Origin of the sequence: Diplocloster hominis (assembly GCF_032380655.1) — a bacterium.
Classification (GTDB): Bacteria; Bacillota; Clostridia; order Lachnospirales; family Lachnospiraceae; genus Diplocloster; species Diplocloster hominis.
The window spans coordinates 230687-288357 of the sequence record NZ_JAWDIY010000003.1; the positions used below are offsets into that span (position 1 = coordinate 230687).

Consider the following 57671-nt stretch of genomic DNA (forward strand, 5'->3'; position numbering starts at 1 on the left):
TTTCTGGTGTTCACGTTTGCCCCGGGTCTGATGACGCTCTTCATCCGTCCCGAGGAAACGCAGATTATCCGGATCGGAACCGGATATCTGAGGATAGAGGGAGCCTGTTACTGCGGAATCGGCTGCCTGTCCCTGCTGTATGGGCTATACCGCGGGCTGGGGCGTCCCGGTATTTCCGTGATTCTCACAATCATCTCCCTGGGCACCCGCGTAGCGCTCTCCTATCTGCTGGCACCGATTCCCGCGTTCGGGCTGCGGGCTATCTGGTGGGCGATTCCCATCGGATGGGCTTTGGCTGACCTGACAGGACTCCTTTATTACCGGATTCGCAGGCCCGCTCCTTAAAGGTATCTGTATTCCCCTCTTTCCTATCTGGTTCCGGTACTGCAGCGTAGAGCACCCCTCATACTTTTTGAATATCTGTGCAAAATGCTTATATTCCCGAAATCCTACCTTTCCCGCTATCTCATAGGCCTTATCGTTGGTATTTTCCAGATACCATTTCGCCTTGTATATTCGATACTGGTTCAGATATTCCCGGAATGTCACCTTCATTTCCCGGTTAAACAGATGGCTTAAGTAATTCGGTGTGACCCCCATGTCTCTGGCGATTTCTTCGATGGAAAGCTCCTGGGTAAAATGTTTTTTTACATAGTCAACTGTCTCCTGAATCACTCTATTGCCAGTCGGGCAGCTCATCGCCCGGATCTTGAGATGCCATTCCTCATAGAGCTTTTGAATGTAGGTCCCGAACTCTTCGATCGTATCACAGACAGAATCCATATCTTCTATTACTTCTCCGCAGCTTTTCGGTTGATTCAGGCTGCAGTCCTGACAGATCCGGTAAAGGAGATTCACCAGATCCACGCAGAAATCTTTCAGAGCCGTATAGGTATAGGACCGCTGTTCCCGGATGTCCCGGAACGCCCCATCCAATATGGCCCGTACCTTCTCCATCTCACCGTCCACGTATTCCCGCTGAAGTGTCTCGTACATTTTCGTGTCTACCAGGTAATGGCTGCTGATATCCTTCTTATTCCGATCATCACTGTAATATAGCAGTGATGCACGGCCTGTATATATCTTATTGCGGGCCGCCATCCTGGCCTGCGTATACAGGGTATAAAAATCGCTCATAGTCCCTTCATTCCCCACTCCCATAGAAAATGTAATCTGAAACATGGCTCTGGTCATATCGTTACCTTCACGAAACAGCTGCGGAATAACTCTCTGCTTATGTTCCGCATTTTTCCAGAGCAGAAGCGAGACTTCCGCCCGGAGTTTCACCAGAAAGAATTGATGTTCCCCCAGCCATTTTTCACAAAGGCCGTTCAATCTCTCCATCCATTCTTTATTTTCACAGATAATTTCCTGACCGTGACCGTACCGGTCCGTCTGAAGGTACATACAAAGGATATGGTCCTCCTGAACAAGGCTCAACGCATTCATCCCCTGGGCATATTGCTGTCCGGGCATAATCCCTTTCGACTGTACTAATTTTTTAATAAAATAACAGCTGTCGGCATAATCGTCCAGTTTCCAGGCGCTGTCTTTTCTGCGTTCCGCCTCGATCTCCTCTTTCATTCTCAATACGAGATCCTTTAAACGGTTTACCTTCATTGGTTTTACTTCATATGCGGTCACACCCAGCCGGATCGCCTGTTTCGCATACTCGAATTCAGAATAACCACTGAGTAAGATACTGCGCAAATGCGGATTAAGTGTTTTGCATTTTTCGATCAGTTCGATACCGGACATACGCGGCATGCTGATATCCGTGATCAGTATCTCCGGCTGTTCTTTCTCGCAGATCCGAAGAGCCTCGAAAGCGTCTGCCGCGGACAGCGTTTTTTCGATTCCAAAACTTTCCCAGTCAATTCCCGCCCGGATGCCTTCCCTGATATCCGGCTCATCATCCACGATCAGCAGCTTCATGCCCGCTCTCTCCTCCTGACATATACGGAATCTTTACGGTAACCACGGTTCCCACCTGTTCCATGCTTTCAAAGGTAAGTCCATATTGCGCCCCATAATGCATCTGGACCCGTTCATGAATATTTTTCAGGGCGAAAGCGCCGCCTGGTTCCTCCGTATCCTCTTTCGTGTATATCAATCTCCGTATTTTAGTTTCATCCGCACCCAACCCGTCGTCTTCCACATGGATACACAGATCCTGACCTGTTCTCTCGATCCAGACGCTGATATTTCCAATCCCCTCTTTTTCCGCCATGCCGTGCTGGATCGCATTTTCTACCAGAGGCTGGATCAGCAGTTTCAGGGTTTGGCACTTAAGCAGTTCGTCGTCCACATCGATACACACATGAATGCGTCCGGCAAATTTATTCTTTTGTAAATAAAGATAATTCTTCAAATATTTGATCTCAGCCCCTATCGTGGTGACGGAGTCTCCCTTGTTTAACACATGGCGGAATAGCTCAGACAACGCCTCGATCCGGTCGCTGACCTCCCAGTCTTTCTGCCGGACTGCCATCCAATGGATAGAATCCAGTACATTGTATAAAAAATGCGGGTTAATCTGGGCCTCCAAAGCTTTGTATGCCGATTCTTTTTCTCTGATCTGGCTTACATAAACTTTATCAATCAACTGTTTCGTGCGCTGCAGCATTTCCTCCACAGATTCCGTCAGCAGGCCGATCTCATCCCGTGATTCCCTGTGAATCCGCACATCAAAATTTCCGTCCTTCACCTTCGACATTTCCTTGGACAGCGCATAGATCGGCCGGATCATCGCGTAATTTTCTATTCTGGAGAAGATAACGCTGAATAATACCAGCAGCAGGAATTCGAGCAGCAGGAATACAAACAGGGACCGGGAGGAAGCCACCAGCATATAGGCCGGGATGGCCTGTACCAGTTTCCATTGTGTACCCTCGATATCCTGATAGATCACCATCATCCTGACGCCGTTTACTTTCGTCTCAAAATATCCGTAACGGTCCTGCAGTGCCTGTCCGAACCCGGGATAAATCTCCTGAATACTCCGTCCTATAATATCTTTGTTTAATGCGGACAGGATGCTGCCGTCTCCGTTCATCACAAAGGCCTCGGAACGGTTATCTGACGAAAGAGATGCGAAAGTGCTGCTTAATTCTTCCTCATTGATACTGATCCTTTGCAGACCGATGGGCTGGTTATATTTCGATACGTCCATGAACGCCCGCAGATAGGAAATGACATAGTGGGAAGCAGCACCAGCCTCCTGGTACACAAGCTGGTATGCCTGTGACCAGAAGGCCCTCCCTCCCATTTCCATTGCCGCTTTTTCAAATTTTCCGTCCTCTTTTTCCACTTTATTTCCATATTGGAACAAAACGTCGCTGTTATAACTGATACTGATGGAATCGATGTAAGACTTGGATTTCACCGCGTCCTGCAAGGAGACATAGAGCTGGCGCTTGGCGGAATCCATCGTGCTGTTTTCCAACACGTACTGCTTACAGAGCTTCTGGATATTGTCGTCAATCAGCATGGACAAGGAGAGGTATTCCGTTTCCTCCACGATGTTCCGGATACTTCGCTCCGACTGCCTCATGGAGATTCTGGAATTATCGATCATTTTACTCTTCAGCTCGGAATAGGACTGGTAAAAAATGACAGCGAAAATAAGAATCATGGGTATAAATAGAATCACTATCACACTGAGACGAAATTTCTTAATAATCGACATATCCCTGAATTTCTGGATGACAGAAGTTTTCATCTGCATTCCCCCACTGCCTGTTTAAGCAGTAAATACACGTTTCATAAACATAGACACTGCAGCATCAGCATCAGCATCTATCGCTACCTTCACCGGTCCGGATTCAAAATTGCCCCACCAGTCATTCACCCGGTAGGTGAGGCCTCTGGTGGCTTCACCGTTTAATTCAACACACACATTAGACGGCGCAAGCCTCAACAAATCAGGTTGAATCATATATAGAACCACTAATGGATCATGTAATACAACAGCTCCTGATCTTTCATACCAAATATTCATCAGATCAGCCAGAAACACCTCCCGGTCAGAACTGCAGCCATGGATTTGAGCCAGTTCCTCCCGGCCCAGTTTTAATTTTGTGGTCACATCAAGTCCCGCGATGATCACATCAGCTCCTGACTCTAATACAATCTTCGCCGCCTCAGGATCACACAAAATATTCCACTCGGGATACATCCGGTTATACGTGCCCCCCATCAGGACTAAGCGGGACCGCTTCATAACTTCCGGTGCTTTTAAAAACGCATGCGCCAGATTAGTCAATGGTCCGATGCCCACAACGGTCAGCTCCGGATAATTACGTACCTGACTGATGATATACTCTGCCGCGTCCCCCGGCTGGATATCCCGTTTTTTCACTGGAATCATACGGTGTTGGGCCGGCATCTCCGCCGTATCCGCCTGGTTTTTAAGCGGCCGCCCGCAGCCCGCATATACCGGAATATCAGTACGGCCGTAGTGCTCCAGAACAGCCAGTGCCAGTTCTGCCCGGGCATATGTATTCTTAAAGACTGTCGTAATCCCCATCAGTTCAATTTCCGGACTTACCAGTGCCAACGCTATAGCAAATGCATCGTCCACATCATCCCCGATATCCGTGTCAATTATAATCTGTTTTTTTGCCACCACCCAGTCCTCCCCTATTCCTTCCTTAATTCCTGTAACGTACGGGTTGTCTGGTTATACATAGTATTATAATGCACTTGCAACATTCAGACAACTTCTTACCATTTTTTACCATCATATGTGCATTTTCCCACCATAGAGGGATGGGGAAACATCTTTTTGTTTCACCGCTCCCTCTCCGCTGCTTCAGACCAGCCGCAGTCCCGTGTCATCCCCATATAACACTTCCATGGATTTTTCCAGTTCCCCGCTGGCTGGATTGCGTTTCTGCCGGTAGGTACCCCAAGCTCTGCCGTTGCACCAGAATCCGCTGAAATCCTCTTCGTTCACCTGCGGCTTAAACGATAGGGTATGGCTGCCGTGGTCAAAGGAGAACCCGGTCAGAGCCAGATAGACTCCGTAGCTGGCCATAGACCTGGTATAGTAATTCCCGGACTCCACCTCGGACCAGGGATTCCTCTTATATCCGTCATGGCGCTCCCTGACAGCCTTCACCACAGTGAGCCCTTCCTCGGTCAGTCCTTCGAAGAGAAGTAATGCAGCCACCTCGTATTCGATCCCCGTCCAGACCTCGCCGTAATAGGTAAATGGAAATCTGGGCTTCCCGCCTTTGGGCCAGGTGCACGGCGTAAGTCCTGATTCCTCATTCAGGATAAAGGCCCGCTCGCCGTGTACATAATCTCTGGCCTGCCGGATAAAATCATAGCGGAATATGGATTCCACCGCTGTCTTTACATGAGCGGTGTCCAGCACATATCCCAGGCCCGCGCAGTGCGCCATGTACTGTCCCAGAAGCTGGTCGGCCAGGCAGCCTTCCCCGTACTGGTAGCGGTACCGTTCCGGATTTTCCAGAATCTGTATGTAATACTCCCCATTGAAACTTATCTCATCCAGTTTTTTACTTCCTTTTTCGAAAATCTCACGGAATTCACCGGCTTTTTTGATTTCTCCCAGATATTCCGCCATCTCAGCCGCCGCCTTTAACGCAGCCAGATAGATGGTACTGACCATACTGGTAATTCCATATAATTCGGTATCATAGGTAACATGCTGCGCCTGTTCGAACAGCCCGTCCCCGTCCTGATCCCAGGTCCTGCGCGCGAACTCCATGCAACGCAGTATAGGCTCCCAGCATTCCCGCAGGAATTCATCGTCCCCGCTTAATTTCCACTCTCTGTAGATACGGACTACCGCGCCCAGCTGGCCGTCCGCGCTGGGGAGCATATCCCACTGTTTCAGTCCCAGCCCCCGGAAGGTCCGGTAGGCCATATGACCGTCCGCTCTGGTCTCTTTCAGGAACTCGATTCTGCGCATAGACCGTTCCAGTTCCGGGAACAGATAGGCTGCGGTCTGCGCATAGTTCCACACATGGGTACAGGTACCCGATCCGCAGCCGGCTGTCCGGTCCACACCTTCCCAGCCCAGGAAATCCCCGTTCTCGATCCGAAAGCACGTCGGGCTGCGCAGTACCGTGATATTATTGGCAACCGCCTCCAGGACATAACCCGGCAGAGTCGTCTGATAAAATGCCTCTGAAAACATCCTGGACTGGGCCTCCAGACGGTTCTTCTCCCTCAGCAGATACCGGGCCGCATCCCAGGCATCCGCAAATCGGACAGCATAATAGTTCCGGATCGTCTCATACTCACCGCTGCCGACGGCATCTAATGCTTCCATCGTATCCGGCCATCCCTTCACCCGGTTTGGGAAGTGCCAGGTGATCACGAATTCAAACGTTTCCGTTGTTCCCGGTTCTACCACACGTTTACTGCAGACGGTACCCACCCTGCTTAAAAAGTGCAGGTAAGTAAAATCAAACAGTTCCGCCATCCTGCAGCCCAACGCATCTGTTTCGGAGGATTCCTCCATCTCTCCGTCGGAAGTAAAATCATCCCAGAAATCCTCCGCCCCGTCCGTCCATTGTCCCTGGAGCCAATAGGGACGGATCGTCGCATCCATATCCGATGTAGCCAGGACCATAGTCCCGTTACTCAGCATATTTTCCGGTACCTGTTCCCCGGACTCATAGATTCCGCACATGGAATCCTCTGTCCTTTTTTCATTCAAACGCTGCCCTCGAAAAGTCATAATGTCAAACATATCATAGTCTTCAAACCCGACCGCGTTGTTCAGGGAACCGGCCACGGAGACCGTAACCGGCCGGCTGGTGGGATTAGACACCTGATAACGGATGTACGCGCCAGGAATTCCCGAATCATCCGCGTTCAGCGGAATAAAAGGCGTAAACGCTTCCATCGATACTTCTACGGGCAGATCCTTATCCCGGAATTTCACCTCCACAAACGGATATTTTGAGCTAAGCACGGAACCGGTACATCTCGGCCAGCCCGCCACCTCGCTACGGAGAAATCCCTGTGCCTTCGCAAACGGCGGCGTATACTCCGATTCCAGCACTTTCGCCGTGATTCTTCCATCCGTTTCCTGTGTACGGATCGCAAAAAAAGTATACGGATTACTATTTTCCAGAGCAGGCTGGTTGAAAATCTGCCAACTGCGCAGTTCTCCTCTGGCCCCTACGGATATATTCCCGGTTCCGATTCCGCCCAGCAGGAAATCACAGGCTTTCGCCTCCCGGTCATAGGTTTTCTGGGTATTGTCACTATAAATCTCAGTCAATGGATAGATTCGGTCTTCTGCTCTCATATACTTCCCCTTTTATCTTATTGTTGTACCGCTTCCTGCCGGAGCGCTTCCATCTGATTCAGCAGATCCTCCACAGTACTGGTCTCCAGACAATAATCCTCGATCAATACATCCTGCCAGAATGCCGTCATCTCAGTAGAAATATACATAAGCTCTGAGCCATAAATCTTGGTTTTCAGCTCTGCGAACTGCTTTACCAGAGGATCCGATGAGGTTACATTTATATTTACAGGGGCAAACCCATAATCCGCGTGAATCTGCTGCATCCCGGCACTGGTGAATTCTTTCAAAATCTCAACTGCCTCATCTGGATGCTGCGCGTTAGATGGAATAAAGTAAGCGTCAGCACCGCCCAAACTAATATTCTCACTCCCAGCCTTGGGCCATGCGGCGATTCCTATGTTAAAATCACAGCCTTCCGACACCATACCGGATACCGCGTTTACATCCCCGATAATTGCAACCTTCTCCTGATGGAAAGCGGCGATCACCTCATCTCTGGTAGTAATCATTGCACCGTCCTTGGGGTACCAATACCCTTTGTCATAGAGTTCTTTCGTCTGTTCCAGACACTCTTTTAGCAGAGGGTCCGTTGCTGCGATCTCTCCATTCCCCCACGCCTCGATGGTTCCGGCGTCATTAGACAGACTGAGCAATGCATTTCTTGTCATGAAATCATTACACAGTCCACAGATCGCGTAAGGATATACTTCTGTCTTTTCATCGATCTGCCCGCAGACCTCCATAAACTGCTCCCAGGTCCATTCCGCCGGAATTTCGATACCTGCCTCTTTTAACAGATCCGCATTATAGTAAAAGTTGCCGTAGACACCCGTGAACGGAATGGAATAGTACTTTCCATCATATTTCCCCACTTCCATCAGGCTCTGATCCAGAGTGTTCAGCCATTCGCTGTCGTTTTCCGTCAGGTACGGAGTCAGATCCAGTGCCTGACCCGCATCCACATAGGTTTTCAGATACTGGCCCTGCTTAAAATAAATATCCGCCGGCTCCCCCGAAGCAATACCGGTCTTGATCACCGTATCCAGATTCTCTGTGTCTACCTCCAGCAGTTCGATCTCATACCGGTCTGCGAATTTCTCTTTTACTGCGTTCCAGATCGGCTCCTGGGAGGTAGTGGAGGTACTGACCACATAGCACACTACCTTGGTTTTTTCCTTATTTTCCTGAGGCTTTACCGGGTCGGTTTCGTTTTGTTCCGCCCCATTACCCGCCTGGTTCTGTGAGGAACCGCTATCCTTGCCAGCTTCTCCCCCGCATCCGGCTATCATCCCAATAGTCAACAGAACTGCCAGTGCCAACGCCAATACTTTTTTCTCCATAAGCTTCTCTCCTTTTCTGAGTGGGAGTCACTTCCTTCCCCCATGTGTTTCCTACCACTATATTTTAATCAATTCGCTCCAAAAGAAATAGGCTGCAAATCTACAAAAAAATCCATATATCTGTGATTCTTATCCCTTAACCGCCCCATTGGATAGGCCCTGCACAAAATATTTCTGCAAAAAGCAAAAGATCAGGATCAATGGCAGAATCACAATGCAGATCGCCGCCGACATAGGTCCCCAATCTGTGGCAAACTGTTGCCGGAAGCTGATAATCCCCACCGGTAAAGTCCCGAACCGGGAAGTTGCTGTCGACACCGAAGCCCATAGCAATTCTCCCCACAAACCCACAAAATTGAAGATCGCATTGGTGGCTGTGGCAGGCTTCATAACCGGGACCGCGATCCTCATAAAGCACTGTATTTCCGAACACCCGTCAATCTTCGCGGCTTCCATCAGTTCCTGCGGAATCGTATCAAAATAGTTTTTATAAATCAGGACGGTCAGCGGCATACCCCAGCCAATATATGGCAGGATCAAAGTCAGATATCCATTCAGTAATTTCATCCTGCTCATCATCAGATACAGCGGCATGATCACCGATTCCAGCGGCATAAGCTGGGTGATCAGGATAATCGATACAGCAGCCGCGCTGACATATCTGACCTTCAGCCTGGAGAGCGCGTAACCCGCCAAAGCGCTGCATACCAGCACCATAAGGACCGATATTCCCACCACGATAATGCTGGTTTTAAAATACTCTCCGATTCTGCTGGTTACCCAGGCACTGTAATAATTCGACCACTTGAACTCTCTTGGTATCCCCCAGATGTTCGTATAAAACTCAGATGTCGCTTTCAGCGAAGTCAGGCTCACGAATACAATCGGATAGAGTGTAACAAGAACTGCCCCCAACACCAGAAGCCTGCATACCACATCCGCAGCATTCCACTTTTTAGAATTCATAAGCTTCTCCCTTCATCGCCCGTCGTGTCAGTATCACAATCACTATGACAACCACTGCCGTCAGAACCCCCATAGTGGAGGAATAGCTGAATTTGCTGTAAGTAAAAGCCGTCTTCTGCATATAGATCGGTACCGTCATGGAAGCGTTGGCCGGCCCTCCCTTGGTCAGAACATAGACCAGGTCATACGTCTTGAACGCATTCAGCAGCACGAATACCATAGACAAAGCGATCGTCGGTTTGATCAGCGGGAGCATAATATGAAACATCTGCTTGAAATAGCCGGCCCCGTCGATTCTGCCCGCCTCCAGCAAAGAAGTGGGTACCGCCTGCAAAGCGACATAACACAGCATCATGGGCATCCCGATCAGCCGCCAGACTCCGACAATCATCACACAGGGCAGTACGGTGGAAGAATTCTCAAGCCAGGCAGTCATCAGATTCTCAAGCCCGATGGTCCGCAGTAGCTGATTCAGCAGACCCATATCAGAATTATAGATAAAGGTAAACAGCAGACCTATGATGGAAACCGGAATCATGGCAGGCATAAATATGATCAGCCGGTACAGGGCCCCCTCCTTTTTACCGAGCCGGTAAATTATCATGGCCAGCAGCAGTCCCAGCAAGGCAGCGCCTAACATACTGACGACAGCAATCAGCACCGAATTCGAGATGCTTTTCAAAAACAGACTGTCATGAAAGGCTTTTCTATAGTTTTCAAATAATACAAACTTTTTCTCATTGAATCCATCCCACTCCTGAAAGGACAGGACGATATTCCAGGTTCCCGGTATCAGGAAAGCAAACAGGATAAAAACATATGCCGGCATCATAAATCCGAGTGCTAAAAGTATCTTGTTCTTCTTTCTTCGCTTTTCCAAAATCATACCCCCATCTATCTGTTTTTCACTCGTTCCGCCATTTCCGCTGTCACAGCCACACTTTTATCTGTGTGTCCTCTGGTCTTAAAAGGATCCCCTGATTCGTACCGGTTATCATAGCGTGATCCGCACGCACGATCTCGTCGATGCCCCGCAGGATGATGTTCAGATTCTCAGTAAGTTTTGATACTTGTATGTTGAGGCACCCTTGTTCCAGTACCGCATCTGCCCTGAATATCTCTTTTCCGTCCAGGTCAGGCACACTGCAATGTGCCGTTTGGCCCTCCTTCATCTGGAAAATATGCAGTTCCAGCCCATCCGTATAACAATAATCCGGTCTGGTACAGCAGCTTCCCAGAGGCAGAATGGAGTTCGGCCTTACGAACAGCGGCAGAGAATGGAAATCATAACTTTCCCGGTACCAGCGTCCTCCCATCCTGCATTCTCCCGAGAGCAGATGGGTCCATATCCCTTCCGGCAGATAGTAGTCCACCCTCTGATCCTCCCGGAAAACCGGGGCGGCTAAAATGATATCCCCCAGCATATACTGCATGTCCAGATAAGCCGTAGCCGGGTCATCCTCGAACTCCAGGACCATCGGACGCATGACCGGCACCCCCGTCTCATGGGCTGCCGCAGCCATTCCATACAAATAAGGCATCAACCTGTATTTTAACCGTGTAAATTCCCTGCAGACATCGGATGCTTCCTCGTCAAACAGCCACGGAACCCGATAACTCTTCGAACCATGAAGACGGCTGTGGGTAGACAACAGGCCGAATTGGACCCAGCGCTTATATACCGCCGGGGAAGAAGTCATCTCGAACCCGCCCATATCATGGCTCCAAAAAGCAAATCCGGACATCAGGAAAGACAATCCGCCCCGCAGCGTCTCCGCCATAGACGGAAAGGTAGCGTTACAGTCACCTCCCCAGTGAACCGGAAACTGCTGACAGCCCGCGGTTGCACTTCGCGCAAACAGGACCGCCGGCTCCCCGGGGTTTTTTTCTTTCAACACCTGATACACGCATTTGTTGTACAGATAGGTATAATAATTATGCATGGCCAGTGGATCCGAACCGTCCGCGTATACCACATCTACAGGGATACGCTCACCAAAATCCGTCTTAAAGCAGTCCACGCCCAGGTCGATCAGCCGTCTCAACCGGTCGCAGTACCACTCTGCCGCCTCCGCATTTGTAAAATCTACCAGTCCCATTCCCGGCTGCCAGTTATCAATCTGCTTCACCCCTTTTCCATCGGCGCGCATCAGCAGATAATGGTGTTCCATCCCTTCCTGAAACATTTTTGTCCCCTGGGCTATGTAAGGATTGATCCATACGCAGATCTTTAATCCCTGCTCCCGGTAGCGGGACAGCATCTTTGGCACGTCGGGAAAAGTCTGAGGGTCCCATTCAAAATCACACCAGTGAAGCGCCCGCATCCAGAAACAATCAAAATGAAACACCCGAATCGGTATCTCCCGTTCCCGCATCCCCCGGATAAATTCGTTGGCCGTCCGCTCGTCATATTCCGTCGTAAATGAGGTGCTCAGCCACAGGCCGAAGGACCAGGCCGGAGGAAGGGCCGGCCGGCCTGTCAGCCCGGTATAACCCTCCAGTATTTCTTTCATGTTTTCACCGTAGATCAGATAATAACTGATCTCCTCCCCCGGTACGCTGGCCCCCACATATTCCACTTTTTCACTTGCTATCTCAAAAGAAACCGGATCTGTGTGATCCACAAACACCCCATACCCTTGATTCGTCATATAAAACGGAACATTTTTATAGGAAATCTGGGACGAAGTCCCACCATCCTCGTTCCAGCAATCCACCGTCTGACCATTTTTCACAAAAGCGGTAAACCGTTCTCCCAGGCCATATACGCACGCTCCCGGATTTAGCGATAGCTCGCTTACCATATAGGGCTGATACTGTGCTCTCATATAACCTTCTCCCGGCAGTATGGTCAAAGGCCGGCGGTCATATTGGGCGTACCCCAAATTACGGAATCCGCAGCTGGTTAACCTCTTACCGCCGGCTTCAAAGGTAAGCTGCCATTCCTCTTTTTCAATCTTCACAGTAAACGCGCCGGTTCTTAAAATCACCTCCCTCTCCGTTTCCTCAACCGCTGCCGGCACCGGATGCGTTTTCTTCTGAAACTTAGGCGTCTTTCTTACATATCCCTGAAAATGGTAGCTGCGGACCCGTAGTATCTTCTGATCCGCACCTGTGATCTCCGTTGTGATGGTTGGTGTGTCCAGCGCATCCGCCCTGCCCCGGATCTTCTTAGCCGGAGCAGTGATACGGATACCATTTTCAATTATCTCAAACTGATATGCCTGGACAGCATAGACCATATGCGCCCTTTCATTCTTTTCCCAGGTTCCTTCCGTAAATTTCATACTTTCCCGCCTCGCTCTCCTTTTTCATCAAATTGCATACAATGCTAAATCCCCTGATAATTTTATCTTATAGTTTTCCAGGCAGATATCTATCCACAAAACTACAATAATATCCCGGCAGATGTGGATTCATAAATCTGCGTGCCTATCGGCTGTTACTATCGTAGCCAACTTTACCAAAGGAGGGATTAACTTTGGGCTCTGTACTTTGGGCCGGGCTGGGAGGAAAGCGGCGTGCTTTGGGGAACCGGGGGCAGCTCTCGCGGGGCCAAATCACTTCGACCGGACCTAAGAACGGCTAACTACGAAAACGGGAGAACCTCTTATTAGCAGGGCCTGGAACAAACTCGCCAAAGGACGGCTCGGACAGTGTTCCAGCCCCTGCGAGGTTCTCCCGTATTCTGCGTAAGCCGTTCTAAGGCCCGGTCTCAAGTGATTTGGCCCCGCGAGAGCTGCCCCCGGTTCCCCAAAGCACGCCGCTTTCCTCCCAGCCCTACGTTACTATGAGCTATGTTCCATGTTCCGACAGCCTTAGTTTTTTAAAGGATTTTCTGTCTTTAGGTTTTTAGATCTAGTTTTGATATTTTAATTAATTTAAGAAATTTTTCTTTAGAAACTTTGTGTCTTGCCAATGAGCAACAATCACCATATGGTAGAGATTACAGAATCGCTTAATGCATGTCCCTCGGGCAGGACGCGATATCCGCTGCTCCATAAGGTGTACTTTACAGTATTCTTTACCGCATCCCTTAATGCATTCCCTTCGGGGGAGAGGGTGCTGCATAGCCGTTCCCTTTGGTATAGGAATCCATCGTGTTTCATTTATTGAACATGACACGTAGAACATGGAAAAAGGCTTTTTATAACGCAGGGATGAGAGGGAAAGGGCGGGGCCGGGCGGAACCAGGCGGGAATTCTCTTGGGGCCAAATCACTTGAGACCGGGCCTTAGAACGGCTTACGCAGAAGGCTGGAGAACCTCGCAGGGCCTGGAACACTGTCCGAGCCGTCCTTTGGCGAGTTTGTTCCAGGCCCTGCTAATAAGAGGTTCTCCTGCCTTCGTAGTTAGCCGTTCTTAGGTCCGGCCGAAGTGATTTGGCCCCAAGAGAATTCCCGCCTGGTTCCGCCCGGCCCCGTCCTTTCCCTCTCATCCCGGCCCTCACTCAACTCCCCCGCTTCTCCTAATTAACCATGCATGGTAACCACGGCCCTCGTCCAAAGGCCTCGCTCAAAGGAAAAGTCCAGTTGACATTGCCTTTGAAATATGCTATTTTAATACCAATTATTTGAGTAAGGATGTGATGAAAAGCATGGATGACAGTAGCGACGGAGATAGTGCGGCTGATCATATAAAAAGAACCACTCCATGCAGAGTCTTGAATATATAAAGGTATAGTCTGTCCGGGTATCCGGTGACAGGCTATGCCTTTTTGTGATTTTATCAGACTTATCAGACTTTTTATTGGACTCTGAAACATGATTATAGGAGGAACACACTTATGGTTGGACCCATACTTTTACAGATTGTTTTAATATTTTTGAATGCGGTATTTGCCAGCGCGGAGATCGCTGTAATCTCTATGAACGACACAAAACTCAAAAAATTAACCGCTGACGGTGACAAACGCGCCGCCAAGTTGTGGGCGCTTACCGAGCAGCCCGCCCGTTTTCTGGCTACCATACAGGTAGCGATTACACTGGCCGGCCTCTTAGGCAGTGCTTACGCCGCAGATAATTTTGCAGGCCCGTTGGTTGATCTTATGATAAATGCCGGTGTCCCTATTCCGGAAAATATCCTGAATTCTATTTCCGTCTTTCTGATCACATTAATACTGGCTTATTTCAGCCTTGTGTTCGGGGAACTGGTACCAAAACGAATCGCTATGAAGAAGGCGGAATCCATGGCACTTGGTATGTCTGGTATGCTCTACTTCGTTTCTAAACTCTTTGCTCCGCTGGTGTTTTTACTGACGGTTTCCACCAACGCGATCCTTCGGCTGATGCGGATGAATCCGGAGGAGGAAGGCGAAAAAGTCTCTGAGGAAGAAATCCGTATGATGCTGGCCGCCGGCAATGAGCAGGGGACGATTGATTCCCGGGAAACCGAAATGATTCAGAATGTATTTGAATTTGATGATATCTCCGTGGAGCAGCTCTGTACGCACCGGATGGACATCGTTCTTCTGAGCATGGAGGATACCATTGAGGAGTGGGAACAAGTCATTTACCATAACAGACATACCTATTATCCGGTCTGTCAGGAGAATCCGGATGATATCATCGGCATTCTGGACGCCCGTGATTATTTCCGTTCCCCGGATAAATCCAAAGAGTATCTGGCGGAACACGCGATGGATGAACCTTATTTCATTCCGGAAGGCATGAAAGCCAGCACATTATTTCAGAATATGCAGAAATCAGGGGTATATTTCGCAGTTGCCATCGATGAATATGGCGGCCTGACCGGTATCGTAACACTGCATGACTTAATGGAAGTATTAGTGGGAGATCTGAATGAGAGTGATGATGAGCCGCCCGTCGAAGAAATTGTAAAGCTCAGTGACAATGAATGGATGATCCGGGGTTCTGCTGAACTGGATGAGGTAGCCGAGGCACTCAAGATTTCTATGCCTACTGATAAATATGATACCTTCAGTGGATTTATCTGCGGCAGCATCGGAAGAATCCCCGATAACGGGGAGACTTTCACCTGTGAGTTCTGCGGACTCTCCATCCAGGTGGAAGAAGTAATCAATCACCGGATTGAGCGAACGCTGGTCCGGCTGTAGTGCCAATGAAAGCTGCAAATATGGCCCATGCTTTCAAAAATATACCTGTATAACGTACAGAAAATATACGTGCAAAAAGGAGCTGTTAGGAAATGAATAAATCATATCCTCCAGCCCCTCTTTTGCGAATCATACCAAATTATTTCACCAACTCCTTAGCCGCTGCATTGGCCAGCGCCCGATTTTTCTCCTTGTTCAGAGACATCTCCTCTACCGTCTGTTCCTTTATGCGTACCGCCCCCCGATAGCCCTCTCTCACCGGCAGAAGATCGCCTTTGGCGATGCGCTCCCTGGCGTCCCGGATGGCCTGGCCGTACTGAGGCAGCCATCGTTCCTGGGCTATGAGCATCTCATCGATCATCTGGGATATCTCTTCCGGATAGCATACGGCGCCGGTGAGGGGGTCCAGCATGGCTGCCTGCTTTAATAGCTGTACGTCCCCATGAACTGCCGCCTCCACGGCCAGCTTCTGTACCCACGCAGACTGAGAGCAGATGGCTGCGCATCCCAGGGGCAGATCTCCTACCGGGGGCACGGATATCCCGTTGCCGTCCACGTAGCAGGGAACCTCCACCACACATTCTTCGGGCAGATTCGTAATACAGTGCCCGTTCATCACATTGAAATGTCCCCTGTATCCACGGCCGGTCTCCAGGGATTCTATGATATAGGATCCATGTTCCTGCCCTCTCATGCTTCCGTCATATGACTTAGGAGGCTCCTTAAGAAGCTGGGGATAATCTGCCTCGAACCAATTTCTGCCCTCCCGGCATACCCGCAGGTATCCGGCAGTCTCCCCTCCGATCCAGGAGGAAATGTCGATCCAGTCCTTCAGTTTCTCAGGATCCTTCCGATACCAGGCCAAATACTCGGACAAATGCCCATTGGATTCCGTAGAATAGTATCCGAACCGTTTCATCACGTCCAGACGGACCTTTTCCTTCTGAACCATCTCCGGCTGCTTTAAAAATGCTTCATAGAGTTCTCCTGTCAGTTCTCTGCCCTTATGCTTCACAGAGATGTACCAGGTCTGATGGTTGAGCCCTGCACATGTAAAGTCCAGTTCCTTCCTGGAAATCCCAAGCGCATCCGCGATCTGCATCTCTCCGTGCATAACGCCGTGGCACAGGCCGATGGTAGGAACACCGCCATATTGATTACAGGCCCAGGTTACCATAGCGTTGGGATTGGTATAATTCAGCAGCAGGGCGCCGGGCAGTGCGTATTCGCGGATATCCCTGCAGATATCCAGCATCTCTATGATCGTCCGCTGTCCGTACATGATCCCACCTGTGCACAGTGTGTCTCCCACGCACTGGTCCACCCCGTATTTCAAAGGAATCTCCACATCCGTCTCAAAGGCTTCCAGCACTCCCTGACGGATACAATTGATGATATACTTCGCTCCCCGGAAGGCTTCCCGCCGATCCACGGTAGACTGAATGCGGGTCGGCAGTCCGTTGGCTTCCATATCTCTCTGGCACAGCTCGCTCACCATCGCCAGATTCTTATTATTCACATCCGTAAATGAGATCTTAGCGTCCCGAAGCTCAGGTACCGACAGTATATCCGTTAGCAGCTGTCTGCAAAAACCCAGACTGCCCGCTCCAATAAATGCAATCTTAATACTCATGCTTTCCTCCAATCGTGCTGTTTTATGCACATATAGGTATGGGTGAACATCTTTATGTTCAACCGTTCCTCCAATCGTGCTGTTTTTCCAGCACCTCTCTTTTTTATTTCACATCCCGGCAAAAACCCTATCCCTTGATTCCTCCCACCATAATCCCCTGAGTAAAATATTTCTGCACAAAAGGGAAGAACAACAAGATGGGCAGCATTGCCAAAAAAATCTGTGCGGATCTGGTGGAGCGTTCCGATATCTGGGTAAGATCCACGATTGTCCGCATAGCGGAGCTGTCATTGGCCACGATTACTCTCTGCAGGAAGGTAGCCAGAGGATATTTCTCCGTGAAGTCCATGTAGATCAGTCCGTCAAACCAGCTGTTCCAATGGGAGACAAAGGTATACAGCGTCACCGTGGCCAGCGCCGGCTTGCTCAGGGGTATATACAGACTGAACAGGATACGGAAATGCCCCGCTCCGTCCATCACTGCCGCTTCCTCCAGCTCCTTGGGAACGTCCCGGAAGAAATTAATCATCAGCACCACGTTGAACACGGGCAGCGCTGTGGGCAGGACCAGGGCCCAGATCGTATTATTGATCTGAAGCACATTATAGATCAGCACATAATAAGCCACCAGCCCGCCGCTGAATATGGTAGTGATAAACATAAACCAAACATAGAAGGTACGGATCCGGAATTCCCTCTGGCTTCTGGACAGGGGATAAGCCGTAAGTACCGTAAGGACGAAGTTAATGGACATCCCCACCGCGCACCTGAGGATGGTGGTCCCCATCGCCTTCCAGAACGCCTGCTGCTTTAAAATATACTCGTAGGACTCCAGATTACACTCCACCGGAAACAGGATCACACTTCCCGCGGTAACAGGTCCCTTTCCGCTCAGCGAAACCGCCAGTATATGTACCACTATAAAGATACAGGTAAGGGCAAAGGCTCCCATCAGCACACTGATCACCACACCTGTAAAACTACATTTTTCTCTCTTCATCTGCCTTGCTCCATTTTCTTCGTCACTGTAACAAAAGCCCCGGTTCATCAGAAGATCCGATAATCCATATGCTTATATGTCACATAGTACACCGTTCCCATAATCACCCCCGTGATAGAGGATTTCACCAGGCTAACCGCTGCGGATACACCGTATTGCCGCTGCATAAGTCCCAGCCGGTAGATCAGTGTATCCAGCACGTCTCCCGTCTCATAGATCTGGGGACTGTACATATTGAATATCTGATCAAAGCCTGCATTAAAAATATTCCCAATGCTCAGCAGGCCCATCAGTATAATAATCGGCATAATCCCAGGAAGCATCACGTACCGAAGCTTGGCCAGGAAACCGGCACCGTCCAGCTGCGCGGCCTCATACAGGGCCGGATCGATCCCCATCAGGGCCGCGTAGTACACGATAGAACTGAACCCTATCTCCTTCCATATATCCGTCAGAATCATGACGGCGGGAAATGTTCTCTTATCTCCCAGGAAATATACAGCCTCCCCGCCCGCCCAGGTGATGATCTGATTGACCACGCCGCCGGACGGACTCAACATATCGGTAAAAATACCGGCCAGCACCACCCAGGAAATAAAGTGGGGCAGATAGACAGTAGTTTGAACCGCCTTTCGGAACCGCCGAAACGGTATAGCCGTCAGAGCCACAGCCACGGCTACGGCTCCCACCAGACCCAAACTTAACTTGGCAGCCGCGATGACTACCGTATTGCGCACGACCAGCCAGAAATCCGGCAGGGAAAAAGCATAGATGATATTTTGAAGTCCTACCCATTCCTGCCTGCCGAACAGTCCCTTCGCCGGCACAAAGTCCTGAAATGCCAGCACGATACCGTACAGAGGTATATAGGCAAATACTATCAGCACGATGGTGGCCGGTATGAGCATCAAATACAGGGGCAGATTCCTTCTCCCATTCTTCTTCATTGCTGATCCCTCATCCTATCGGTTACTTCCTGGGTCATCTGTTCTCCGCCCATCTGATTCCAGTTCTGCACAAAGCTTTCGAATGTTCCACTGATATTTCCCTGGGTGATCATCCTCGTGAATTCCGTATCCCGCAGAGAGTCCAGCACCGCACCGTTGGCAGCCATCGTCTTCGTGGGCGCTCCGGAAAAGGCGGAATACAGCAGCATATCCTTTTCCAGATAGGCGTCCAGCACACTCATGGAACAGTCAGGGTCTCCGTAGATCATCCAGATTCCCCACTGGGAGTTGTCTCCGTCTTGATACGCCTCTATCTGTTTCCAGCGCTGCTCCTCTGTGTTCCCCTCCTCTCCCGCCAGCAGTTTCTGGACATTTTCCCACTGCTCCAGGTTGATCCGGGGATTCTGCACCCAGATCGGGGAAAACCACCAGGCCTCCTCCGCATCCTCAGAGCTCTTATAATAAGCATCCAGATCCCACATCAGGTTCATCATCTTCATGATAGCCTCCGGGTTGGCGCACTGCTTGGAAGCTACCCAGTAATAGGTGGTTCCCACCTCGATCTGGTTCTTCGGGACGCTGTTCGGCGTAAGGCCCACGATAGGATAAGGCCTCCAGTCTGCCTCCGGGTCCATGTCCCGGCAGGCCTGCAAATTCAGGCTCATCCAGTGCTCACCGTAAAACATGCCGCAGGAACCGGCTGTCAGCTTGGAAATCAGCCCATCTGCATTCGTGGTCCCGAAGTCCCGGGCGATCACCCCGTCCTCATACATCTTATTCAGCTGGCCCAGCACAGCCTGGACGTCCGGCTGAATATCAGAATAGGTGATACGATCTTCCGTATCCGTAATCCAGGTGCCTATATAAGTCCCGTAACCGTTAAAGAATCCCTTAAGACCGCCCACGGAAGCCGTCAGGTCCTGCTGTACCCCCAACCCTGTCGTATCGCTGCTCCCATTCTGATCCGGATCCTGCTGGGCAAATGCGTAGGCGATCTTCACCACATCCTCCATACATGTGGGTTCCGGCAGGCCCAGATTCTTAAGCCAGTCCTGACGGATCCACAGAAACTGCGCGCTTCCATAGGAGGACCAGGTGGAGGGAATGGCCATCAGCTTCCCGTCGTAGGTCACTGCCCGGAAGGTGGAATCCCCCTCCATCTCCATGTTAGTCCTGGCTGCCTCTGAGGCATAATTCTCATATATATCCGTCATATCCCAGATCAGATCCGCCTCATACAGCTGCTTTACCTGGGACGCGGTCACCGCCATAAAATCCGGAATATTACTGGCAGCCAGGGCCATATCCACCTTCTCGATATAGTTGGAATCACTGGATATCCAGTCATAATCAATTTCAATATTTAATTTATCCCGGAACAGTTCATTATACCTGTTCTCCTCCGCCGTCTCGCCCTTCTCTGTCTTCGCCAGCGCGGCCTCCATAGCTGACGACACATACCTGACCATGGAAACGGTCAGCGTGGAATCGTAGCGTCCCTCTTCCTCCTGTGAGGCGGCCGCGGTTTGTTTCGGCGCCTCCGGCGCGGGTTCGGTACCGTTCTTCGCGGAACAGCCCGCGAGACATATGCTCAACGCCAGCCCAAATGTCAAGATTCTCTTCATCTTCATCCTCCTCGTATCTAAAATTCCAGCTTAACCGTCCCGCCGGCTTCCCTATCCATGATCTCAAAAGAGAGCACATATTCCCCGTTCCAGTCATCCGGCGCAAACTTGGCGATAGGAATGGAGAACTCTGTTCCCTCCTCCCTGAGGATCTGCTCCGGATTCTCACCGGTTCCCCAGGGATACCCATCATACTCGGGTTCCATTCCTCCAAAAAGCACATATACACTTTGGGCATACTCATTGATTCCGGCGCTATAGTCGATCCGCATACCTATGGTTCCCCGGGCTGCGTCTCTTTGGCAGCCGTCTGCCGTGATCCGGCCCTTCAGCACATCCTTTCCATTCCGGAACACCACGCCGCACCTGGCCATACCTTCCGACTGATCTCCCATACCCATATACAGCGTGTGGGTATTCTCATCAAACTCACTGTAAGTATTTTTGCTGCGGTCTTCATAATAGTAGTGCTTGCGAATCACTTCCCCTAATTGGGAAGCGTCGGAATCCTTCTCCTGGCTGGCGCCCTCAGCCTGAATCCAGCGGATATATACGGTTCCTCCTGAAGGGATGGCTCCCTTCCAGGTGAAGGCATCGTTCGTCAGGTTCCCATAGGCCTCCAAAGGCTCATACTCCGCAGTGCCGCCTTCTCCCGGGCTGGCATTTTCACGGTCTATCCGGTATACTTCCAGCATTCCGCCCGCGGATGGGATTCCTTCTGCCGACAAGGTCACTTCCTCCTGGTTATCCCCGGAATTCCACAGCACGATACCTCCTTCCTTCGCATTCGCGGAAGCCATGACTCGTACCGTATCCCTGCCGGATTCGGCGTGTACTCTCTCCACAGGCATATTCTGATAGGTCTTCAGGGCATAGTAGGAGGCCAGAGGTTCCCCCTCGTCAGTGAACAGATCCAATCCTTCCGAGATGTCGGAAAAGCATCCCCAGTGCACCATGGTAATCTCCGGATGCCGGGAAAAATATTCTAAGGCATCGAAGATCAGAGGTACCGCCCCCGAGGTCTTCAAAAGATCATCTCCCGACTTCACATCGCTGTATACATCATCCGGCCAGTACACGTTAAATTCATTCAGGTGCATCTGGGTCTGTTTAAAGTAATCGCTTTTGTCCAGGGCATCCGCAAGCATCTTTGTGTCAGTCTGATATACCTGGAAATAATCATGGTAAGAAGCGAAATCCAGGGGTGCGCCTTCCTTCTCCACGGAATTCAGGAACAAATCCAAATTCTCCTGTCCCAGCAGGCGGCTTAAGCCTCCGGAAGATAAACCGCCTACTTCCGCGTAAGGATCTCCCTCCCTCACCGCCTTGGACACAGCGGTATAGATATCCACATACTCCTGCCAGGTTCCTTTGTACCAGGCGTCGTGGTCGCACTCATTTAACACCTCATAATAGGCTCTGTGACCGGATTCCCTGATATACTGAGCCGCCGTTTTCCAGGCCTGGGCGTATGTGGGAATAACAGGGGGATAAAAGGCCGCATCTTCCGTATTATTTCCCGCGTACGCATAGTTGTAGGCGCTTTCCACCCCGGCCAGGTGCCAGTACATAACGGGAGTGCCGTTATTGGCAAAAATATTTCCTACATTATTATAGGCTTCCTGAACCCAATATTTCACCAGCTTGTCCGAGTAGTCCGTCCCCCATATGGACAGGGGATAGCGCATCGTTGGAGCGTGCAGGTCTCTCAGATATTTGGCGTTGGACGCCACATTGGTCAGCTTATCGGTGCCTACGGTAAACTGGGAGAGCTTCTTAAGCAGGGGCAGGCCTTCCGGCTGTCCCAGATTTATCCGCACGTCCGCAGCGTCTGCCCGGGAAAATTCAATTTGCCCGCCGCCGTCCTCATCCGTCAGGCATTCATTCTCCGCGTACTTTAGGACCGCAGCCGGTTCCGTCTCTTCGATTATACTCCCGCTTTGCATCCTCTCAGATTCTTCTGTCATAGGCTCCTTTTCCTTTCCGCAGCCGCCTGTCAGCAGGCAGATACACTGCAGGCAGATACACAGCAGGCTTAACAGCCGGTTCTTCTTATTCATCCTTCTTCATCCTTCTTCATCTTTCTTGATTCTATTTCATCTGTTTCATCCCTTTTTCCTTTTCTGCGCCTGAGCAGCCAAAGCCCTGTGATTCCCCCTATTACCACTACAACTCCCGCTCCTGCCAGAATCCATGGCAGCGCAGAATTCCCGGAACCTTCCTTAAGGGGCGTCTCGTCCTCCGGCTTCTCTTCTTCCCGGGGGCTGCCGGCACCGATCTGGGCCCATCTGGGATACAGTGTGGCATCGACCTGGACCGGTTCATCAAAATCAAATTCAACAGTCATGGCCTTGTCCCAGTACCATTTATAAAATTCATATCCTTCCTTCGCGGGTATCTCCGGCTTCTGTGCCTTCTGCCCTGCGTCCAGAACCTGGGTGAGATCCTCGTATCCCTCGAAACTAACCGTCACCTGATCCCCCATCCGCCACATAGCATGAAGGGTCATATCCTGGGTCACCGGCTTGTCAAAATCATACGGGACATAGGCTTCCTGATGGGAGGACCATGCGGCCAGGTGCCATTCTTCTTCCCCGGCAGCCTGCTGCCTGCTGCATACTGGCTCCTCTGCTTTATTTCCCATAAATACCTGCACCGGTTCCACCGGGCTTCCGCCGTTGGCCTGGAAGGTGACAGTATTTAACATTTTCCCGCTGCTGACCAAAAGCACATCCTCAGGGGTAAGGGCTCTGTCATAGATGGACACTTCGTCCAGCAGACCCCGGAATCCCTCTCCCAGCACATCTCCCAACAGATGGCCGCCCAGGGCGAAATATTTTATATCCGGAAGAGTCTCATAACCAGCGTACTCAAACCGATCCTTCTCCTCCCCGTTGACGTAAACTTTTATCAGTCCTTCCTGCGCATCACAGATCAGGATCACATGGGCCCAGGCCTCATGCAGAGTCTCATACTCTACCGCATAGCTCCAGTCAAAATAGGCATCGCCGCCTTCCTTCCCCACCCCATAGATGAGGTCTGCCCATTTGCCTTCCTCCGACACATTGGTATGTACACCTATGGCGATACCGGGGGTATTTTCTCCCCAGGCGCCGGTGGATAAAAGGCGGGCCTGCTGATTATCATCCACCTGGGAATTCACCCACATGGACACGCTGAAGCTGTCCGGAGCCGCCAGGATTGCTGTGGGTAGCTTCACATAGCTTTTCCCGTCCAGCTTTAATGCCAGTCCATATTTTCCTTCCACGAATTCCGGGTTGCCTGCCAGTTCTCCATCCGTACCATTTTCAAAATAATCAGACGCGTCCTGCCCATCAAAGGAGTAATAATGGGCCACTCCCATATCATCCGTGCTGCTGCGGTACCGGTCTTTTATAAAACTGTCGTATTGGCCCGCGATGGTCTTCCCGCTCAGAACCTTATCGTAAATCTTCAGCTCATCAATGAGTCCGGTAAATCCTTCCATCACTCCCTGCTCCGTCAGATGCCCCCCTACTCCGAAATCCCAGGGCAGAGCATCCGTACTGTACCCGCTGTAATCAAACTTCGCCTTTTCTTCCCCGTTGAGATAGATATGGGCCTCAGACCTGGAAGAATCATAGACCGCTGCCACATAAAGCCACTCATCCTGCACGGTATCATAGTCCACCGCCTCGCTCCAGGAGAAGTAGGAATCCCCTCCCGGTTTTCCCACACCGTAGATGGCATCCGCCCAGGCTCCCTCTTCCGAAACGTTGGTATGAAGCCCCAGCACCACTCCCGGAGAGTTCTCTCCCCACACGCCGGTAGAAAAGATCCGGGCATTGGCATTGTCTATAATATCCGCTTTCGCATAGAAGGTAATACTAAAGTCCCCATCGTCATTCAGCATTTCCGTAGGGAACTGGATACAGCTGCCGCCGTCCAGCTTAAGCCCCCGCCCCCGTACACCGCCCGTGAATTCCGGATGACCGCGCAGGATGCCGTCCACTCCGTCCTCATAGTAATCCCGGGCGTCATTCTGATCAAAAGAATAGTAATGGGCCAGTCCTGATGCTTCTGTGCTCTTCCGGTAATGTCCCTGGGGTCTTTGGATTTGGTTATCTGCTGTCTGCACAGGCCGGAAGCGGCCGTATTCCGCCCCCACTTGTTCCGGTGTCAGAGTCCTGTCATGTATTTTCACCTCATCCAGCAGGCCCTTGTAGCCTTCCATGAGTCCCTCTTCCGTCAGATGGCCTCCCAAGGCGAAGTATTGCATAACGGAGTCGGTATTGTATCCCGCGTATGAGAAGGAAGCTTTTTCCTCCCCATTGATATATACTTTCATTTTCTGATCGGAATGTGAGTAGGTGCCTGCCAGATGTACCCATTGGTTTTTCACTGTATTATAAGGCACAGCCCGGCTCCAGGAAAAGAAAGATTCTCCTGAGGTGCGTCCCACCCCGTACACAGCGTCCGCCCAGCTTCCGTCCGCATTCACATTCGTATGCAGCCCCAGGACCGCTCCCGGAGAATTATCTCCCCACACGCCGGTGGAGAAGATCCGGGCATTCGTGTTATCCTGTATATCTGGTCTGGCCCACATGGAGATGCTGAAGTCCCCCTGGTCATTGAGCATATCCGCCGGCAGCTTCACATAACTGCTTCCGTCCAGTCTCAGCGCCTTGCCATTTAATCCCTCCGCGAATCCCGCATTCCCTGTGATCTGGCCGTCTGTTCCGTCTGAGAAGACATCCCGGGCGGTCTCATCATCAAATGTATAGTAATGTGCGGTGCCCTGAGCATCCTGACTCTTCCGGTAGACCGGTTCCTCCGGTTCCGGCTCCAGAAGCTGATTCATGTAGACCGCCCGAATCTGGTCTTCCTTAAGTGCTTTACTGTAAAAGGCCAGATCATCAATCAGTCCGGTATAGCTCTCTGACAGGGTAGTTCCTTCCAGATGTCCTCCCAGGGCAAAGTATTCCATCCTTGAGTCTGTATTATATCCAGCCAGGGAATAACGGTCCTTCTCCTCCCCGTTGATATACACCTTCACCAGCATCTCTTGCTTGTCAAATACGGCTGCCACATGAGCCCAGGTCTTGTACACGGACTCATAGGGTACTGCCCAGCTCCAGTCAAAATAAGACGGTCCCTGAGATTTGCCCACACCATAGACAGCTCCGGCCCAGCTGGTTCCCTCCTGCTGCTCTGTGAACAGTCCCAGGGTAAAACCGGGGGTATCGTCTCCCCACACGCCGGTGGACAGGATCCTGCCCTGGGTTCCCGGTGACAGCCTGGTATTCGCCCAGAAGGATACGGAGAAACTTCCCTCGTCTCCCAGCATGGCCGCTGGAAATCCGATATAGCTCTGTCCGTCCAGGTAGAGGGCTCTGCCGTATCTCCCCTGGCCATAGGAAATGTTTCCGGCCTCCTGGCCATGTGTCTGTCCGCTGCCATCTTCAGCATCCCCCTCAAAGGGGTAGTAATGGGTTAAATCCAGAATTTTCTTATTTTCCTGCAGCCGGGATTGTTCCCCGCTCGCCTTCCGGTACCAGAAGGCGTACAGGGTCAGATCGTTCGTCACCGGCGTTGCAAAATCATAAGGTACGAACTCCGTCTGATTCACAGACCATCCCAGAAAAATCCACTGGTCCTGATCCCGGGCGTACCGGATATCTGGAGCCGGGACCTTCTCTCCATAAGAAACCTGTACATCCGGCACATTCTCTCCGCCGTTCTCCTCGAAGGTAACCTTGAGCTTCTGGGCGGGCACCTGATAGATACGGTTTTCGCATACTGCCTGGATCTGTTCCGGATTCAGGGCTTTCTCATAGAAAACCAGATCATCGATCAGTCCGGTGAAGCTCTCTGACAAGACGCCGCCGTCCAGATGACCTCCCAATGCGAAATACTCCGTCCGGGAATCCGTATCATATCCTTCCAGAGAATACCGGTCCTTCTCCTCTCCATTGATATATATCTTTACCAGCATCTCTTCCCGGTCAAAAACCGCAGTTACCTGGGCCCAGACGTTATTCACTGCTTCATAGGCTATCGGCCAGCTCCAGTCAAAATAGGCTTCTCCGTCCGCCTTACCCAACCCGTAGATGGCTCCCGCCCAGTTTTCCGAACCATTTGACTCTGTGAACAGCCCCAGAGTGAATCCGGGCGTATTGGCCCCCCACACGCCGGTGGAGAGAATCCTTCCCTGGTTTCCCAGCGCCATTTTGGAATTTGCCCAAAAGGATACGGAGAAGCTCTGTTCATCCTTTAACATAGAGGCTGGAAATTGAATATAACTTTTTCCGTCCAGATAGAGCGCTCTGCCGAATTTACCATATCCGTAGGAGATGTTTCCCTTCTCCTCACCGGGAACTGCTCCGGGTCCCTGATCCTGCGCGTCTCCCTCAAAGGGATAATAATGTGCCGCCCCCAGAGAGGCCAGATTCTGTTCCATAACGGTCTGCTCCGCAGCCCCCTCCCTATACCAGAAGGCATATAGCGTCATATCCGCAGTGACCGGCGCGGAAAAGTCATAAGGGCGATAATCCGCTGCGTCCACAGACCACCCCAGGAAGATGACATTTTCCTCCGGCTGTCCGTAATGTATGTCCGCAGGAGAGACCTTTCCGCCCGGGTAAACCAGGGCGTCCTCCACCGGCTCTCCCCCATTTTCCTCAAATTTGACGCGGCAGGGCTTCAGACTTCCCTGAGCTTCGGACAGGGCCTTCACCTCATCCCCTGAGAGAGCCTTATCGAACAAGATCAGCTCGTCCACCTTGCCGATATACCCATCCGACAGGCTGTCCCCTGACAGATGTCCCCCCAGTGCGAAAACCTCCATGGAGGATTGGGTATTATAGCTTTCCAGGGAGTATCGATCTTTCTCCTCCCCATTGATATATACCCGCACCAGATTCTCGCCTTTATCAAAAACCGCCGCCACATGGGCCCAGGCTTCATAGACCTGCTCATAGGGTACCGTCCAGCTCCAGTCAAAGTAAGACGCTCCCTCATCTTTACCCATGCCATAGATCATTCCGGCCCAGCCGCTGTTCTCGTCCATGCCCGTGAACAGGCCCATGGTTATGCCCGGCGTATGATCTCCCCAGACACCGGTGGATATGAGGCGCCCCTGCGCTCCTGCGGGGAACTGGGTGTATGCCCACATGGAAATGCTGAAGCTGCCGCTGTCATTCAGTACGTCTGTGGGATATTTTATGCCGTTGGTTCCGTCCAGGCAAAGAGCCTGTCCATACTTTCCTTCCTCGTAGGCCACACCGCCAATTGGCTCGCCGGCCACACCATCCTTCACCCAATCAGCAGCGTCCCCGTCAAAGGGATAGATGTGGGTGATGGATTCCGTGACACTCTCCGGCAGTACGTTTGGTCCGCCTTCCTCACCGGCCATGGCAGGAAATTGTGACGTGCCGATACACAGCGCCAGGAACAGAGCCATACAGGATATCCTGCTTTGTTTTCTGCTTCGCCAGCCATTTGTTTTCATAAGCCTCCTCCTTCATTTAAAGAAATCTCTCAACTTTTTCTTCACATACACTGCCCTCCGTCTGAGATGATTGTAGCAAAATAGGTTCCGCCAATGCAAGACATCTCTTCTGCCAAATTAGTCATTTATTAATCTAATCCTGAGATCTTCTTATTCCCTGTTTTCCGCAAATATGGTATAATGGTAATACTTACCAGATATAGAAAAAGTAACATTTCAGACTCTCATTAACTTTATCGAAAAAGGGGGGGCCTTATGGTGTCAAAATTTGTCAGAATGGAATATAGCTGTAATGAAAATATATGGGCCGGCAAATACCGGAACCTGCACAATCTTCCCCATTGGCATAAAGAACACGAATTAATCTATGTAAACTCCGGTACAGCAAAGATTCACATGAATCAGAACTGCTATCAGGCCGGCCCAAAGGACTGCTTTTTCTGCAGCGGCGGTGATACTCACAGAATAAGCGGTTCCCAGGACAGTATAATCTCCACTATCTTATTTAACACAGCCTGTGCCCAAAGCATCGTGACGCAGTATACGCTCTGTTCCCCCAGGCTGGTTCATACTTATCCGATTGAGAGCTTTTACAACAATATTTCCCGTGAGTTAACCCAGCAGCAGCCCTTCTTCCAGGTCAAGACGGATATGTACATCTCTGACCTGATTGTGGATATTTTTCGAAAGGAAGAGACCAGGCCTTACGAGGATCGCAGCCAGATCTATGAGAAATATAAAACCCTCCTGACTCTCCTGAATGAAAACTATGAGTACATCACTTTTGAAGATGCCGCCAGTATCATGGGATTTACCAAACCCTATTTTTCCAAGTTTTTTAAAAACATGTTCGGAATGACCTTCTCAAGCTATATGCAGATTCTCCGGGTGGAACACGCCATCCAGCTGTTGTCCGAAGGACAGATGACGCTTACGGAAGTTTCAGCCAAATGCGGGTTTAATTCCATACGAACCTTCAACCGTGTCTTTAAGACCTTAACTGGCACCACCCCCAAGAGCGTATCCAGGGATGTCCGGCTTGACACTTATACACATAAGAATTTGTCCGGGATCTACGATCCTACCCTGCAGATTTCCGAATATCTGAAATATTAGTATAGCGCTCATATATCTCCCTGTTATTCAGTGTGCCGGCACGTTATAGATTTTTATTTGGAGAAATCAAAAGAATTTTTAACAGACAAGGCATTGGTAATTATCTCCAACGCATTTAAGAAAAAAACGGCGCATTCCCTGACAGCTTACTGAAAACAGTATCGCAATCTATAACAGGAACACACCGCCACCACACAACGAAATGCTAAAAACAAAAAAGGCCTCTATGTCAATCCCCTTCCAACAGGAAGTTTGTCAATTTAACAATTTTTATACCATCCTGTGTGACAGGAATATCACATTCACCGGCAAGAACTACTTTTTCATAATTGTCACGTATTTTTCTAAGCGGCGTCAGTTCTCTTTCTCTGGTAGATGGATCATTCATTGATTCGGTTACCTGGAAATATATTTTTTCCTTGGCATTTGCAGCTATGAACCAATGTGTTTCCGATCGATGTAATGGATGTGTTATTCCCGATATTATCTGCAAGAAACATAATAATCTTCCGCAGAAGTTCCGCATCCGTTATCTGTCTTTGACCGCGTCTCTTCTCTCTTTCCAGGATATCCCGCATCACCGCTGTAGAGTAAATCCCATCTAACAGTGCAAGCGCCTTGTCCACATCAAGACCAATATCCGCAATACCGGGCATACCGCCAAATTTCATATAAGCTTCAAAGAGTTCTTTCGGATCATAATTCTCTCCTTCTGCATCATATATACGCCCGCGAAGTTCCCCCGCAGGACTTTGCTTCTAGGTGTCAGCCGGCAGCAGACGGCTGGTGAATAACTTCTGAAGATAATCCTCTATATGCTACTAAAAGGGGACATGTCCATTTGGCTCTCAAGCCGAAATGGACATGTCCCCTTTTGATCTTATTTAATTTTGGGTACCCAGCAGGTAATCTATGAATTGCTGGGCCGTGCGGCCGGACGGACCTCCATGATTCAGGGCCCACTGGTTGGCTTTGAGATGGAGTTCGTCCTCGGATAAGAGTATCCCGCTGCGCCTGGCCAGCTCGGATACGATGCCCATGTATTCTTTCTGGCTGGGCCCGCAGAAGAAAATCTGGACTCCGAAACGGGCCACCAGGGATAGCTTCTCCTGAACGGTATCCGAGGCATGCAGGTCGTCCCGTCTGCCCTGCTTGTCGGCGAATTCTTCCCGGACCAGATGGCGCCTGTTGGAGGTGGCGTAGATGAGTATATTATCGGGTTTTCGCTCCAGGCCACCCTCGATTACCGCCTTCAAGTATTTATATTCAATCTCAAATTCTTCGAAGGAGAGATCGTCCATATATATGATAAATTTGTAGTTCCGGTCTTTGACCTGGGCGATGACATCGTTTAAGTCCTGGAACTGATGCTTGTAGATCTCGATCATACGAAGGCCTTTGTCATAGTACTGGTTCAGAATCGCTTTGATACTGGAGGATTTTCCGGTCCCGGCGTCGCCGAAGAGCAGACAGTTGTTCGCCCTGCGGCCTTCTACAAAGGCTTCTGTATTGTCAATCAGCTTCTTTTTCGCCAGTTCGTAACCGACCAGGTCGTCCAGATGTACATGGGCAATTTTGGTGATCGGGACGATTTCAGCGCCCTCACTGTGATGAACGACGCGGAATGCTTTATGTAAACCCAGCTTACCGACTCCAAAATCCTGATAAAAAGCGGTCATGATGTGCAGGAAATCATTGTCATCCTGGGCTTGCGCAAGCTTTACCCCTAATTCACAGATTCTTTCCCGGATTCTTTGATTGTACATCTTGCTGTTTTCATTTTTCACGTGGTAGCTTAGAAATACACTCAGCGTATCTACTCCCAGTGATTCTGCCAGATCCATCAGCGGATAGTCAAAATATTCTTTGAAAATCGCGAAGTCATGACGCGCGACTTCATTGATGCTTCCTTCGATAGGACCAATGATTTCGCTGGCCGTACTGAATGCATTCTCATTATTTACCAGCAGCAGTGCCAGGTAGTTGTGCCACAGATTACCCTGGAAACCGTATTTCCCTGCCAGCTCCACCAGACCGTTCATACAGCTGTAAAGTTCCGTCCGCAGCTCCTTTTTGCTCGCTTCCCCGTTGCTATCCAGGCTGACATTTTCCATAATCCCCGACATCTGCTCCAGTATTTCCCCGTGCTCCAGATTTCTATACAAAATCAATTCATCATATCTCATAATTTCCTCCAGTGCCGCATTTACTGCGGCTCAATTCAGGTATGCCTGTGGTATTTCCTCCAATGCCGCATTCGCTGCGGCTTAATTCAGGTATGCCTGTGGTATTTCCTCCAGTGCCGCATTCGCTGCGGCTCAATAATTACCCAGAATCCTCAGGTTGATCGCCTCTTCCGCAATCCCCCGCAGCGCATTTTTTTCAGAGCTGCCCGACAAATTCCCCTCAAAATCCACGAAGAACCGGTACTCCCAGTTTCTTCCCTCCAATGGCCGGGATTCGATCTTAGTCATGTTGAGATTGTTGTATATAAAATGGGACAGGATATTGAAAAGGCTGCCGCTCTCGTGAGGCAGTTCAAAACAGACACTGACCTTTTTCGCTTCTTTCCGATAGATCTTCTGGTTGGTCACCACGATGAACCGGGTAGAATTGGATTTATCATCATTTAAACTGTCTTTTAAGATATGAAGCCCATAGTATTTAGCCGCATGTTTTCCGGCGATAGCAGCCTGGGTCCTGTCCTGATCATCCACAACCTTCTTAGCGGCCACTGCCGTATTACGGATACTCATGATCTGCCAGTCCCGGTGTTCAGCCAAAAATCTGGATGACTGCATCAGCGCCTGGGGATGGGAATATACGGTGCGGATATCGTCTAATTCGGCTCCTTTTAGTCCCATCAGGGCATTTTCAATCCGGATAATCTGCTCTCCCACGATATAATTATCAAATTCCACCAACAGATCATACACTTCGCTGACAATGCCGGCCGTGGAATTCTCAATCGGCAGGACTGCAAAATCCGCCATCCCCTCCTGGATCGCCACCATGGCATCCCGCCAGGTGTCTACGTGAAAACTGCTGACTCCTTCGCCAAAAAAGGTTTCCATAGCACGCTGGCTGTACGCCCCATCAGTTCCCTGGAACACCACACGCGCGTGGGCGAATCCCATGTCTTCCACCTGTGTAAATGCCAGACGGCCGGTCACGCCCTTCTCGGCCAGCAGCCGGTACTGCAGCTTCCGGCTCATAGACATGATCTGTTTGAACAGCTCTTCGACACCATGCCGATTGAAATCATCATCCGTCATCTGCTTTAATGCGCTGATCTTTTCCTCTTCCCTGCCTTTGTCCAGAATCTTCTTGCCGGTCTGAATCTTATAGCCGGCAACCCGTCCGCTGAACTCCATCCGTTTCTCAAACAGCTCAACGATCTGCCGGTCTATCTCATCAATTCCCTGTCGTAACTCTAATAATTCATCCATCGCTCAATTCTCCCTTTAACTGCCGTATCGTCTTATTTAACAGCGGATGCCGCTTCAGCGGAGCGATCTGCTCCAGCGGTGTCAATACAAAATCCCGGTTCTGCATATCCGGGTGGGGGATCGTCAGCTCCTGCGTATCCCATACCTCATCATCATAGAACAACAGATCCAGGTCCAGTGTCCTGGGACCCCAGTGCACGATACGCTCACGGCCCGCCGCCTGCTCAAGCTCCTGAAGCCTGTGCAGCAGCTCGATCGGCGGCAGCAGCGTCTTAAGGAGCAGACAGCCGTTCAGGAAATCCTCCTGTTCCACACCGCCATAGGGAGCTGTGACCAAAAAATCTGATACCCGTTCTACCCGGCAACCGATAGTTTCATTTAAAGAGGTAATCGCCTGGCGCAGATATCCTTCCCTCTCCCCCAGGTTGGAACCAAGAGCAATATAGGCGGTATGCCATGCCCGCTCGATCTCTACGGAAACCGTCTCTAACGGCAGGCCGATGGGGGCCCATGGCTTCTTGACTTCCAACCGAATCATCTGAAGATTCTCCGTATGGATCAGCAGATATGCTGCCAGCTGTTCCGCCGCGGATTCGATCAGCTTAAAGGTGTGCTCCTTCATGAATTTCTTGATCATATGGCAGACTTCTCCGTAATGGATCGATTTCTTCAGATCATCTGTGAGACCGGCCTGCCTGGTATCTGTGTAAAGAGATGCTGATACGAGAAATTTCTGCCCCAGCGTGTTCTCTTCCGGATATACTCCGTGATTGCAGAATATCTCCAGGTTATGGATATGTATTTTGTCCAAAACTCACTACCTCCCTAATCTCCCGGCTTGGGGACATGTCCAGATCAGTTTGGGACATGTCCGTTTCGGTTTGGGACATGTCCAGATCAGTTTGGACATGTCCCCTTTTTTATTTCTTTAGTAACCTTCCTGTGCCAGTATCGCCCTGGCCATCTGCACCGCCCGCTTATTTTCTTTGATATCATGCACTCGTATAAACGCACAGCCCTTCATAACCGCCATCACTGTAGTAACCAGCGTACCTTCTACCCGCTGATCCACCGGCAGGTCTAAGGTCAGGCCGATTACGGATTTGCGGGAAGTGCCAAGGAGGATCGGGCAGCCCAGCGCATGCAGGATTTCCAGGTGATGGATTACTTCCAGATTCTGCTCATAGGTCTTGCCGAATCCCACTCCTGGGTCCAGGATGATCTGCCGTTCGGATATCCCCGCCCGGGCCGCGATCTTCAGGGACTGACGCAGATCCTCACACATTTCTTCCAGAAAATGATCATATACCGCTTCCTTCCGGTTATGCATCAGACAACAGGCCGCGCCGCTGGCTGCGATCACATCTGCCATCTTATCGTCATATTTAAGTCCCCATATATCATTGATCAGGTCTGCTCCCGCCTCTATAGCAGCCTGCGCCACTCTGCTCTTATGGGTATCCACGGATATCGGTATATCATAGCGCTGTCTGATCGCCCGGATAACCGGGATCACACGCCGAATTTCCTCATCCTCCGGCAGCCCTTGTACATATCCGGGACGGGTGGACTCTCCGCCCACGTCCAGAATATCGGCACCATCCTGAATCATCTGCTCCGCATGAACCAGCGCTGCATCCAGCGAATTATATTTTCCCCCATCTGAAAAGGAATCCGGAGTAACATTCAGGATCCCCATGATAGAAGTCTCATTTTTTATGTCAAATTCACGGTTTCCGATTTTCATCATCACTTTATTCCCTTCCGTCTTTTCTAAATTCTAAACTTAATCCATCTGTCTTTTAATAGGTAAGAACCTGATTCTTTTTCGCGTCCGCCCAGTCACAGATCTCCTCCACATCACAGACATAGCAGCCTCTGGATAACTTATCAGCCCTGTAAATAAGCCAGTCAAGAGGTGTCTTAGACGCCCGGGCCGCGTCCCGGTGATTCCCGATGGCCGACAATATCGCCGCGGCCTCTTCTGCGTCAAAGCCACAGTCCTTAAGCACCCCGTCTGCGATTTTAACGCTGGCCTGTTGATGAGGCGTTCCGTCTGCATACTGCTCCGGTCTGCCGATGTCATGCAGAAGGGCCGCTGTGTAGATAAATTCCTTACTTACCTCACATGCTTCCTCCAGCGACAGGATGTAAGCGATCCGGGCAACATCCAGCAGATGGCTGACATCATGACCGCAGAACGGCCTGTCCTCTTCCCAATTCTTTATTTCTTCCTTATATATCTGGAATCGCGGATGTCCCAGAACCTGGTTAACCCGCTCCACATCTTTCATATACTGCATGCTTCCTCCAATAACTTATAACCCGGGCATGACCACTGCCTGATCATCCGGATAACGGACGTACCGCCGCTATCATACCGCTGCCGGTCCGCTACCTGATCATCTGGAAAAATGTATTCTGCAGCTGCATATCCCCTTCGAAAACTCCCCGGGAAGCTATCGATACTGTACGGCTGCCTGGTTTTTTAATCCCCCGCATGGTCATGCACATATGCTCTGCCTCGATCATAACCATCACTCCCTTAGGAGCCAGATGCTCCATCAGAGCATCCGCGATCTGCACGGTCAGCTGTTCCTGGATCTGCAGGCGTCTGGCAAACGTCTCAACCGTTCTGGCCAGCTTGCTAAGTCCCAGGACCCGGCCATCCGGAATGTAAGCCACATGCGCCTTTCCGTAGAACGGCATCAGGTGATGCTCACAGGTGGAATAGAACGTGATATCTTTCTCCAGTACCATCTCGTGGCTGTCCACCTGAAAGGTCTTGGACAAATGAACCGCCGGGTCCTCGTCCATTCCGCCATAGATCTCCTCATACATCCTGGCTATCCTGGCCGGGGTCTCCACCAGACCTTCCCGGTGAATGTCCTCTCCGATCCCTTCCAACAGCAGCCGAACAGCAGCCTCTACTTTTTCTTTATCAATCATGGATTTCTTCCTTCCTGCGCTTCACAATACCGGCCAGCTCTCCCAGATAAGACAGGGAACCAAACGCTGCGATCACATCATTTTCACCCGCAGCCTTCATGCTCAGTTCCACAGCCTCCTCAAGGCTTCCCGCCGCTTCCGTCCGCGGCTGGTACCTGCGTACCGCCTGCGCCAGATCCTCTGCGGGCAGACCCCGAGCCGAATTCGGCGGCGTCACCGTAAAGATTCTGTCCGCCATGGGGGCAATGATTTCGGCCATTTTTTCATATTCTTTATCTGCAAACACTCCCATTATATAAATAAATTTCGCATTTGTAAAATAGTATTGCAGGGATTTTTTCAAAATAAGAACCGCATCCGGGTTATGAGCCCCATCCATGATCACAACCGGCTCCTCCGATAACACGGTAAAGCGGCCCGGCCACCGGGTATTCATAAGCCCTGCTTTCAGCTGCCGGTCCGAAATCCGGTATCCCAGCTGCTTCAGAACCTCCGCCGCTTCCACTGCCAGCACCGCATTCTGGATCTGATAAAGGCCCGGCAGAAAAATACTGAGTTCCTTATATTTCTTATATTGAAACGTCTGTATATGATAACTGCTATACGCAATCTTCACAGACGGCATATCCACTCTCGTAAGCGGGCACCCGCGGTTCGCGGCCTCTTCCTGTAATACCTCCAGCACACCGTCCTGCTGATCCGCCGATACGACAGGAATCCCCTCTTTCATTATTCCGGCCTTCTTGCGCGCGATCTCCTCCAGGGTATTCCCAAGCCATTGGGCGTGATCCATGCTGATGGAGGTGATGACCGAAAGCTTCGTGGTAGTCACGATGTTCGTGGCGTCCGTACTTCCTCCCATACCGGTTTCCAGCACCACAATATCACATTTCTTTTTCAAAAAATAGGCAAAAGCAACCGCTGTCTCCACTTCAAATACGGTCGGATGATCCCATCCGTCCAGGGCCATCTCAGCTGCCGCCTCTGCCGCAACAGTCATACATGCAGCCAGATCCGCTTCGGAAATCTGGACTCCGTCCACCTGGAACCTTTCCTCATAACTAAAAACAGTCGGTGAAAGATATCTCCCGACCCTGTAGCCACTCTCCAGAAGTATCGTAGATAAAAAAGCAAGCGTAGAGCCCTTGCCGTTCGTACCCGCAATATGTACAAATTTGAGCTGATCCTGCGGATTCCCCATTCTTCTTAACAGCTCCCGGATACTCTCAAGTCCCAGCACACTGCCATAAGAACTTATCTTCTGTATATATTTTCTGGTTTCCTTATAATTCATTTTCTGGTCCTTCTTTTATTTATGCCCTGCAAACAGCCGGCTGGTAATTTCTGTCATATCTGCTGATGGAAGAGCGGATTGCCGATAGGCGGCCTGTTTTCTGCAGCACCGTTTTTTGCCTGTTAACTTCCGAATAATTCTCATTTTCTGTGTCCATACTATTCCCTATGAAACACAAATTTATCATATGCGGCACCATTGGCTGGTGCATGGAAATCTTCTGGACGGCGTTCAATTCCTTCCGCCGCCGCGAATTAAAATTGATGGGCAGGACTTCCATCTGGATGTTCCCCATCTACGGCAGTGCCGCTTTGCTGGCCCCCATCTACCGGCTCATCCGCAGCAAAAGTATCTGGCTTCGGGGTATCATCTACACCGTATGCATATACCTGACAGAGTTTTTCACCGGAAGCTTCCTGAAAAAATACAACCTCTGTCCATGGGATTACAGCAAAGCGAAGCTCAATTATAAAGGGCTGGTCCGTCTGGACTATCTGCCCCTCTGGTTCTTAACCGGTCTTTTATACGAAAAGGTATTATGCAAGGACGTGAAATCCTGACAGACTTTCACGTCCTTGTTGTCCTACCTGTCATCGGGCAGATCGAATTCATCCCCAGCCCCGATATCCAGCATATTCATGGTCCTGCGCTTCAGCCGCGCCTGCTCAGAAGCCACCAGTATATAATCCTTGATCTCCCTCGCGTTCTTAATATGTACAAGTTCCAGCTTCGGATGTGTCGTATCGCCGGTATGGCAGACCACTGTTCCCAGCCCAAAGAGCCGCTCCAGAAGGCTGTTGTTCAGCGTAACATCCTGTACTTTATACATATAACAGTCATTTTCCACTTTTTTCAGGATACCCTCGTCAATCGTAATCAGATCTTCCGTCACCATATATTTGGTAAAGGTCCACGGCAGTCCGAAAAACAAGACACGTTTCCTCTCCTTATATTCCATACACATTCCTCCGCTTTTCCCTTTGTCGAACTATCTACATTATACGCAAAAGGAAATGTGAATGCAATACTAACAAAAGTTCTTTCCCCATAGTGATAATTCAAGAATAATTTGTTATAATAACAAAAATTGCGCATGCGCCCCTGGAGGAAAGGTCGATCAAAAAGACGCTCTCCCATCCCTGAATCTATGGCGCAGTGCATGCGCCCCTGGAGGAAATCATGAGAAAAACAACTTTATTCATAGCTATGAGTCTGGACGGCTACATCGCCGGTCCCGCCGGCAATATAGACTGGCTCCAGGGACAAAATCCCGGAGCAGATGATATGGTAAGTTATCAGGAATTCATAAAAGATATCGACACCATTATTATGGGTTACAACACCTATCATCAAATTACCACCGAACTATCCCCTGACCAGTGGTTCTACCCGGACCAGATCAGTTATGTATTTACCCACAGAGAGCTTCCATCCACAGATAATATAAAATTTGTAAATGAAAATGTCTGCGGCCTTATACAAACCCTGCGTCGGAAAACTGGAAAAGGAATCTGGATCTGCGGCGGCTCCAGCGTAATCCATCCCCTTATATCCGAAAATCTGATCGACCGTTATCATATTTCCATCATCCCCGCACTGATTGGGGACGGCATCCGCCTTTTCCAAAAAACGGATCAAACAATAAATCTGAGGCTGATAAAATCCGAAAACTATAATGGAATCACAGATGTCATCTATGAGCAAAGATAGATCACCAGCGCAGGAGTATGCCGGCCTGCCGGCCCCTGCCGACCCCCTAAAAAACTTCTCTATAATTGTGTTGAAATTCCGAAACATTTAGTATATGATATAAAGAAATGTTACAAGGAGGATCCCATGAACACGTTCGACTGTATTCGTACCAGACGAAGCATTAGGCAATTTAAACCAGATAAAATCGAACATTCTCTGTTGGAACATATTATTTCTATCGCATCCTATGCACCCTCTTGGAAAAACACTCAAATCGCCCGATACATCGCTATCGATGATTCGTCGATTCTTCAGACAATCGCTTCTGACCACTTACCCGCTTTCAATTCCAGAACTGTTTCTTCCGCACCTTTATTAATTGCGCTTACCTTTTTGAAAAACCGCAGCGGTTTTGAAAGAGACGGTTCTTTTTCTACGCCCAAAAACGGGGAATGGCAGATGTTTGATGCCGGAATCGCCGCCCAGACATTCTGTCTGGCCGCTCACGAAGCAGGCCTTGGCACCGTCATTATGGGCGTGTTTGACATCGGGGGAATCAGCCGGCTGCTTCATTTGCCGGATACGCAGGAACTGGCGGCTCTGATTGCGGTCGGTTACCCAGGCGAGGTCCCGGATGCGCCCAGACGAAAAACTACAGAACAATTACTCACATATCTACAGGAGGAAAACAAATGAGACACTTAATGAGCCCTTTGGATTTTTCAGTGGAAGAATTAGATCAGCTGTTAGATCTGGCCACAGACATTGAAAAGCACCCGGCCAAATATGCCCACGCCTGCGACGGTAAAAAAATCGCAACCCTGTTCTACGAACCCAGCACCAGAACCCGTTTAAGTTTCGAGACAGCTATGCTGAATCTGGGCGGTAACGTCATCGGTTTCGCATCCGCCAGTTCCAGTTCCGCAGCCAAAGGGGAGAGCGTATCCGATACGATCCGCATGATCTCCTGCTACGCGGATATCTGCGCCATGCGTCACCCAAAAGAAGGCGCACCCATGGTAGCCTCCACGAAATCTTCCATCCCGGTGATTAACGCCGGTGACGGCGGCCATCAGCATCCGACCCAGACGCTGACCGACCTGCACACGATCCGTTCCCTGAAGGGGCGGTTAAGCAACCTGACCATCGGACTTTGCGGCGACCTGAAATTCGGCCGCACCGTTCATTCCCTGATCAATGCCCTGGTCCGTTATGAAAATGTAAAATTTGTCTTTATCTCTCCCGACGAGCTGCGGATTCCCAGTTATATCCGGGAGGATGTGTTAAATAATAACCATATTGAATACAAAGAGGTGGAACGCCTGGAAGACGCCATGCCGGAACTGGATCTCCTCTATATGACCAGAGTCCAGAAAGAACGTTTCTTCAATGAGGAGGACTATGTCCGCTTAAAAGATTTCTACATCCTGGACAAAGCAAAAATGGCCCTGGCCAGAGAGGACATGCTGGTCCTGCATCCCCTTCCCAGAGTCAACGAGATCTCGGTAGAGGTAGATGATGACCCGCGCGCTTCTTATTTTAAGCAGGTGCAGTACGGTGTATACGCCAGAATGGCGTTAATACTGACCCTGTTGGACATCCACGTAGAGGAAGGAGAATAAACCGATGTTAAATGTAGGACGTATACAGGAAGGCTTCGTGCTGGATCATATTCAGGCCGGGAAGAGCATGGCCATATATCATTATCTGCATCTGGACAAACTGGACTGCTGTGTAGCGATCATCAAGAACGCCCGCAGTGAACTGATGGGAAAAAAAGATATCATCAAGGTAGAATGCCCCATCGATATGCTGGATCTGGATATCCTGGGCTTTATCGATCACAATATCACGGTCAACATCATTAAGGACAGTGAGATCGTGGCCAAAAAAGCGCTGGAAATGCCCACCGAGATCCGCAATGTAATCAAGTGCAACAATCCCCGCTGTATTTCCTCGATCGAACAGGAACTGGATCAGGTGTTTGTTCTGACTGACCCGGAAAAAGAAGTCTACCGCTGTAAATACTGTGAAGAGAAATATGATAAGAGACAGGAAAAGAAGTGGCTGTAGTTCCGGTGTAAAGCCGTCTCTTGCTGAAAGTCCGTGGATGGGTTCGCACAAAACAAGCAACCTCTGAAACCTTAATTTCTAACGGAACAGGAAGCAGAAACTAATTTCATTATCCGGCACAAACTATCCCTTGGGATAATCTCCCCTCTAGGGTAAGTCTCTATGACGGATCATAAAGTTTCTACTTCCTGCTCTTTATCCATACAATATCTCTATCTATGTTTCATATCTCTTATATCAAAAAGGAATCCCTCTTGTTTCATATGCTCACATGTATTCTGTGTTCTTCCTGATGGAACACTCTCTCTATTTTCTAAGCTTAGCTTCTGCTAAAGGGAGCCCGCAGCTTCGAGCGGAGCTTCATCATAGGCTCGCTCTCACTGCTGATGGCACAGAATACCAACAGGGCGATTGCCACCGCCGCATTGTTGAACTGACCCGAGATCCCTATGGCCACTATACCGAACTTAATGAGCTGAACGGTCACGGCACCGATAAAGACGCCTGCCATAAGGTTTACCCTTTTCTCGATAGCAGCTGCCACGAAGAAGCACATAATCGCGTTGAATACCATATCCATGCTGCCCATGTTCGTGGTCGGATTCTGGACAAAGGATCTGCCCAGGGTCAGCACACCGTAGAATCCGCTGAAAAGCCCGACCAGTACGAAGGACATCACCTTCACCTTCTTTACGTCGATCCCCTGCTGCTCCGCCACTTTAATATTGCTGGACACGGCCTTCAGATTGAAACCGTACTTAGTTCTGGAATAGACGAAATAAGCGGTCAGAAAGCAGATCACCGTACATACGGTCACCACACCGTTTCCATTAAATACACCATAGGACTTGTCCACACTAACGCCTCCTCCGCCCCAGGCCAATGCGGATACGCTCTCCAGAATCAGCATGCATCCCACCGTCGCGATGATAGAGGGTACTTTAATCCACACATAAACAAGGCCGCACAGGAGCCCGATCAGGGTACAAATCAGGATAATGCTGACAGCGATCAGCGCATTCCCGCCTCCCAGCCGGTTTGCGATTCCCGCACCCAGTATGATTCCCGTAATCACATTCGCACCTGCCGCAAAATGCCACAGTCCCAGTTGACAGGCAAATGCCACACCCCATGCCAGAATCGCGGGCAGCATGGCCTGCCTAAGAATATCGAAGATTTGCGCGCCACCCATGGCCTGCGGGGCCGCCAACAGCAGTACCATATATAATAAAAGCGGAATTGCCACTGCAAACAGGATATTTTTTGCCTTATAGGCGATCTTTTTACTCATACCTATCTTCTCCTCTGGCCAGGACCACAGTGTTTTCGCGGTCCCGGCAGATATTGCTCATACAACTGCCCGGCAGATACTTATTTCATCTTCTCCGCTACCATCTCCAGACTGTAATTGCCCATCTCGGCTACGAAAGAGTCCAGATCCATCTCTACCAAACCCTGCACCTCTTCCGCAGTGTAGGTATTAAATTCGCTGAAATACTGCGCATAGGTTGCCGCATCCTCCGCTGACTTCATGTATATATAGTTGGAACCATACTCGGCAGGCGTACTAGACTTTGGCTGGCCGGTAATCTTGCAGTACAGGTTGATCAGCGCGTATACCGGGTCAATCTGAGCGCCGGTGGTCAGCATGACCAGGTTGCCGGCATCGAAGGAACCAGGGATATCCACGGGTGTATCGAAGGAGGTAAGCTTGATATCGGAACCCTGGAGGTCGGTTATAATAGCGTCGATGGCTCCGTTGGAACCGGAGGAGCAGATCAGTCCGTTAATATCTGAATGCGCAGCCAGCAGCTGATCGGTGGCGTCCACCATATCCGTGGCCGTTGCGGTATTGCTGCTTGTAGATACATAGTAGGTCAGTCCTTTTTCATCCAGATATTCCATTACGCCGGCCTGACGGCGGTCGATCACGCCGTTGCCTGCTTCCCGGTTCAGCAGTCCGAAGGTGGTGCAGCCCTGGGCCAGCAGCTCATCCACCATATCTACACCGGCGCCGCCCTCATCCTCACAGATATATCCGGCGAACTGGTCGCTGGCCATGCAGTATTGATAGGCTTCCTCGTCAATGATATTGCGGAAGAAGATCTGCATCGGAATGCCTGCTTCCTCACATATCTTCAGCAAATCATCCGTGGAGGTGTCATTGATTACACAGCAAAGCATGCCATCGACACCAGCCGCCAGCAGATTCTCATAGTCCGTCGTCTGGGACTCTGCATCATAGCTGCCGGTCCGGTAAACCAGGCTGACGCCCAGATCCTCTGCCACTGCGTCCAGCGCGTTCTTAGAGTCCGCTCCCAGCCCGTCATCCGTAGACCAGATCACCACACCGATACTGATATCACTGTCCGCCGCAGCCGGAGCATCTGATGCCTCTGCCCCGCTTCCGCCGTCCTTTGCGGGTCCCGCAGCTGCATCCCCACTCTGGCTGTCAGCCGACCCGCCTCCGTTATTTCCACAGCCGGCCAGCAGTGTCATGGACATTGCCAATGTCAATCCCAGCGCCAGCATCTTCTTAACACCATTTGATTTCATAATCTTATTCTCCTTTTTCCCTATTCATAATATATATGGCACACCGTCTCTGTCGAAGGTTAAGGTCACCGATCCCAGAAAGATGATTCCCTCGATCAGGCCGATCATATTCGGATCTACGCCCAGAACCGTTAGTCCGTTCTCCAGGCACAAAAATAGTAATACACCCACTACTACACTGTAAATCTTCTCTTTGGTGCCGCCTGTCAGGGAGGCTCCTCCGATCACCATCATAAGCAGCACCGTCACATGGAATCCGGACCCGGAGGTCGCTCCCGCGGATCCTGCCCGCAGAACCACCAGCGTTACCGCCAGTCCCATCATGACACCTGCCACCAGGTAGGCCAGCAGCTTATACTTTACTACGTGAATACCGGATGCCTTTGCCGCGCTGGCATTGGATCCTATGGCCATAGCCCGTTTTCCCAGCTTTGTATAATGAAACAATACAGACAGCACGATAATCGCCGCGATGGTCACTGCAAAATAAAGCGGCCGGTTGTACAAAAAACTCAGAGAGCCCGGCAGGCTTAAGCTCTTCGTTCGGCTGCCGATAATATATCCCGCCACGCCCTTTCCAAAGAAGGATACGGCAAAGGATACGATCACACTATTGATTCCCAGCAGGATATTCAGGCTTCCGATCGCCATTTCACAGAGAATCGTAACCAGAAATATCATGGGGAATACCACCCAGGCTCCCAGGCTCTCCGCTGCCAGCAGCCCCAGGCAGCCCCCCAGACACACAATTCCATCCAAAGACATATCCATATTTCCCAGCGACATGGTAAACAGGATGCCCAGGCCCGCCACGATATAGGTACAGGACTGAAGCATAATCTGCTTGATATTGGTCATTTTCAGGGTAGTTCCCCCGCTTAGAACGGCAAACAGCGCGACCACGAATACCAATGCCAATATGGGAAGATAGGTTCTCACCAAATCCTTGGTCAGCCATTTTCTCTTTGCTTCTTTCTTTTCATTCATCACCTCACACCTCCCTTATATCATCTTGACGATGACATCATGCTCCGATACTTCGGGGCTTCGCCGGATGTGTGCCGTGATCTCGCCGTCTTTCATTATCAACAGATTGTCCGCCATCCCCAGCAGCTCCGGCAGTTCCTCGGATATCATCAGTATGGCCCTTCCTTCCGCCTTAAACTGTTCCATCAGGCGGTAAATAGCTGCCTTGACGCCGATGTCAATCCCTCTGGTGGGGCAGTCCATGATAAAGATCTGCACATCATCAGCCATGCATCTGGCGATGGACACCTTCTGCTTATTCCCGCCGCTTAAGCTGGACACAGGGAGCTCCAGACCCCCGGTTTTAATACTGAGTATATCGACCTGTTCCTCCGCCAGTCTACGGGTAGCGCTGGGAGTGATCAGGAATCCCTTCTTCACTTTATCCATGGACATCAGATTAATGTTATCCCGGATGCTGGCCGCCATCATCAGTCCCTCCAGCTCCCGGTCCTTTGGAACATATCCTACGCCGTTGGCCGCTGCCTGGGTAGAATTGTGTATAATGACCTTCTTTTGGGGGAGTCTGACTTCCCCGGAATCCGGCTTCTTAAGCCCGTAGATCACCCTGCACAGTTCATGCATACCGCAGTCGGTCAGGCCTCCGATCCCCAGTATCTCTCCCTTGTGAAGCTGCAGGGATACATTCTTAAGTGTCTTCCCCAGATTCACATGTTCCACTTCCAGCATCACGGTGTCATGATCATAGTTAACTTCATAATCTTCACGGTAATAGCCATCGCTGAAATCCCTGCCTATCATATGTCGGCGCATGGCATCCACAGTTATCTCCCCGCCGGTCAGAGTGTTGATATAAGCGCCGTCACGCATAACCGTCACGCTGTCACACACCTGCTTCAGTTCATCCAGGTCATGGGAAATAAAGATCACAGATCTGCCCTTTTCTTTCATCTGCCTCATGATGCGGTACAGTACCTCACGCCCTTTTTGGGATAATGCCGTGGTCGTTTCATCCACAATGAGAATCTGGGGCTCCTCCTTCATGGCCATACCAGCCTCCACCAGCTTCCGGTCCTCGAAGCTCAATTCATCAATCAGATGGGACGGCTCCACATGCCCCAGGTCAATACTCTTAAGCACTTCCCTGGCCGCCTGGTTCATCCTGCGGCGGTTGACGATACCGCCTTTGCTGAACTGGTTTTCCTCACCCAGATATATATTTTCTGAGACAGTCAGATGATTGATGGTCCCCTTCTCCTGAAGCAGCATGCAGATCCCGCCGGCACGGCCCTCCAGCATGCTTTTCGGCTCGTGGGGCTTTCCATTCATAGTCATGACGCCGCTGTCCGGCTTCAGGCAGCCTGCGATCATGGAAGTGACGGTTGATTTGCCGCTTCCATTTTCTCCGATCAGTCCATGAATCTCGCCGGCGCGGATCTCCAGATGCATGTCCACCACCGCTTTGGTGGGACCAAAAGATTTGTTCAGCCCTTCTGCCTTCAGGACTACCTTTCCCTCCACTGTATTCACACCTTCTTTCCCATTCTATAAGTCCTCTCCGTTGGAAGCGATAACCCGCTGATACCAGTAGAAGGAATCCTTCCTGCTTCTTTCCATAGTTCCATTTCCGTAGTTATCCCGGTCCACGTAGATGAATCCGTAACGTTTCTTCATTTCACCGGTTGTAAAGGAAACACAGTCCATACATCCCCATGGCGTATATCCCATCACATCCACGCCGTCCTCCTCCACAGCCTTCTTCATCTGCAGAATATGGGCCTTCAGATATTCGACGCGGTAAGAATCATGGCAGGAACCATCCGGCTCCTTAACATCCTCTGCTCCCAGGCCATTCTCTACAATGAACAGCGGCTTTTCATACCGCTCATAAAGCAGGTTCAATGCGTAACGCAGTCCCTTGGAGTCAATGGTCCAGCCCCAGTCGGTTACGGGAACGTATGGGTTTTTCACAGAGGAGAGCATGGCGCCCTCCTGCTCCGGCTCATCGATATCCACCGTATTGGACATATAGTAGGAAAATCCTATATAATCCACAGTTCCCCCGGCAAGCGCCTGTCTGTCCTTTTCTGTAATATCCAGATGAAAGCTTTCGCCGGCAAACAATTTTTTTGCGTAAGCAGGATAATGCCCGCGGCACTGGACGTCACAGAACAACCATTTCTCACGCATCTTCTTCAAGGTGAGCAGCTGATTGTCGGGCTTAGAGTTCAGCGGGTAATACGGCACCATGGCGATCATATTGCCAATCTGAAATTTCGGATCGATCTCATGGCCTAATTTTACAGCCAACGCGCTGGCCACTAATTGATAATGAACGCTCTGGTACATGGCGCGCTTCGGATTCTCATACTCCGTATAGCGGGTCCCGGCGCTGACCCAGCCAAATATGTCCGCCTTATAGTTCATCTGGTTGTTGATCTCGTTAAAGGTGAGCCAGTAAGTAACCTTTCCCCGGTATCTGCAAAAGCAGGCTTTTGCGAACCTCAGGAAAAAGTCTATGGTCTTACGGTTCATGAACCCTCCGTATTCCTTCGCCAGGTGGTAGGGCATCTCGAAATGAGACAGGGTCACCACCGGCTCTATCCCGTACCGCAGCAGCTCGTCAAACACCCGGTCGTAGAAGGCCAGCCCTTCCTCATTAGGCTCCTCTTCATCACCGTTTGGAAAGATCCTGGTCCATGCGATAGAAGTGCGGAAGCATCGGAAGCCCATCTGTGCAAACAGCGCTATATCTTCCTTATAATGATGGTAAAAGTCCACACCCTCATGGTTGGGATAGTATTCCCCTTCCCGTACGCCTTCCGTAATCTTTCTGGGGCGGTCCGCGGTGCCGGATGTCATCACATCCGACACACTCAAACCCTTTGAAGTCCCGTGCAGGCCACCTTCAAACTGATGGGCTGCCAGGGCGCCTCCCCACAGGAAATCATCTCTTAACATATGTCACCTCTTTTAGGCCAATCCCCGACAGAGCCCCGCATTATTGAGCGCCGGTTCTGGTCACCGGATTGATGCAATATTCCGGCACCAGATCCTTCTGCTCCCAGATATACAGCTGGTTTCCTTCCGTATCCTGGATGACCGCGTAATCTTCTCCCTCTTCGGTATACCGTTCCCGCAATACTTTGCCTCCGAACGCCTTAACCTTCTTCAGGGTCTCCTCGATATCCTTCACCTCTACGATAAACGAAGGCGCGGGCGCGATCCCGCCGTCCTTAGAATTTGGCTTCAGGAAACCATAGCCGAAGGACGCCACCCTGGGCTCCCAGTCCAAAGTGCCAGGACCGGTAGCGCAGTACATGGTAGGATTCTCCGCATCCGAGTGTTCCGTGTCGATCATGTCCCATCCGAAGAGGTCGCTATAGAAGGAACGCATCTCCTCTGCCTGCCCTTCCTCATAGCCCATTACCCATCTTCTGTTGCGTCCGTCCCCTTTCTGTGGAGCGAAATCCTTGGCCGGATGGAAGGAGATATCGAAGGGGTCCCGGTTCGGGTCCACTTCCGGCGGATCTACATGTATTCTTCTCTTCTCAATGCTGCCGCACCAGGGCTCCTCCAGGAATTGGCTTCTGGGCGCGCCGCAGCCGGGGCAATGTGCGGGGACCTCCGTCTCCTCAAACGCAATGGGAAAACCGCATGCAAAACAGGTATATATTTTCTTCATGGTTTATTCCTCCTCTTCCACAATATCGTACTCTGCCTCCAGCTCATCCCAGGTACGGGAGGAGGGGCATTTCCACAAATACAGATAATTACCAGCCGGATCCTCTATGACCGCATGAATTTCCCAGCTCTGCCTGCTGTCGTCCAGCGGCTTGGCCAGAGCTGATTTTGTTTTATCCAGAATCAGCTTGCCTCCGTGATCAATGATCTTTTGGATGGTCTCCTCAAGGGGCCTGTCCATATGGACTTCCATGAAGGGACCTGGTTTCTCGATCTCTCCCGGAGCCCAGTGTACGAACATATTCATGTGTCCCGGGGTGCAGCCCTCATAATCATACTGTGCAGGGCCAGTGGCTATGAGCAGGGACGGATGCTCGTCACCGGCTGGAACGCCGCTGGCGGCTACCGGCATCTCGATCATGTCCCACCCAAATACATTCATGTAGAAGTTCTGGAACCGGCGCAGATCCTTGTAAGTAATGACATACAGTCTGGTTCTGCCATGCAGGCTCTTAGCCGTGAACTTCTTAGGCGGCCGGCCGGGATTAGGGTAAGTGGTTTTTCCTTTTTCCATTGTGTTCATCCTCTCTTTGTGATAATTCATATGTAAATTTAAAAGTTACCAAAGTGAAGCAAATAATTATACATGGCACCGACAAGGTTACATTCGTTCAGATACCGGCTCTTTACGATAACCGCGTGCAGCTGCCTGCCCAACCGCATTCCCCGGTAGAAGCTTTGGAGCTCATCCTCCAGATCCTGAAAGATCCGCTTCTGCAGGCTTAAACCGCCGCCAATGGAGATCTTCTCAGGTGCAAAACACAGTTGAATACTGTGTACCACCTGGGCCAGGGTCGTGATAAAGTTGCGGTAGATCCTGACAGCGTCGGTATCCCCCTCCGACAGCCACTGAAATATGCGGACGCCGTCGGCCTTGATTTTCTCCAGTTCGCGGTCAGGTCTGGCATAAGGCATACGGATATTCTCGTCCAGCCATACCAGGATGGACGCCGCGTCCTGAACGGCCAAGTCGATATTCTTAGCCTTGCACACACGGTAAGTGAGACCGTGCATGGCGGCAGACATATATGCGCATCCCAGTTCATTGTGTTTGGTGGGGTCCGTAATCAGGTAAGACAGCTCTCCGGCCGCAAAGTCCCGCCCGCTGTGAACCTTCCCGTCCTTGATAATCCCTCCGGCTATACCGGAGCCCAGCACCAGGGCTGCCGCATTTTTACATCCTGCCAGAGAGCCCTTCCACGCTTCCGCCAGCGCGGCGCACTTTCCGTCGTTTTCCACGGCAATGGGAACCGGGCACCGGCTCTTAAGCAGATCTGTAACACTGTTTCCATATAACTGCATATACGCACCCGCGTCTGACAGATAGCCATTTTCCGGGTTGATATAACCGGGCATGCTGATAGCGATCCCCTCTATCCTGTCCCGGTACTTATCATACAGCTGCCCCACTGTGTCCACATATTGTTCCACAGAATCCAGCGGCGCGGGAAGTTTCCCGGATTCTTCCATCTGTGCCTGATCGTCTACCAAGGCATACTTTACTGAGCTTCCGCCAAAATCACATGCTAAACATTTCATCATTATACACTCCCCGTTCTTATTCCGACAGAAGTACAGGCTTCTGACTGAACAAAACGCTTTTTTTAACTGGTCTTTTTCTTAACCTGGATACAGACTAACAAAAAGGCCAGAACTTATATATCATTTTGCTCATATTTATGTTACAATTCTCATGTGATAGTTTTTTTGATGAACCAGACAAAATTTTCGACATTTTTTTGTACAATTGTCACAACAAAGGGGTAAGATATGCCATACGTAGATAAGCAGAAGTTGTATTATCAGGATTTTTTGAGACGTGAGAATAATACCAGACACCACAGATATGATGAAGAGCTGATCCTTTACGACCGGGTAAAATCCGGGAATATGGAAGAGATCGAGAGCAGTGTCAGGATGTTCACCTCCGACCTGCCCGGACATCTCTCCGATGATCCCATCCGGAATTATAAATATATGTTTGTGGCCTCCACCACGCTGACCACCCGGTTTTCCATCGAGGGCGGTATGGATGAGGAGGAAGCCTATACGGCCAGTGATCTGTATATCCAGCGTATGGATTCCTGCGAGGATGTAAATAGCATCGTAACACTATACCGGGACATGCTCACTTATTTTACCAATTCCATGCATCTGCTGAGAAAAAAAAGCGTATTCTCCAAGCCTGTGATTCAATGCATGGACTATATCTATTATCATCTGCACGAAAAGATAACCGTGAAGCTGTTAGCAAGGCAAGTGAAGCTGCATCCGAATTATCTGTCCGGACTGTTCAAGCGGGAAACTGGTCAGACGATATCGGATTACATCGCAGGTCAGCGGATGCAGGCGGCCAAGAACATGCTTCTTTATTCTGACACCAGCTGCGCCGATATCTCCTCCATCCTGGCTTTCAGCTCTCAGAGCTATTTCACTAAGCTGTTTCGGAATATGTACGGCTTTACCCCCAGCGAGTATCGGAAGCGTTTTTTCCGTTCCGGCTTCAGCGCGGAGGATAAATCCGGAAAGAACCCGCCTGCTTTGTCCGCAGGACGCTAAACCAGATACCGTTTTTTCCTATACGTAATTGTAATCACGCGAGATATCCATTATGTTCGATACTCACTACTTGCAATATTCGTTACGCGCAATACTATTATGCGCAGTACTCATTATGCGCAGTATTCATATAAAAAAAACTGCATTTCTTTATCTGGCTGTATGGGTACTTTAATACTTTTTTCCCCGATCCGCGACAGACCCTTGTGTTCATAGAAGCCGTAATTACAGGTAGTATCGGTAAAGAGATAGAAGTTTTTTACGGCTTGCGATTTCAAGTAGTTCATAAAATTTCCGAATAATTCATTCCCGATTCCGGCACCTCTTTGATCGCTTCGAATCACGAACAACGTCAGCTCGCCGTCAAATTGTTTCCCGCTGTCTTTCAGAAGATTACTGTCTATATCCGAAAATCCCCCAAACATTTTCGTAACAGCACGGCCTTCTCTGGATAGCAGAAGAGCCATAATCCAAGGGAGCTGCGCCAGACGGTGATGCAGGGTCTTTAATCCCGGTTTTTTACCGCGGCCCAGGATAAGTCCTACCGGAACCCCTCTCTTCTCAGCCACACAGGAATAGGTCTGATCCGCCAGACATCCTCTGAGATAAAGCATTCCCATACGGTAAGCGGTTCTGGGAGAACTGAACTTCTTGTACCCCCAGGTATCGCTGATCAGATCAGCCAGTACTGGGTAATCCGATCTTTGTATCGGTCTGTATGTGATATTGTTATTCAGGTTTTGATTAAGATTCATTCTGTTTCCTCCTTGACTTTTCATGTTCTGATAGGTATGGTAAACTATACCGTAACTGTAAAGTCAAGTGCTAATAAGCTTAAATGCTTAAAATGTGTTACGATTCACGGCCATCTTTGGTAAATGGGGATTTTGTGGACGAAGGTCCGGGAAGGGAGGGAGGCGGTCCGGCCTTTGGAACCGGGCGGCGAATCCCGTGGGGCCAAATCACTTCGGCCGGACCTAAGAATGGCTAACTCCGAAGGCGGGAGAACCTCTTATTGGCAGGGCCCGGAACAAACTCGCCAAAGGACGGCTCGGACAGTGTTCCAGGCCCTGCGAGGTTCTCTCGCCTTCTGCATAAGCCATTCTAAGGCCCGACCTCAAGTGATTTGGCCCCACGGGATTCGCCGCCCGGTTCCAAAGGCCGGACCGCCTCCCTCCCTTCCCTGCTTTACAACAGGCTTTTTTACATGTTCCGTAAGGCTGACAGATTTCGTAGTATTGTTGGTGACTTATTTTTCCGTTATGAAGCGATCACATCTGCACACATAGGTGATCCCTTCTACTGTTCTTCCATTCCTATCCTAACTAACAGTACTGATAGCTAAAGAATGTGTCAGCACCTTACACCGTTTACGAACCTTCCACGCGATAAAAGCCTTTTGTAAAGCAGGGCTGAAGGGAAGCGGCGTGTCTTGGGGAGCCGGGCAGCAAATCTCGCGGGGCCAAATCACTTGAGGCCGGGCCTTAGAACGACTTACGCAGAAGTCGGGAGAACCTCGCAGGGCCCGGAACGCTGTCCGAGCCGTCCTGTGGCGAGTTTGTTCCGGGCCCTGCCAATAAGAGGTTCTCCCGTCTTCGGAGTTAGCCGTTCTTAGGTCCGGCCGAAGTGATTTGGCCCCGCGAGATTTGCTGCCCGGCTCCCCAAGACACGCCGCTTCCCTTCAGCCCGGACCCCAGTATCAAAATCCCCATTTACCAAAGTTGGCCGTGAATCGTAACAGAAGGGGACTGGCCATTAGAACAGTAAAAAAGTCCCGCCAAAGCCTGCGCACATGGCAGGCTTTGCGGGACTAAGCGCACTATTTAAAAATTATTTCCATTCCATCCCCAATAGCTGACCTCTTCGTACTTTACGTAGATCTGTGATGGAGGAATGCCAAGATTTGTTTCCAGTATCTTTGTTATCTCTCCGGTCAGCCGGTCGTAATCTTCAGCGGAAGCACTGCCATATATTTTCACTTCCACAAACGCCATCCGCTGGTCGGCTTTCCCCTTGAAATACATGTGGACCTGATCTTCAAAGGTAACCATCAGCCAGCTTTCGCTTTTTCCGGGTATGCAGGTTATGGCCTGGCCCAACTGCTCTTTGACCATCTGCTCCTGATCACTGCTTATCTCAGCATTGGTTTTGACGTTAATGCAGGGCATTCTTTATCACTCCTATCTGTTCCGCAGAGCTTTTTTTGAGCATTACTATTTTTGATCCACGTATTTTTTAATGTTGGATGCGTTCACATACTTCTGAGTATCCTCACCGTCCACTACCACCAGGGTAGGTGCCTGCATGACACCGTATTTTCTGGCCAGTTCAGCATTTTCTTCCGCGTCCACCAGCTCATACTGTTCGTCTGACAGCATTTCTTTGGCAATCTTGCAGTTCGGGCAGGTTTTGGTGGTAAACAGGTATTTCATGGACGGGGCCGGGGTGATCGTCACATCTTCTTTGGATACCGTTACGATGTTGGTCCGCACTCTCTTCATGCAGGAATTGTCAATATCGTACAGGGTACGGTTCTTGTACTCCTGAGATTTTCCTTCATTCCAGTTCTGTACCGGCCGGTAATATCCGGTGATCCGGCTGTACACTTCCGCTTCCGCCCCGCACTCAGGGCACGTAAAATGCTCGCCGCTGATATAGCCGTGGGTCTTGCAGATCGAGTAGGTCGGTGACATGGTATAATAAGGAAGTTTATAATTCTCCGCGATCTTACGCACCAGAGCCGCCGCTGCTTTCCAGTCCGGAAGCTTCTCTCCCAGGAATGCGTGGAATACGGTTCCGGATGTGTACAGGGTCTGCAGCTCATCCTGAATATCCAGCGCGTCAAAGATGTCGGCCGTATATTCCACCGGAAGATGGGAGCTGTTGGTATAGTAAGGGGTATCTCCCTCTTTTCCTGCGGTAATGATATCCGGCCAGCGCTTTCTGTCGTGCTTCGCCAGGCGGTAGCTGGTGGATTCCGCAGGGGTAGCCTCCAGGTTATACAGGTCGCCGTATTCTTCCTGGTAGTCAGCCAGACGCTCTCTCATATGGTTCAATACCTGCTTGGAGAATTCCTGCGTCTCCTGGTGGGTCATATCCTTGTGCAGCCAGTTGGCATTCAATCCTGCTTCGTTCATGCCGATCAGGCCGATTGTGGAAAAATGATTGTCGAAAGTTCCAAGGTAACGTTTGGTGTAAGGATATAAGCCTTCGTTCAGAAGCTTAGTAATAACTTCCCGCTTAATCTTTAAGGATCTGGCGGAGATGTCCATCATCCGATCCAGTCTCTTGTAGAAATCCTGTTCATTCTTGGCCAGGTAAGCGATTCTGGGCATATTGATGGTTACAACGCCCACACTTCCGGTGCTCTCACCGGAGCCAAAGAATCCACCTGTTTTCTTGCGCAGCTCACGCAGGTCCAGACGCAGACGGCAGCACATACTGCGGACATCACTGGGCTGCATGTCGCTGTTAATGTAGTTGGAGAAATACGGGGTTCCATATTTTGCAGTCATCTCAAACAGCAGACGGTTATTTTCCGTATCGGACCAGTCAAAATCGCTGGTGATCGAGTAGGTGGGAATCGGATACTGGAAGCCGCGGCCGTTGGCATCGCCTTCGATCATAGTCTCGATAAAGGCCTTATTGATCATATCCATTTCCGTCTTACAGTCTTTATATTTGAAGTCCATCTCCTTGCCGCCTACGATAGCCGGAAGTTCTGCCAAGTCGTTGGGTACGGTCCAGTCCAGCGTTATATTGGAGAAAGGAGCCTGGGTTCCCCAGCGGCTGGGCGTATTCACACCGTAGATAAAGGACTCAATACATTTTTTCACTTCCCGGTAGTCCAGGTTATCTACCTTAACAAAGGGCGCCAGATAGGTATCGAAGGATGAGAACGCCTGAGCGCCGGCCCATTCATTCTGCATAATGCCGAGAAAGTTTACCATCTGGTTGCACAGAACGGACAGATGCTTCGCAGGTGAGGAAGTAATCTTTCCGCGGATGCCTCCCAGCCCTTCCTCGATCAGCTGTTTTAAGGACCATCCAGCACAGTATCCGGTCAGCATGGACAAATCATGCAGATGGATATCCGCGTTCCGGTGCGCACTGGCAATCTCCTCATCATAGATCTCGGACAGCCAGTAGTTGGCAGTCACGGCTCCTGAGTTGCTTAAGATCAGTCCGCCTACCGAATAAGTCACGGTAGAGTTCTCTTTTACACGCCAGTCTTCTACTTTTACATAACTGTTTACGATTTCCTTATAGTCCAGAATCGTAGACTTCATATTACGGATCTTTTCCCGCTGCTTCCGGTATAAAATATAGGCCTTTGCCACATCGGTGTAGCCGGCCTGTTCCAAAACCTTCTCCACACTGTCCTGTACATCTTCCACGTGAACCAGGTTGTCCTTGATCTTAGACTGAAAGTCTGCTGTCACTCTCAGGGACAGCAAATCGATAATATCCTGATTAAATTCTTTTTCCGTTGCGGTGAATGCCTTCTGAACTGCGCCACTGATTTTGGCCAGATCAAAATCTGCCACTTCGCCGTCTCTCTTTACTACACGAAACATCTCACTCTCATCCTTCCCATGTCATCAATTAATCTCTTTACGTCAGCAATCAAATTGTAGCAGATTTCCAACTGGGAGTCAATAGAAAAACACTATATCTTGTATGTTTTATTAATTTCACACAAAATATAGTGTTAGTGTCGATAATCACCCAGATACTCTTGCATAAAGCTCTTTGGGCACATATGCTTTTACATAAATCCCGTTATCCCGATAATCCTCGCAGATCAGTCCACCCTGTTCTCTGATCAGGGCGATCAGTCCCGCTTTCTCGTAGGGAAATACCCGTTCCAACAGCATGTGGCGCTCATGGAGCACCTCATCCAGGGTTTCCTTAAGGCGCTCCAGGCCGTCCCCGTTTCTGGCTGATATCTTCAATGTTTTGTCCGCTTTGAAATCGCGTAAATCGACAGGCCCGGATATTCTGTCCTGTTTGTTAAACAAGGTGATGATCGTCTTGCCCGCGATCCCCAGATCCGCCAGTGTCTCATAGACTACGTACATCTGTTTTTCCACCTGCGGATTGGACACATCCACAACATGTAGTATAATATCCGCGTATTTCGCCTCTTCCAATGTACTGCGGAATGCCTCAATCAGATGATGAGGCAGCTTACGGATGAACCCCACGGTGTCTGTCAGCAGAATCTGCTGTTTGCTGGGCAGAATTAAACTCCTGGTGGTGGGGTCCAGTGTCGCAAAGAGCTGATCCTCTTCCAGCACCTGGGCGCCGGTGAGCGTGTTCAGCAGGGTCGACTTCCCCGCATTGGTGTAACCGACGATCGCGGCCACCGGGATTCTGTTCTTCTGCCTCTGGCTGCGCGTAACCTCACGGTGGCGCTTGACCTCTTTGAGTTCCCGGTTTAGCTGTGCAATCCGTTCTTTTACCAGCCGCCGGTCCATCTCCAGCTTTTTCTCACCCGGGCCCCTGGTTCCGATACCTCCGCCCAGCCTGGACAGGGAGCTTCGAAGCCCCACCAGTCTGGCCAGCTGATATTTTAACTGGGCCAGCTCCACCTGGATCTTGCCTTCGCTGGTGGACGCTCTCTTAGCGAAAATATCCAGGATCACCAGCGTGCGGTCCATGATCTTGGTATCCAGCGCCTCTTCCATATTCCGCAGCTGCGCCGGAGAGAGTTCGTCGTCACATATGATACCGGTTGCCCCGGTATCGTAAATCATCTCTGAGAGTTCCTCTAATTTTCCGGACCCCAGATAGGTCCCCGGATGAATCTGCGTCCGTGTCTGAATCAACACGCCTGCCGTCTGGGCCCCCGCCGTGGAAGCCAGTTCCTCAAGCTCAGTCAGGGAGTCTTTCGTGTCGTCCCCGTCGTTTAAGGATACTCCGACTAAAATTACTTTTTCCTTAATTTCTTCGAATTCTATCATCTATGCCTCTCCGTTTTCGCCATCCTATCCTTCCGGATTTTGACCGTCTCCTTCATCAGTATCTCCACTTTCTTCCGGATTATCGCCTTCCCCGGCCGATTTTGTCCGTCTGGTCTGAAGGAATTCATTTTCTTTCTGGGCTTTCGTATCTTCCGGGAATTCCTCAAGATAAGCAGCCATCTTAGACGCCGCCGTGTCAAAATCCAGCAGATATTCGTACACAACCGCTTCGTTAAACAGCAATGTCTGGCGGAAGGATGTGTCTCCGGTCATGGCCAGTCCGGCCTGGAAACTCTGCAGGGCTCCTTCATAATCCCCTTTGTTCCTTTTGCACACGCCCATAATGTTGTAGACTTCCTGGCTTTCCTGACCTTTTTCCTGATACTGCTGGTAGTAATCTAATGCAGTGTCCGGGTCCTGTACCGCCTCATAGGTTTTTCCCAGATAGAGCAGGCTTTCCGTGTTCTCTTTTTCCAGAGCCGCTTTCAGCTCTTTTTCCGCATTCTGGTAATCTCCGAGATAATAATAGATCTCTCCCCGTTTCAGGTAATCTTTGTCCTTCTTTCCCTCCAGCTTTAACGCTTCATTCAGATATCCCTTCGCCTTCTCCGCATCGGTTTGGACCAACGATTCATAAATACGGATATAGGACTCATAATTTTTTCCGTCCATTTCCATCGCCTGGTCAAAATCCGCATAGGCCTTCGCGGTCTCACCCGCGGCGATATAGGCCGATCCCCGTAAGATATAGAGATCCGCGCTGGCTTTATAATCGATCAGATTCGTATAGGTAGCAATCGCTCCGCTGTAATCATTACTCTTATACTGGGCAGCCGCTTTATAATAGGAAATATCCAATTCCAGCTCCCGTACCCTTCCCGGAGCCTGCTGTAACGCCTTGGTAAATGATGTGACCG

Annotated in this window: 45 protein-coding genes and 1 pseudogene (2 of these 46 running past the window's edge); 9 read left to right on the top strand and 37 right to left on the bottom strand. The window is 50.3% G+C overall.

Features of this window, described 5'->3' with window-relative positions:
* Positions 1 to 345, top strand: partial view of an MATE family efflux transporter gene (locus tag ABC831_RS04535; RefSeq protein ID WP_343247057.1) — the end only. The gene continues 984 nt to the left of window position 1, outside the view; the window shows 345 of its 1329 coding nt (coding positions 985–1329); its start codon lies beyond the left edge, outside the window; the stop codon is at positions 343 to 345.
* A 39-nt stretch (positions 346 to 384) separates the two neighbouring features.
* Here ABC831_RS04535 and ABC831_RS04540 read toward each other — a convergent pair.
* From ABC831_RS04540 to yicI, 8 genes and pseudogenes are all read right to left on the bottom strand, one after another.
* Positions 385 to 1935: pseudogene (locus ABC831_RS04540) on the bottom strand (response regulator transcription factor); the annotation flags it as partial.
* Positions 1913 to 3721 (bottom strand): sensor histidine kinase, encoded by a 1809-nt coding sequence (locus tag ABC831_RS04545; protein WP_343247058.1) that lies wholly within the window; start codon positions 3719 to 3721, stop codon positions 1913 to 1915. The pseudogene ABC831_RS04540 and the gene ABC831_RS04545, both read right to left, overlap by 23 nt.
* A gap of 21 nt (positions 3722 to 3742) precedes the next feature.
* Positions 3743 to 4627, bottom strand: coding sequence for a nucleoside hydrolase (locus tag ABC831_RS04550; protein ID WP_343247059.1), 885 nt, complete (start codon positions 4625 to 4627; stop codon positions 3743 to 3745).
* 186 nt (positions 4628 to 4813) lie between these two features.
* Complete coding sequence (locus ABC831_RS04555) at positions 4814 to 7291, bottom strand: GH116 family glycosyl-hydrolase (protein ID WP_343247060.1); 2478 nt, start codon at positions 7289 to 7291, stop codon at positions 4814 to 4816.
* A gap of 17 nt (positions 7292 to 7308) precedes the next feature.
* Positions 7309 to 8634 carry an ABC transporter substrate-binding protein gene (locus tag ABC831_RS04560; RefSeq protein WP_343247061.1) on the bottom strand — a complete coding sequence of 442 codons (1326 nt, stop codon included), beginning with the start codon at positions 8632 to 8634 and terminating at the stop codon, positions 7309 to 7311.
* A 129-nt stretch (positions 8635 to 8763) separates the two neighbouring features.
* Positions 8764 to 9600, bottom strand: a complete 837-nt coding sequence (locus tag ABC831_RS04565) for a carbohydrate ABC transporter permease (RefSeq protein WP_343247062.1) — start codon at positions 9598 to 9600, stop codon at positions 8764 to 8766.
* Positions 9590 to 10480, bottom strand: coding sequence for a carbohydrate ABC transporter permease (locus ABC831_RS04570; protein ID WP_343247063.1), 891 nt, complete (start codon positions 10478 to 10480; stop codon positions 9590 to 9592). The genes ABC831_RS04565 and ABC831_RS04570 overlap by 11 nt, the downstream gene beginning before the upstream one ends.
* Before the next feature lie 49 nt (positions 10481 to 10529).
* Positions 10530 to 12887, bottom strand: coding sequence for an alpha-xylosidase (yicI, locus tag ABC831_RS04575; protein WP_343247064.1), 2358 nt, complete (start codon positions 12885 to 12887; stop codon positions 10530 to 10532).
* 1498 nt (positions 12888 to 14385) lie between these two features.
* On the opposite strand from yicI, the gene ABC831_RS04580 reads away from it, so the two are divergent.
* Positions 14386 to 15675, top strand: coding sequence for a hemolysin family protein (locus ABC831_RS04580; protein WP_343247065.1), 1290 nt, complete (start codon positions 14386 to 14388; stop codon positions 15673 to 15675).
* Positions 15676 to 15814: 139 nt separating this feature from the next.
* On the opposite strand, the gene melA is transcribed toward ABC831_RS04580, so the two are convergent.
* The 6 genes from melA to ABC831_RS04610 all read right to left on the bottom strand — a co-directional run bounded on the left by melA (position 15815) and on the right by ABC831_RS04610 (position 28369).
* The gene (gene melA, locus ABC831_RS04585; RefSeq protein ID WP_343247066.1) at positions 15815 to 17308 is read right to left on the bottom strand and encodes an alpha-glucosidase/alpha-galactosidase; all 1494 of its coding nucleotides are present in this window, start codon (positions 17306 to 17308) and stop codon (positions 15815 to 15817) included.
* Between the two features lie 127 nt (positions 17309 to 17435).
* Entirely contained in the window at positions 17436 to 18308 is an 873-nt protein-coding gene (locus tag ABC831_RS04590; protein ID WP_343247067.1) for a carbohydrate ABC transporter permease, read from the bottom strand.
* A gap of 47 nt (positions 18309 to 18355) precedes the next feature.
* Complete coding sequence (locus ABC831_RS04595) at positions 18356 to 19255, bottom strand: ABC transporter permease (RefSeq protein ID WP_343247068.1); 900 nt, start codon at positions 19253 to 19255, stop codon at positions 18356 to 18358.
* Positions 19252 to 20880 (bottom strand): extracellular solute-binding protein, encoded by a 1629-nt coding sequence (locus ABC831_RS04600; protein WP_343247069.1) that lies wholly within the window; start codon positions 20878 to 20880, stop codon positions 19252 to 19254. The genes ABC831_RS04595 and ABC831_RS04600 overlap by 4 nt, the downstream gene beginning before the upstream one ends.
* Positions 20881 to 20897: 17 nt before the next feature.
* The gene (locus ABC831_RS04605; RefSeq protein WP_343247070.1) at positions 20898 to 22940 is read right to left on the bottom strand and encodes a GH39 family glycosyl hydrolase; all 2043 of its coding nucleotides are present in this window, start codon (positions 22938 to 22940) and stop codon (positions 20898 to 20900) included.
* Entirely contained in the window at positions 22937 to 28369 is a 5433-nt protein-coding gene (locus ABC831_RS04610; protein ID WP_343247071.1) for a LamG-like jellyroll fold domain-containing protein, read from the bottom strand. Before ABC831_RS04610 ends, ABC831_RS04605 begins: the two co-directional genes overlap by 4 nt.
* A gap of 255 nt (positions 28370 to 28624) precedes the next feature.
* Here ABC831_RS04610 and ABC831_RS04615 point away from each other — a divergent pair, with 255 nt between their 5' ends.
* On the top strand, positions 28625 to 29485 hold the full coding sequence (locus ABC831_RS04615; RefSeq protein WP_343247072.1) for a helix-turn-helix domain-containing protein: 861 nt from the start codon (positions 28625 to 28627) through the stop codon (positions 29483 to 29485).
* A gap of 229 nt (positions 29486 to 29714) precedes the next feature.
* Here ABC831_RS04615 and ABC831_RS04620 read toward each other — a convergent pair whose 3' ends face one another.
* The 9 genes from ABC831_RS04620 to ABC831_RS04660 form a co-directional block, all read right to left on the bottom strand.
* Positions 29715 to 29873, bottom strand: a complete 159-nt coding sequence (locus ABC831_RS04620) for a hypothetical protein (RefSeq protein ID WP_343247073.1) — start codon at positions 29871 to 29873, stop codon at positions 29715 to 29717.
* Positions 29866 to 30156, bottom strand: a complete 291-nt coding sequence (locus ABC831_RS04625; protein ID WP_343247074.1) for a hypothetical protein — start codon at positions 30154 to 30156, stop codon at positions 29866 to 29868. The genes ABC831_RS04620 and ABC831_RS04625 overlap by 8 nt, the downstream gene beginning before the upstream one ends.
* Before the next feature lie 213 nt (positions 30157 to 30369).
* Positions 30370 to 31671, bottom strand: a complete 1302-nt coding sequence (locus ABC831_RS04630; RefSeq protein WP_343247075.1) for an ATP-binding protein — start codon at positions 31669 to 31671, stop codon at positions 30370 to 30372.
* A 132-nt stretch (positions 31672 to 31803) separates the two neighbouring features.
* Positions 31804 to 32934 carry a prephenate dehydratase gene (pheA, locus tag ABC831_RS04635; protein WP_343247076.1) on the bottom strand — a complete coding sequence of 377 codons (1131 nt, stop codon included), beginning with the start codon at positions 32932 to 32934 and terminating at the stop codon, positions 31804 to 31806.
* Positions 32927 to 33745, bottom strand: a complete 819-nt coding sequence (gene folK / locus ABC831_RS04640) for a 2-amino-4-hydroxy-6-hydroxymethyldihydropteridine diphosphokinase (RefSeq protein ID WP_343247077.1) — start codon at positions 33743 to 33745, stop codon at positions 32927 to 32929. The genes pheA and folK overlap by 8 nt, the downstream gene beginning before the upstream one ends.
* Positions 33746 to 33862: 117 nt before the next feature.
* Positions 33863 to 34681 (bottom strand): dihydropteroate synthase, encoded by an 819-nt coding sequence (folP, locus tag ABC831_RS04645; protein ID WP_343247124.1) that lies wholly within the window; start codon positions 34679 to 34681, stop codon positions 33863 to 33865.
* 55 nt (positions 34682 to 34736) lie between these two features.
* Positions 34737 to 35237 carry an HD domain-containing protein gene (locus ABC831_RS04650; protein ID WP_343247078.1) on the bottom strand — a complete coding sequence of 167 codons (501 nt, stop codon included), beginning with the start codon at positions 35235 to 35237 and terminating at the stop codon, positions 34737 to 34739.
* A gap of 91 nt (positions 35238 to 35328) precedes the next feature.
* Positions 35329 to 35883, bottom strand: a complete 555-nt coding sequence (folE, locus tag ABC831_RS04655) for a GTP cyclohydrolase I FolE (RefSeq protein ID WP_343247079.1) — start codon at positions 35881 to 35883, stop codon at positions 35329 to 35331.
* Positions 35876 to 37177, bottom strand: coding sequence for a bifunctional folylpolyglutamate synthase/dihydrofolate synthase (locus tag ABC831_RS04660; RefSeq protein WP_343247080.1), 1302 nt, complete (start codon positions 37175 to 37177; stop codon positions 35876 to 35878). The genes folE and ABC831_RS04660 overlap by 8 nt, the downstream gene beginning before the upstream one ends.
* A 167-nt stretch (positions 37178 to 37344) precedes the next feature.
* On the opposite strand from ABC831_RS04660, the gene ABC831_RS04665 reads away from it, so the two are divergent.
* The gene (locus ABC831_RS04665; RefSeq protein WP_343247081.1) at positions 37345 to 37737 is read left to right on the top strand and encodes a putative ABC transporter permease; all 393 of its coding nucleotides are present in this window, start codon (positions 37345 to 37347) and stop codon (positions 37735 to 37737) included.
* 23 nt (positions 37738 to 37760) lie between these two features.
* Here ABC831_RS04665 and ABC831_RS04670 read toward each other — a convergent pair whose 3' ends face one another.
* Positions 37761 to 38135 (bottom strand): PH domain-containing protein, encoded by a 375-nt coding sequence (locus ABC831_RS04670; protein WP_343247082.1) that lies wholly within the window; start codon positions 38133 to 38135, stop codon positions 37761 to 37763.
* 221 nt (positions 38136 to 38356) lie between these two features.
* On the opposite strand from ABC831_RS04670, the gene ABC831_RS04675 reads away from it, so the two are divergent.
* The 4 genes from ABC831_RS04675 to ABC831_RS04690 all read left to right on the top strand — a co-directional run bounded on the left by ABC831_RS04675 (position 38357) and on the right by ABC831_RS04690 (position 40942).
* Complete coding sequence (locus ABC831_RS04675) at positions 38357 to 38887, top strand: dihydrofolate reductase family protein (RefSeq protein WP_343247083.1); 531 nt, start codon at positions 38357 to 38359, stop codon at positions 38885 to 38887.
* A 126-nt stretch (positions 38888 to 39013) separates the two neighbouring features.
* A complete protein-coding gene (locus tag ABC831_RS04680; protein ID WP_343247084.1) occupies positions 39014 to 39565 on the top strand; it encodes a nitroreductase family protein in 552 nt (183 codons plus the stop codon).
* On the top strand, positions 39562 to 40491 hold the full coding sequence (pyrB, locus tag ABC831_RS04685; RefSeq protein ID WP_343247085.1) for an aspartate carbamoyltransferase: 930 nt from the start codon (positions 39562 to 39564) through the stop codon (positions 40489 to 40491). Before ABC831_RS04680 ends, pyrB begins: the two co-directional genes overlap by 4 nt.
* Before the next feature lie 4 nt (positions 40492 to 40495).
* Positions 40496 to 40942 carry an aspartate carbamoyltransferase regulatory subunit gene (locus ABC831_RS04690; protein ID WP_343247086.1) on the top strand — a complete coding sequence of 149 codons (447 nt, stop codon included), beginning with the start codon at positions 40496 to 40498 and terminating at the stop codon, positions 40940 to 40942.
* 319 nt (positions 40943 to 41261) lie between these two features.
* Here ABC831_RS04690 and ABC831_RS04695 read toward each other — a convergent pair whose 3' ends face one another.
* From ABC831_RS04695 to ABC831_RS04730, 8 genes are all read right to left on the bottom strand, one after another.
* On the bottom strand, positions 41262 to 42233 hold the full coding sequence (locus tag ABC831_RS04695; RefSeq protein WP_343247087.1) for an ABC transporter permease: 972 nt from the start codon (positions 42231 to 42233) through the stop codon (positions 41262 to 41264).
* A gap of 80 nt (positions 42234 to 42313) precedes the next feature.
* A complete protein-coding gene (locus tag ABC831_RS04700; RefSeq protein ID WP_343247088.1) occupies positions 42314 to 43498 on the bottom strand; it encodes a sugar ABC transporter substrate-binding protein in 1185 nt (394 codons plus the stop codon).
* A 24-nt stretch (positions 43499 to 43522) separates the two neighbouring features.
* The gene (locus ABC831_RS04705) at positions 43523 to 44485 is read right to left on the bottom strand and encodes an ABC transporter permease (protein ID WP_343247089.1); all 963 of its coding nucleotides are present in this window, start codon (positions 44483 to 44485) and stop codon (positions 43523 to 43525) included.
* Positions 44486 to 44500: 15 nt separating this feature from the next.
* The gene (locus ABC831_RS04710) at positions 44501 to 46015 is read right to left on the bottom strand and encodes a sugar ABC transporter ATP-binding protein (protein ID WP_343247090.1); all 1515 of its coding nucleotides are present in this window, start codon (positions 46013 to 46015) and stop codon (positions 44501 to 44503) included.
* Positions 46016 to 46030: 15 nt separating this feature from the next.
* A complete protein-coding gene (locus tag ABC831_RS04715) occupies positions 46031 to 47446 on the bottom strand; it encodes a 6-phospho-beta-glucosidase (RefSeq protein WP_343247091.1) in 1416 nt (471 codons plus the stop codon).
* Positions 47447 to 47486: 40 nt separating this feature from the next.
* A complete protein-coding gene (locus ABC831_RS04720; protein ID WP_343247092.1) occupies positions 47487 to 48170 on the bottom strand; it encodes a VOC family protein in 684 nt (227 codons plus the stop codon).
* Between the two features lie 3 nt (positions 48171 to 48173).
* On the bottom strand, positions 48174 to 48743 hold the full coding sequence (locus ABC831_RS04725; RefSeq protein ID WP_343247093.1) for a VOC family protein: 570 nt from the start codon (positions 48741 to 48743) through the stop codon (positions 48174 to 48176).
* A gap of 38 nt (positions 48744 to 48781) precedes the next feature.
* Positions 48782 to 49768, bottom strand: coding sequence for an ROK family protein (locus ABC831_RS04730; RefSeq protein WP_343247094.1), 987 nt, complete (start codon positions 49766 to 49768; stop codon positions 48782 to 48784).
* Positions 49769 to 49999: 231 nt separating this feature from the next.
* Between ABC831_RS04730 and ABC831_RS04735 the strand changes: the two genes are divergently transcribed.
* A complete protein-coding gene (locus ABC831_RS04735; RefSeq protein WP_343247095.1) occupies positions 50000 to 50788 on the top strand; it encodes a helix-turn-helix domain-containing protein in 789 nt (262 codons plus the stop codon).
* Between the two features lie 113 nt (positions 50789 to 50901).
* On the opposite strand, the gene ABC831_RS04740 is transcribed toward ABC831_RS04735, so the two are convergent.
* The 5 genes from ABC831_RS04740 to ABC831_RS04760 form a co-directional block, all read right to left on the bottom strand.
* Positions 50902 to 51543, bottom strand: a complete 642-nt coding sequence (locus ABC831_RS04740) for a GNAT family N-acetyltransferase (RefSeq protein WP_343247096.1) — start codon at positions 51541 to 51543, stop codon at positions 50902 to 50904.
* Positions 51544 to 52611: 1068 nt separating this feature from the next.
* Positions 52612 to 52956, bottom strand: coding sequence for a phenylpyruvate tautomerase MIF-related protein (locus ABC831_RS04745; protein WP_343247097.1), 345 nt, complete (start codon positions 52954 to 52956; stop codon positions 52612 to 52614).
* A gap of 45 nt (positions 52957 to 53001) precedes the next feature.
* The gene (locus tag ABC831_RS04750; protein WP_343247098.1) at positions 53002 to 55365 is read right to left on the bottom strand and encodes a ribonucleoside triphosphate reductase; all 2364 of its coding nucleotides are present in this window, start codon (positions 55363 to 55365) and stop codon (positions 53002 to 53004) included.
* 147 nt (positions 55366 to 55512) lie between these two features.
* A complete protein-coding gene (hflX, locus tag ABC831_RS04755) occupies positions 55513 to 56754 on the bottom strand; it encodes a GTPase HflX (RefSeq protein ID WP_343247099.1) in 1242 nt (413 codons plus the stop codon).
* A 24-nt stretch (positions 56755 to 56778) separates the two neighbouring features.
* Positions 56779 to 57671: the 3' portion of a tetratricopeptide repeat protein gene (locus tag ABC831_RS04760; protein ID WP_343247100.1), read on the bottom strand. It continues 139 nt past the right edge of the window; the window shows 893 of its 1032 coding nt (coding positions 140–1032); the start codon falls outside the window, past its right edge; the stop codon is at positions 56779 to 56781.

Coding starts and splice junctions, on each gene's coding strand:
- ABC831_RS04730 (WP_343247094.1), bottom strand. CDS start 49,768: ATGAAATGTTTAGCATGTGATTTTGGCGGAAGCTCAGTAAAGTATGCC.
- ABC831_RS04605 (WP_343247070.1), bottom strand. CDS start 22,940: ATGAATAAGAAGAACCGGCTGTTAAGCCTGCTGTGTATCTGCCTGCAG.
- ABC831_RS04610 (WP_343247071.1), bottom strand. CDS start 28,369: ATGAAAACAAATGGCTGGCGAAGCAGAAAACAAAGCAGGATATCCTGT.
- ABC831_RS04545 (WP_343247058.1), bottom strand. CDS start 3,721: ATGAAAACTTCTGTCATCCAGAAATTCAGGGATATGTCGATTATTAAG.
- ABC831_RS04580 (WP_343247065.1), top strand. CDS start 14,386: ATGGTTGGACCCATACTTTTACAGATTGTTTTAATATTTTTGAATGCG.
- ABC831_RS04590 (WP_343247067.1), bottom strand. CDS start 18,308: ATGAAGAGAGAAAAATGTAGTTTTACAGGTGTGGTGATCAGTGTGCTG.
- ABC831_RS04745 (WP_343247097.1), bottom strand. CDS start 52,956: ATGCCCTGCATTAACGTCAAAACCAATGCTGAGATAAGCAGTGATCAG.
- ABC831_RS04735 (WP_343247095.1), top strand. CDS start 50,000: ATGCCATACGTAGATAAGCAGAAGTTGTATTATCAGGATTTTTTGAGA.
- ABC831_RS04660 (WP_343247080.1), bottom strand. CDS start 37,177: ATGAATTATAAGGAAACCAGAAAATATATACAGAAGATAAGTTCTTAT.
- ABC831_RS04700 (WP_343247088.1), bottom strand. CDS start 43,498: ATGAAATCAAATGGTGTTAAGAAGATGCTGGCGCTGGGATTGACATTG.
- ABC831_RS04595 (WP_343247068.1), bottom strand. CDS start 19,255: ATGAAGAAGAATGGGAGAAGGAATCTGCCCCTGTATTTGATGCTCATA.
- ABC831_RS04650 (WP_343247078.1), bottom strand. CDS start 35,237: ATGCAGTATATGAAAGATGTGGAGCGGGTTAACCAGGTTCTGGGACAT.
- folP (WP_343247124.1), bottom strand. CDS start 34,681: ATGAAAATCGGAAACCGTGAATTTGACATAAAAAATGAGACTTCTATC.
- ABC831_RS04690 (WP_343247086.1), top strand. CDS start 40,496: ATGTTAAATGTAGGACGTATACAGGAAGGCTTCGTGCTGGATCATATT.
- ABC831_RS04625 (WP_343247074.1), bottom strand. CDS start 30,156: ATGAAATTTGGCGGTATGCCCGGTATTGCGGATATTGGTCTTGATGTG.
- pyrB (WP_343247085.1), top strand. CDS start 39,562: ATGAGACACTTAATGAGCCCTTTGGATTTTTCAGTGGAAGAATTAGAT.
- ABC831_RS04680 (WP_343247084.1), top strand. CDS start 39,014: ATGAACACGTTCGACTGTATTCGTACCAGACGAAGCATTAGGCAATTT.
- ABC831_RS04715 (WP_343247091.1), bottom strand. CDS start 47,446: ATGTTAAGAGATGATTTCCTGTGGGGAGGCGCCCTGGCAGCCCATCAG.
- ABC831_RS04695 (WP_343247087.1), bottom strand. CDS start 42,233: ATGAGTAAAAAGATCGCCTATAAGGCAAAAAATATCCTGTTTGCAGTG.
- ABC831_RS04565 (WP_343247062.1), bottom strand. CDS start 9,600: ATGAATTCTAAAAAGTGGAATGCTGCGGATGTGGTATGCAGGCTTCTG.
- ABC831_RS04725 (WP_343247093.1), bottom strand. CDS start 48,743: ATGGAAAAAGGAAAAACCACTTACCCTAATCCCGGCCGGCCGCCTAAG.
- ABC831_RS04560 (WP_343247061.1), bottom strand. CDS start 8,634: ATGGAGAAAAAAGTATTGGCGTTGGCACTGGCAGTTCTGTTGACTATT.
- melA (WP_343247066.1), bottom strand. CDS start 17,308: ATGAGTATTAAGATTGCATTTATTGGAGCGGGCAGTCTGGGTTTTTGC.
- ABC831_RS04675 (WP_343247083.1), top strand. CDS start 38,357: ATGAGAAAAACAACTTTATTCATAGCTATGAGTCTGGACGGCTACATC.
- ABC831_RS04705 (WP_343247089.1), bottom strand. CDS start 44,485: ATGAATGAAAAGAAAGAAGCAAAGAGAAAATGGCTGACCAAGGATTTG.
- ABC831_RS04720 (WP_343247092.1), bottom strand. CDS start 48,170: ATGAAGAAAATATATACCTGTTTTGCATGCGGTTTTCCCATTGCGTTT.
- ABC831_RS04615 (WP_343247072.1), top strand. CDS start 28,625: ATGGTGTCAAAATTTGTCAGAATGGAATATAGCTGTAATGAAAATATA.
- ABC831_RS04670 (WP_343247082.1), bottom strand. CDS start 38,135: ATGGAATATAAGGAGAGGAAACGTGTCTTGTTTTTCGGACTGCCGTGG.
- ABC831_RS04665 (WP_343247081.1), top strand. CDS start 37,345: ATGAAACACAAATTTATCATATGCGGCACCATTGGCTGGTGCATGGAA.
- pheA (WP_343247076.1), bottom strand. CDS start 32,934: ATGGATGAATTATTAGAGTTACGACAGGGAATTGATGAGATAGACCGG.
- ABC831_RS04555 (WP_343247060.1), bottom strand. CDS start 7,291: ATGAGAGCAGAAGACCGAATCTATCCATTGACTGAGATTTATAGTGAC.
- yicI (WP_343247064.1), bottom strand. CDS start 12,887: ATGAAATTTACGGAAGGAACCTGGGAAAAGAATGAAAGGGCGCATATG.
- hflX (WP_343247099.1), bottom strand. CDS start 56,754: ATGATAGAATTCGAAGAAATTAAGGAAAAAGTAATTTTAGTCGGAGTA.
- ABC831_RS04630 (WP_343247075.1), bottom strand. CDS start 31,671: ATGAGATATGATGAATTGATTTTGTATAGAAATCTGGAGCACGGGGAA.
- ABC831_RS04740 (WP_343247096.1), bottom strand. CDS start 51,543: ATGAATCTTAATCAAAACCTGAATAACAATATCACATACAGACCGATA.
- folE (WP_343247079.1), bottom strand. CDS start 35,883: ATGATTGATAAAGAAAAAGTAGAGGCTGCTGTTCGGCTGCTGTTGGAA.
- ABC831_RS04620 (WP_343247073.1), bottom strand. CDS start 29,873: ATGAATGATCCATCTACCAGAGAAAGAGAACTGACGCCGCTTAGAAAA.
- ABC831_RS04600 (WP_343247069.1), bottom strand. CDS start 20,880: ATGAAGAGAATCTTGACATTTGGGCTGGCGTTGAGCATATGTCTCGCG.
- ABC831_RS04750 (WP_343247098.1), bottom strand. CDS start 55,365: ATGTTTCGTGTAGTAAAGAGAGACGGCGAAGTGGCAGATTTTGATCTG.